General features: G+C 48.7%; 41 protein-coding genes, 1 pseudogene and 1 riboswitch (1 of these 43 running past the window's edge). Of the genes and pseudogenes, 14 read left to right on the top strand and 28 right to left on the bottom strand.

Annotated elements, in window-relative coordinates:
* Positions 1-147: 147 nt before the first annotated feature.
* The 4 genes and pseudogenes from ACR6Z4_RS17245 to lexA all read left to right on the top strand — a co-directional run bounded on the left by ACR6Z4_RS17245 (position 148) and on the right by lexA (position 3,579).
* Positions 148-1,026 (top strand): IS982 family transposase, encoded by an 879-nt coding sequence (locus ACR6Z4_RS17245; RefSeq protein WP_479718538.1) that lies wholly within the window; start codon positions 148-150, stop codon positions 1,024-1,026.
* Positions 1,027-1,040: 14 nt separating this feature from the next.
* Positions 1,041-1,241: pseudogene (locus ACR6Z4_RS17240) on the top strand (hypothetical protein); the annotation flags it as partial.
* A 516-nt stretch (positions 1,242-1,757) separates the two neighbouring features.
* The gene (gene hppD / locus ACR6Z4_RS17235) at positions 1,758-2,894 is read left to right on the top strand and encodes a 4-hydroxyphenylpyruvate dioxygenase (RefSeq protein WP_479718537.1); all 1,137 of its coding nucleotides are present in this window, start codon (positions 1,758-1,760) and stop codon (positions 2,892-2,894) included.
* 85 nt (positions 2,895-2,979) lie between these two features.
* Positions 2,980-3,579 (top strand): transcriptional repressor LexA, encoded by a 600-nt coding sequence (lexA, locus tag ACR6Z4_RS17230; RefSeq protein ID WP_479718536.1) that lies wholly within the window; start codon positions 2,980-2,982, stop codon positions 3,577-3,579.
* A gap of 28 nt (positions 3,580-3,607) precedes the next feature.
* On the opposite strand, the gene ACR6Z4_RS17225 is transcribed toward lexA, so the two are convergent.
* Positions 3,608-4,042, bottom strand: coding sequence for a peptidoglycan-binding domain-containing protein (locus tag ACR6Z4_RS17225; RefSeq protein WP_479718535.1), 435 nt, complete (start codon positions 4,040-4,042; stop codon positions 3,608-3,610).
* A 1,601-nt stretch (positions 4,043-5,643) separates the two neighbouring features.
* On the opposite strand from ACR6Z4_RS17225, the gene ACR6Z4_RS17220 reads away from it, so the two are divergent.
* Both ACR6Z4_RS17220 and ACR6Z4_RS17215 read left to right on the top strand, forming a co-directional pair.
* The gene (locus ACR6Z4_RS17220; RefSeq protein ID WP_479718534.1) at positions 5,644-6,066 is read left to right on the top strand and encodes a hypothetical protein; all 423 of its coding nucleotides are present in this window, start codon (positions 5,644-5,646) and stop codon (positions 6,064-6,066) included.
* Positions 6,067-7,330: 1,264 nt separating this feature from the next.
* Positions 7,331-8,725: a PrsW family glutamic-type intramembrane protease gene (locus ACR6Z4_RS17215; protein WP_479718533.1), complete on the top strand. Its 1,395-nt coding sequence runs from the start codon at positions 7,331-7,333 to the stop codon at positions 8,723-8,725.
* A 20-nt stretch (positions 8,726-8,745) separates the two neighbouring features.
* On the opposite strand, the gene ACR6Z4_RS17210 is transcribed toward ACR6Z4_RS17215, so the two are convergent.
* From ACR6Z4_RS17210 to ACR6Z4_RS17175, 8 genes are all read right to left on the bottom strand, one after another.
* Positions 8,746-9,423 carry a hypothetical protein gene (locus ACR6Z4_RS17210; protein ID WP_479718532.1) on the bottom strand — a complete coding sequence of 226 codons (678 nt, stop codon included), beginning with the start codon at positions 9,421-9,423 and terminating at the stop codon, positions 8,746-8,748.
* Positions 9,424-9,554: 131 nt separating this feature from the next.
* A complete protein-coding gene (locus ACR6Z4_RS17205) occupies positions 9,555-11,189 on the bottom strand; it encodes a CHAT domain-containing protein (RefSeq protein ID WP_479718531.1) in 1,635 nt (544 codons plus the stop codon).
* 57 nt (positions 11,190-11,246) lie between these two features.
* On the bottom strand, positions 11,247-11,393 hold the full coding sequence (locus tag ACR6Z4_RS17200) for a hypothetical protein (protein WP_479718530.1): 147 nt from the start codon (positions 11,391-11,393) through the stop codon (positions 11,247-11,249).
* Positions 11,394-13,970 carry a protein phosphatase 2C domain-containing protein gene (locus ACR6Z4_RS17195; RefSeq protein ID WP_479718529.1) on the bottom strand — a complete coding sequence of 859 codons (2,577 nt, stop codon included), beginning with the start codon at positions 13,968-13,970 and terminating at the stop codon, positions 11,394-11,396. It abuts the gene before it with no gap.
* Between the two features lie 561 nt (positions 13,971-14,531).
* Positions 14,532-14,876 (bottom strand): NAD(P)H-quinone oxidoreductase subunit M, encoded by a 345-nt coding sequence (gene ndhM, locus ACR6Z4_RS17190; RefSeq protein WP_479718528.1) that lies wholly within the window; start codon positions 14,874-14,876, stop codon positions 14,532-14,534.
* Between the two features lie 134 nt (positions 14,877-15,010).
* Positions 15,011-15,658 carry a hypothetical protein gene (locus ACR6Z4_RS17185; RefSeq protein WP_479718527.1) on the bottom strand — a complete coding sequence of 216 codons (648 nt, stop codon included), beginning with the start codon at positions 15,656-15,658 and terminating at the stop codon, positions 15,011-15,013.
* A 66-nt stretch (positions 15,659-15,724) separates the two neighbouring features.
* A complete protein-coding gene (locus ACR6Z4_RS17180; RefSeq protein ID WP_479718526.1) occupies positions 15,725-16,285 on the bottom strand; it encodes a hypothetical protein in 561 nt (186 codons plus the stop codon).
* 190 nt (positions 16,286-16,475) lie between these two features.
* Complete coding sequence (locus tag ACR6Z4_RS17175; protein ID WP_479718525.1) at positions 16,476-17,969, bottom strand: hypothetical protein; 1,494 nt, start codon at positions 17,967-17,969, stop codon at positions 16,476-16,478.
* 318 nt (positions 17,970-18,287) lie between these two features.
* On the opposite strand from ACR6Z4_RS17175, the gene ACR6Z4_RS17170 reads away from it, so the two are divergent.
* Entirely contained in the window at positions 18,288-18,839 is a 552-nt protein-coding gene (locus ACR6Z4_RS17170; protein WP_479718524.1) for an alpha/beta hydrolase, read from the top strand.
* A 301-nt stretch (positions 18,840-19,140) separates the two neighbouring features.
* Here ACR6Z4_RS17170 and ACR6Z4_RS17165 read toward each other — a convergent pair whose 3' ends face one another.
* Positions 19,141-19,488, bottom strand: a complete 348-nt coding sequence (locus ACR6Z4_RS17165; RefSeq protein ID WP_479718523.1) for a hypothetical protein — start codon at positions 19,486-19,488, stop codon at positions 19,141-19,143.
* 555 nt (positions 19,489-20,043) lie between these two features.
* Positions 20,044-20,226 (bottom strand): CsbD family protein, encoded by a 183-nt coding sequence (locus ACR6Z4_RS17160; RefSeq protein WP_479718522.1) that lies wholly within the window; start codon positions 20,224-20,226, stop codon positions 20,044-20,046.
* 849 nt (positions 20,227-21,075) lie between these two features.
* On the opposite strand from ACR6Z4_RS17160, the gene ACR6Z4_RS17155 reads away from it, so the two are divergent.
* Both ACR6Z4_RS17155 and ACR6Z4_RS17150 read left to right on the top strand, forming a co-directional pair.
* Entirely contained in the window at positions 21,076-21,654 is a 579-nt protein-coding gene (locus ACR6Z4_RS17155) for a hypothetical protein (protein ID WP_479718521.1), read from the top strand.
* Positions 21,655-21,917: 263 nt separating this feature from the next.
* Positions 21,918-23,210 carry a phospholipase D-like domain-containing protein gene (locus tag ACR6Z4_RS17150; RefSeq protein ID WP_479718520.1) on the top strand — a complete coding sequence of 431 codons (1,293 nt, stop codon included), beginning with the start codon at positions 21,918-21,920 and terminating at the stop codon, positions 23,208-23,210.
* 78 nt (positions 23,211-23,288) lie between these two features.
* Here ACR6Z4_RS17150 and ACR6Z4_RS17145 read toward each other — a convergent pair whose 3' ends face one another.
* The 3 genes from ACR6Z4_RS17145 to ACR6Z4_RS17135 all read right to left on the bottom strand — a co-directional run bounded on the left by ACR6Z4_RS17145 (position 23,289) and on the right by ACR6Z4_RS17135 (position 25,642).
* Positions 23,289-23,510, bottom strand: coding sequence for a hypothetical protein (locus ACR6Z4_RS17145; RefSeq protein WP_479718519.1), 222 nt, complete (start codon positions 23,508-23,510; stop codon positions 23,289-23,291).
* A 354-nt stretch (positions 23,511-23,864) separates the two neighbouring features.
* The gene (locus ACR6Z4_RS17140; protein WP_479718518.1) at positions 23,865-24,629 is read right to left on the bottom strand and encodes a ChaB family protein; all 765 of its coding nucleotides are present in this window, start codon (positions 24,627-24,629) and stop codon (positions 23,865-23,867) included.
* Between the two features lie 473 nt (positions 24,630-25,102).
* Positions 25,103-25,642: a Dps family protein gene (locus ACR6Z4_RS17135; RefSeq protein ID WP_479718517.1), complete on the bottom strand. Its 540-nt coding sequence runs from the start codon at positions 25,640-25,642 to the stop codon at positions 25,103-25,105.
* A 560-nt stretch (positions 25,643-26,202) separates the two neighbouring features.
* Between ACR6Z4_RS17135 and ACR6Z4_RS17130 the strand changes: the two genes are divergently transcribed.
* On the top strand, positions 26,203-26,502 hold the full coding sequence (locus tag ACR6Z4_RS17130; RefSeq protein WP_479718516.1) for an ArsR/SmtB family transcription factor: 300 nt from the start codon (positions 26,203-26,205) through the stop codon (positions 26,500-26,502).
* A gap of 664 nt (positions 26,503-27,166) precedes the next feature.
* On the opposite strand, the gene ACR6Z4_RS17125 is transcribed toward ACR6Z4_RS17130, so the two are convergent.
* The 12 genes from ACR6Z4_RS17125 to ACR6Z4_RS17070 form a co-directional block, all read right to left on the bottom strand.
* Positions 27,167-27,574 (bottom strand): hypothetical protein, encoded by a 408-nt coding sequence (locus ACR6Z4_RS17125; RefSeq protein ID WP_479718515.1) that lies wholly within the window; start codon positions 27,572-27,574, stop codon positions 27,167-27,169.
* A gap of 26 nt (positions 27,575-27,600) precedes the next feature.
* The gene (locus ACR6Z4_RS17120; protein ID WP_479718514.1) at positions 27,601-27,933 is read right to left on the bottom strand and encodes a type II toxin-antitoxin system RelE/ParE family toxin; all 333 of its coding nucleotides are present in this window, start codon (positions 27,931-27,933) and stop codon (positions 27,601-27,603) included.
* Complete coding sequence (locus ACR6Z4_RS17115; RefSeq protein ID WP_479718513.1) at positions 27,926-28,183, bottom strand: ribbon-helix-helix domain-containing protein; 258 nt, start codon at positions 28,181-28,183, stop codon at positions 27,926-27,928. Before ACR6Z4_RS17115 ends, ACR6Z4_RS17120 begins: the two co-directional genes overlap by 8 nt.
* A gap of 51 nt (positions 28,184-28,234) precedes the next feature.
* The gene (locus tag ACR6Z4_RS17110; RefSeq protein WP_479718512.1) at positions 28,235-30,694 is read right to left on the bottom strand and encodes a HEAT repeat domain-containing protein; all 2,460 of its coding nucleotides are present in this window, start codon (positions 30,692-30,694) and stop codon (positions 28,235-28,237) included.
* 89 nt (positions 30,695-30,783) lie between these two features.
* On the bottom strand, positions 30,784-33,084 hold the full coding sequence (locus tag ACR6Z4_RS17105; RefSeq protein WP_479718511.1) for a molybdopterin oxidoreductase family protein: 2,301 nt from the start codon (positions 33,082-33,084) through the stop codon (positions 30,784-30,786).
* A 14-nt stretch (positions 33,085-33,098) separates the two neighbouring features.
* Complete coding sequence (locus ACR6Z4_RS17100) at positions 33,099-33,935, bottom strand: ABC transporter ATP-binding protein (protein WP_479718510.1); 837 nt, start codon at positions 33,933-33,935, stop codon at positions 33,099-33,101.
* 71 nt (positions 33,936-34,006) lie between these two features.
* A complete protein-coding gene (locus ACR6Z4_RS17095; RefSeq protein ID WP_479718509.1) occupies positions 34,007-36,019 on the bottom strand; it encodes an ABC transporter ATP-binding/substrate-binding protein in 2,013 nt (670 codons plus the stop codon).
* 131 nt (positions 36,020-36,150) lie between these two features.
* On the bottom strand, positions 36,151-36,990 hold the full coding sequence (gene ntrB / locus ACR6Z4_RS17090; protein WP_479718508.1) for a nitrate ABC transporter permease: 840 nt from the start codon (positions 36,988-36,990) through the stop codon (positions 36,151-36,153).
* A 151-nt stretch (positions 36,991-37,141) separates the two neighbouring features.
* Entirely contained in the window at positions 37,142-38,467 is a 1,326-nt protein-coding gene (locus ACR6Z4_RS17085) for a CmpA/NrtA family ABC transporter substrate-binding protein (RefSeq protein ID WP_479718507.1), read from the bottom strand.
* 114 nt (positions 38,468-38,581) lie between these two features.
* The gene (locus ACR6Z4_RS17080) at positions 38,582-40,168 is read right to left on the bottom strand and encodes a ferredoxin--nitrite reductase (protein WP_479718540.1); all 1,587 of its coding nucleotides are present in this window, start codon (positions 40,166-40,168) and stop codon (positions 38,582-38,584) included.
* 646 nt (positions 40,169-40,814) lie between these two features.
* Positions 40,815-41,492 (bottom strand): sugar transferase, encoded by a 678-nt coding sequence (locus ACR6Z4_RS17075; RefSeq protein WP_479718506.1) that lies wholly within the window; start codon positions 41,490-41,492, stop codon positions 40,815-40,817.
* Positions 41,493-41,755: 263 nt separating this feature from the next.
* Entirely contained in the window at positions 41,756-41,896 is a 141-nt protein-coding gene (locus ACR6Z4_RS17070) for a hypothetical protein (protein ID WP_479718505.1), read from the bottom strand.
* Between the two features lie 308 nt (positions 41,897-42,204).
* Here ACR6Z4_RS17070 and ACR6Z4_RS17065 point away from each other — a divergent pair, with 308 nt between their 5' ends.
* Complete coding sequence (locus ACR6Z4_RS17065) at positions 42,205-44,241, top strand: FAD-dependent oxidoreductase (RefSeq protein WP_479718504.1); 2,037 nt, start codon at positions 42,205-42,207, stop codon at positions 44,239-44,241.
* Positions 44,242-44,342: 101 nt separating this feature from the next.
* Here ACR6Z4_RS17065 and ACR6Z4_RS17060 read toward each other — a convergent pair whose 3' ends face one another.
* Positions 44,343-47,249: a GAF domain-containing protein gene (locus ACR6Z4_RS17060; RefSeq protein ID WP_479718503.1), complete on the bottom strand. Its 2,907-nt coding sequence runs from the start codon at positions 47,247-47,249 to the stop codon at positions 44,343-44,345.
* A gap of 178 nt (positions 47,250-47,427) precedes the next feature.
* Positions 47,428-47,607: a hypothetical protein gene (locus ACR6Z4_RS17055; RefSeq protein WP_479718502.1), complete on the bottom strand. Its 180-nt coding sequence runs from the start codon at positions 47,605-47,607 to the stop codon at positions 47,428-47,430.
* Positions 47,599-47,674: riboswitch (Glutamine riboswitch) on the top strand. (Overlaps the previous gene by 9 nt.)
* Before the next feature lie 35 nt (positions 47,675-47,709).
* On the opposite strand from ACR6Z4_RS17055, the gene gifA reads away from it, so the two are divergent.
* The 3 genes from gifA to ACR6Z4_RS17040 form a co-directional block, all read left to right on the top strand.
* Positions 47,710-48,180: a glutamine synthetase inactivation factor IF7A gene (gene gifA, locus ACR6Z4_RS17050; protein WP_479718501.1), complete on the top strand. Its 471-nt coding sequence runs from the start codon at positions 47,710-47,712 to the stop codon at positions 48,178-48,180.
* Between the two features lie 565 nt (positions 48,181-48,745).
* Positions 48,746-49,693 (top strand): glycosyltransferase family 2 protein, encoded by a 948-nt coding sequence (locus ACR6Z4_RS17045; protein WP_479718500.1) that lies wholly within the window; start codon positions 48,746-48,748, stop codon positions 49,691-49,693.
* Positions 49,694-49,997: 304 nt separating this feature from the next.
* Positions 49,998-51,325: the 5' end (the start) of a PAS domain S-box protein gene (locus ACR6Z4_RS17040; protein ID WP_479718499.1), read on the top strand. Its footprint extends 5,503 nt past the window's final position; the window shows 1,328 of its 6,831 coding nt (coding positions 1-1,328); it begins with the start codon at positions 49,998-50,000; the stop codon falls past the right edge of the window.

The raw sequence follows: 51,325 nt of genomic DNA, 5'->3' as shown, positions 1-51,325 counted from the left end.
TCTCAGCAAGTCTTCACGCAGCATCCCTGGTGGGACAATCAACGGGGGTGGAAAAATCTGCTCGATAATTTAACGTGAGTTCGGGATAAGGAGGGGCGAAATAGATAGAGTTGAAAGTACCTAATTCTCAACACATCTAACCACCCCATGCTTAGTCTAGAATCCTTATTTTGTCATGTCGATGACTTTTGCCAGTGGTTTGAGCCTCAATGGCAGCAGCAACTGTTAGGTGACGGCTTACAGAAGAGACAGCGGTCGCGTCGTCTGTGCCTGAGTGAAATTATGACGATTCTGATTGCCTTCCATCAGTCGGCATACCGCAATTTCAAGTGGTTTTACAATGAACTCGTCTGCCGCTATTGGCGCAAAGCCTTCCCCGGATTGGTCAGTTACAACCGCTTTGTGGAATGGATACCATCGGCTCTCATGCCTTTATGTGCCTATTTACGGCAGTGCTTTGGCAAATGTACGGGTATCAGCTTTATCGATGCGACCAGTATCAAGGTCTGCCATAACCGTCGGATTGCTTCCCACAAAGTGTTTAACTCGTTAGCCGCACGAGGCAAAACCTCTGTCGATTGGTTCTTTGGCTTCAAGCTGCATCTGGTGATCAATGAGCAGGGGGAGTTACTCAACGTCCAGTTGACTCCTGGTAATGTGGATGACCGCAAGCCCGTGCCCCACCTTCTCCAACAGCTCTTTGGCAAGGTGTTTGGCGACCGAGGCTATGTGTCGCAAAAACTAGCCCTCCAGCTATGGCAGCATTCCGGCATTCAACTGATTACAAAGCTCAAACGGAACATGAAGAACCGCCTGATGGTGTTGAGTGATAAGCTGCTGCTGCGCCGACGGGCGGTTATTGAATCGGTGATTGACCAGCTCAAGAACATTTCTCAGATTGAGCATTCCCGTCACCGTTCCCCCATCAACTGCCTAGTCAACTTAGTCTGCGGGTTGATCGCCTACTGCCACCAACCCAAGAAGCCCTCTTTGCTCATTGACACCGCTTTGCCCGCTTTTGCTTAACCCGAACTGACGTTAATTTACGGTTGGTGATTGAACCGTAGATTGCCTTTAACCATCTCAAACGGTGGTTAACTGTGTTTTTCATTCCCACTCTGGAGCAAGGATTTGCCCAATTGATTAAGCGGATGCAGCAGTTTTACTGTCCGGTTATTCACGATGTACTCCTACGTCGTATCTTATTTAACTCTGCTTATAGCGGTGTGCAAGTTCGTTAAGTACAGAAACGGTGTTGTGGGGCGCTCCGCGCCCCACAACACCGTACTGAATCAACCTGCTCAGCGCTATAAATGATGGAAGAGGGCTATAACTCTACGCATATACGTTAGGACAAGGGCTGCGCTTCCGACCAGGGGTTCCACCCCTGCACCCCGTCCCAACCCAAATGACTACGACGATATTCCCTAAAGATCCTCCATGAAAGAAACCCCAGACGTTTAGTTTTGGAATCGCGACGTTGCCGCGATCGCCACCCGTGATTGATATAGCCTGACGGGAAAACCTATCTCTTGGAGGCTGTGCCCTTTACTCTGCCTGGTGCAAAATTTAGGGTTTGTGATTAAGTAGATCAGTCTGATTATCAGTCTGATTAAACATATAGCGATGTGCACGTTCGTGAAGTACAGAAACGGTGCTGTGGGGCGCGGAGCGTCCCACAGCACCGTACTGCACCCCGCACAGCACTTTCTATTGAATCCACAATCTCAAGCCATGAGGGTGAATTTCGGAAGAGTATGGATATCAGTCACATCCATTTTTATGTTGAAGATGCCAGTTTGTGGTGCAGTTGGTTTGTTCGAACTCTGGGATGGCAAGCGATCGCCCAATATGCCAGTCACCATACCTTAACCGCCGTGGTGGGCAGAGGAAAAATTTATTGTTTGATCTCATCTCCCTTAAATGCTGAAAGTCCGGTTGCAAAATACTTGCAGCATCATCCACCCGGTGTCGCCGATGTCATGTTTCGGGTGAACTCACTTAAAATTGCCCTGGATCGAGCGATCGCCCAGGGTTGTAAGGTGCTACAGCCAATGCAAACGCGCCGGTCGGTTTTAGGACACTTGCAATGGGTCGTCGTCAACGGGTGGGGCGATTTGCAACATACGCTGATTGAGCAACAGGGAAGCGGGTTCATCCTGCCATTGACGACAAAACGTAGTCTGGATTCCATCCGGGTTCCCCGACTCAACAGCGATCGCCAACTGCGTCATCCTAAAAAAGTGTTGGATGTGTTTTTTTCTGCGATTGACCATGTTGTGCTGAATGTGGCAAGCGGCGATTTACACCGAGCGATCGATTGGTATGAAACCCGGTTTGGGTTTCAGCGCCAACAAGTATTTTGTATCCAAACAGAACGCTCTGGGCTTTCCAGTCAGGTCTTAATCCATCCGGAAGGGTCAGCCCAATTACCAATTAATGAACCCGTCTCGGTCAGCTCTCAGATTCAAGAATTTCTCAACCTGAATCGCGGTTCGGGCATTCAACACATTGCCTTACGCACGCCCAATATTCTAAGCAGTTTGGCAGTGTTGCGATCGCGAGGATTAGGGTTTCTCAAAGTTCCGCCAACCTATTACGAACAGCTGAAACAACGACCTGGGTTTTGGCTCAAGGAAACTGACTGGAAAGCGATCGCCGCCCAAGAAGTGCTGGTCGATTGGCAACCGGAACGACCGGAAGCCCTGCTGTTACAAACATTTACTCAACCTATTTTTCAACAACCTACGTTTTTCTTTGAGCTGATTCAGCGACAGACCCAGTATGCGAACCGTCCGCACCAAGAGGCACAAGGATTTGGCGAGGGAAATTTTCGAGCGCTGTTCGAGGCGATCGAGCGGGAACAAATTAAACGAGGCAGTTTACTTTTGTAGAGAAAATCCGGTGAAAGGCTAGACAAGACCCAATATTTATGGTACATCTGTTCTAGAATGCGGCGCATTATATCGGTGTACCACTATGGATACTTTAACTGAAGTCCAGCAAGAACTTTACGATTGGTTAATTGAATATATTAGACAAAATCAGCACTCGCCCTCGATCCGACAAATGATGAGAGCCATGGGGCTAAAATCCCCCGCTCCGATTCAGAGCCGATTAGAGCATTTGAAGAGTAAAGGCTATATCGACTGGACAGAAGGTCGAGCCAGAACAATTCGAATCTTAAAACCCCAGGGGGTTCCTGTTTTAGGTGCGATCGCCGCAGGTTGCGTCGTTGAGTCGTTTACCGACGATGTCGAGCACCTCGACTTTTCTAATGCGTTCATTCGTCCCGGCGATTTTGCCTTGAGAGTTCGGGGAGACAGTATGATCGATGCGCTGATCGACAGTGGTGACGTTGTCATCATGCGACCTGTCAAAGAACCCAAAGCTCTCAAAGACGGTACGATCGTGGCTGCCAGGGTTGAAGCCGAAGGAACCACCCTCAAGTATTACAACCGTCAGAACAGTAAGGTAACCCTTAAACCTGCAAATCCTCGATATCCTGTGATGGAATATCATGCCTCAGATGTTGAGATCCAGGGTGAACTCGTAGCCGTTTGGCGCGGATATAAGTAATGTTTTGCGGATGAGAAGAATTCGCTCATTAGATCAACTGAAGCGAGTCTTTTAGGGGGCTTTTGTTATTGAGTTGATTGCGGAGCAACTCTTTAACTTCTGCATCTAATTTATTGCGAACGACACTGCTTGCAATTCCCGTGACCGGAAGGTGATGCAATTTTTGAAAGCGCATGACCGCCTGAAACGTTCGCGGACCATAAAATTCGTTAATCGGTAGCTGCGCATCAATCGCCAGATTTAGGCTGTGTTTGAGGTTGCGTACCAATTGTCGTGCTTTTTCGGATGTGGTCGTGTCTAGTGTTCCGGTGACGGGCAGATGATAATGAGTTTGAAATTCTTGAATGGCTGCCTGGGTGTAAAAGTCCAATGCATTGCTGTGATTACCGCCGTATCCATTAGGCCCCAAGTTGTAGCCCAGTCCATCTAAAACGGCTTTGAATTGATTGAGTGCGTATGCCATGACCGTTGACCTCCTCAGGATGAAATCGAAAATAACCAGGTTGACAAATAACCAGGCAAATCTTTGGCAACCTCCCCGCCGATAGAAGACGATGGGATAGTTAGCTTAGAACCCTCTGAACGGTTGATGTTTCTTGTCCTTTAGCTGGACACATCAACGTTTTCGCACGTTTCAGATAGGTTGTGATTTGCCCGTTCCTGGAACCCCGCTCTTACTTTCTAAACTAAGACGGATTATGCGATCGCACCTCACACGGCAGTGTCACCCAAGAGAATGATTTTGGTCAATTTGGATGCACCATTTTAAAAAATTAAGGCTGTCCGCCAGTTTAAAAATCGCGGAACAGCCCTATTTACAAGCACTAATGAATCGTTGTGGATCTAGGTAGTCTGTATAATTACTGACTTGCTGATCAGCCGACATGACCGTACTTGCTGCTCTGAAACTGGCGTAATTGAGAATAAATCCATTCCCCAATGAAAAGCATATTTTTGAGCGTAGTCTTTCGCCTCTATTTCAGACGGAGCCTGGATTAATAACTCATTGGTCAGTTCTGACGTTCCTTTGAGAACAAATTCAGCAAGGTACATTGAATTCACCTTAGCGAATGGGCAGTGTGTTTGATATCCTTCGATGCAAAACAATCTGCTGGTGATGCCGGGCAAGCGTTACGAGTCGATCTTGTCTACGTAGAAGGTATGGACGATGGCGATCGCCCCATCCAGAAACCCTCCCTAAGTATTACAGCCTTGTTTATATCCATTAATAAAATAATGGATCAGCCTTATCAATCTTTAACGAGTCTAATTGCCTTCTTTAGGGTAACTTCATGAGATTTTTTAATTAAACGCGGGAATTACGGAATTTCCCTAATTAAATAGATCAGCCGTTCGCTTGCCTTAAGAATAGGGTTTGACAGTAAGCCGTTAAGCTCTCTCCAATTCGGCAACAGGGTTGTTCTGGGAATGTGATGATTTTTGGTGGCGCGGGCGACGCCCGCGCCACCAAAAATCATCACATGAATACCACTATCGGCAACAGAGCTTTTGCCCTCAGAGCATCACTCGATTGCGATGGGGATCGGATTGATCCGTCATCGTTCCGTCACAAACATAGAACGATAGAATTTTGTTATCGCATTCCGTGTTCAGATCAAGTCGCCGTAGCCTGATGTGCCTGAGTCAGGACAGACCATGGGTTAAAGTGCGGCGCGATACACTGTTTTTCAACCCACCATCATCCTGTTTACGAGTCCATAGCGCTACATGATCAGAACTGGCGTTGCAAACGCTAAATTTTGCAACCTGGGGTGTGGGAGCTTCGCCCCCACACAGGGGTTCCGCCTCTGCACCCCGTTATACAAACGTTTAACTGAGTCTACTAGTCTCTTCTGCCGTAGGATGGGTTAGCGTTAGCGTGCCCCATCAAGATCAGTGTTGATGTCGGGTTTCACTTCGTTCAGCACCACCCGACATCAGAACTTTTGTCAGTCCATCGGTTAGAACATTGGAGTTGTCGGGGGTTGCACGCCTTAACCGATCCTGTCTTGTAGATGGACTGCTCAACAGACGTTTTCGATCTCAACTTGTATTAATAGTCTCGTGAAAAGAATTCCCTGGATTTCACTTTTACTCCTACTCGCTTCCTACACCACGTTTAGCTGGTTTCTATACGATGCAACCGCAACGTGGACGGTGTGGTTGGCAGCCCTGTTATTCGCTCTAGTGCAAGCATTGCTATTAACCACCTTTTCCAGCGGGTTCCGGTTTTTTATGGGCAACTGGCTGAAATCTGATATTGGTTATTTTTCGATTGTGCTGTTAGGTGCGTTGTCCTTAGCCTTTATTCTGGTGTGGTCACATGTGTTTGAATATTTGCTAGTCGTAATTGGGTCAGAAGTGTTGAGCAGACTGGAACTACAGCGATCGCGCTTCAACAATTGGCAGAGTTTGGGAATTCTCACAGTCGTCTCCATTGTCGGCTTATCAATTGGATGGACGGCACATACCTTCTTCCAGGCGTAGGGAGCAGAAATAAGATAAATCTTCGGGTTTTAACTAATTTGTGCTTCTTAAGGAGCGCTGATTAATTAACCTGTAATTCTTTTTGAGAGAGCGGCGGCTCCGCCGCTCTCTCAAAAGAATCGAGTTTTATTAAATCCACGATCCTAAGGATTTTATGGTGGTGTGCAAGTTCGTTCAGGACAAAAACGGTGTTGTGGGATACTCTGTGCCCCACAACACCGTACTGAATCAACTAGCCAAAACTAGTGCTTTGTCCAGTATTTTCTGACGGGTGACGTGCCGCGCGAAGCGCGGCACATCACCCGTTTTAACCGTCAATTTTTAATGGACAGCCCCCTAGCTTTACACGACAAAAAGCAGCCCGTTAGGGCTGCGTTGACTCAGTTGAGTACTCTGAGGAGCTGTTGATTCCAGACTATCGACAAATATTGCTGAATCGGAGGGGGTTACGGTTTTTGATACGCTTATCGGTTATTCAGATCCTTGGATGAGGGAAAGGGACACTGAAGAAATCGTCACACGATCTTTAAGCGCCTTTAGAGAGATGGAACAAACTTAGGTTAGCGTTTAACTGTCCTTGCCCTACAGCACTTCCAGGTTGAGTTGTAGGGCAATTTTTGTGTCTCAATCCAGTTCTTTGAACAACCGGACACACCTGAGTCAGAACAGGGGATGGGTCGAAAAGCACCATACCATACCACGGTTCGACCCATTTTCCTTTTGCTTCTGAGCGCCCAGCCCTATAGTTCTACGCAATCTAGTACACCAACTTAAAAGTTTTAGAGGGGTGGAGGAGGTAAAACCCCCTCTTGGGGGCGCAGCCCCCAAACCCCCATGTTGCAAAATTTCGTGTTTGCAACACTAGTACACCAACTTAAAAGTTTTAGAGGGGGTGGAGGGGGTAAAACCCCCTCTTGGGGGCGCAGCCCCCAAACCCCCATGTTGCAAAATTTCGTGTTTGCAACACTAGTGAGGCCATCAGGAGGGTGGGGGCGGTACCCTCACGCAAGGGTGAAATCCCTGCACCCCGTCCTAACCCCAATGCGTACCGCTTACGTGGCGATTTTTAATTGAGCGGAGCACAAATTTTTTAAAAGCCATGCGGACATGGTTTTTAAAACATCATCCGGTTCCAGCCGAGCGCGAAGCGTTATTGCACTCACCACTGTAGAAATGTAGAACACTGAACTCGAATCCAGCAAGATAAACGTATAGTTGAGGGAAAGCAGACTTCAATTTTCCCCCCTCACAAGTTGTCTAGACCATGGCTGGTTCTTTTTCTACAAATGGCTTTTTGCGCCAGGTGTTGACTGGCAATTTTGCTCAGGCAGATCCACTCCATCCGCTTCCTGTGATTGGAGAGATCGAGATTGGGCGCGATCCACGCTGTCAAATTGTCCTTGATTCCACCACTTACAGTGGCGTTTCGCGTCAACATATCAAGGTTTGTGCCGTTGCAGGGTTTCCCTCGACCTGGCAGGTGTGTGACCTCAATAGCGCCAATGGCACGTATGTGAATGGTCAACGGTTAATCGGTTGCCAAGTGTTGCAGGTGGGCGATCGCATTACGTTAGGGCAAGACGGACCAGAATTTATTTTTGAGTTGCAATCGGGAACGGTGCCGCGCCCCGTTTCTACCCCGCCATCCCTTTCATCTCCGGCATTTCCCAATCTGCCACCTGTAGCAGCATTCGCCAAAACAGAACGACCTGGCAACGCCAGCCCACCCGCTGATGCGGTGACGTTGAGCCAACTATTTCCGATTATCTCGACGGGTGGCGATCTGAAACGAAAGGCTTACCTGGTTCCGGGAATGCTCACAGTGGCATTTGTCGTGTTGATGTTCTTGGCAGTGGGGAATGCTGCCTTCTTTAATTTTTTATTAGCAGCCTATATGGCAGGGGCGGCTTATTTCTTTATTTATCAGCTTTGCGGCAAACCAAAGCCCTGGTGGATTTTAGTCAGCGCCGGAGTCATCACCATGCTGATGTTGGTTAGCCCCGTATTAGATTTATTTATCTGGGTCTTCCGCGTAGTTTTGCCGGGAGATATCCCATCAGACAGTGAGTCCGGTAATTTTGTCAGTGTTTTAGTGCAGATGTTTTTCGGAGCGGGTTTGATGGAAGAACTGCTCAAAGCTCTGCCTGTCTTGCTGATTGCTTGGCTGGGGACACGATTGCGATCGCCATCGCGGGAACGAATCGGCGTCTGGGAACCTCTGGACGGCATTTTATTGGGAACGGCATCGGCAGTAGGATTTACGCTGTTAGAAACGTTGGGTCAATATGTCCCGACGATTATCAATGATGTGACGCTCCAGGCAGGGGAAGGGGCTGGGCAACTGGCTGGGTTACAGCTGTTGATTCCCCGTGTGCTGGGATCGATAGCAGGACATATGGCATACAGCGGGTATTTGGGGTATTTCATTGGTCTGAGTGTACTCAAACCTTCAAAACGTTGGCAAATCTTGGGGATAGGCTATTTGACGGCTTCAGGACTCCATGCCCTATGGAATGCCAGTGGCATTATTAGTTTCTTGGTGTTAGCGCTGGTTGGTGTGTTGTCGTACGCGTTTCTAGCCGCCGCTATTCTTAAAGCCAGGGCACTTTCACCCACGCGATCGCAAAACTTTGCTACTCGATTTACACGGCTACCGTAAAGGCAGGTATTCGGCTGAGGTTAGTGATGTTGGTTTGCGGTTGGGGGCATCTGGGCGATCGCATAACGAGCGATCGCCAGACTTAATCGGGCTTGTTCAATCCCAGATAGCTCAGTCCAGGCAGCACAACGCACGGAACGCAGAGCGGCTTCTAACATCTCATTCTCAGCACCCCGCATGGCGAAAGCAAACGGACGGGCAAGAACTTGCAAATCATCTTCGCCCCAACCTGGCAGCGTCTCTTGAACACACGCCACTAATTGCTCAGCCACAGACAGGTTGGCAGAAATCACTCGACGCGCTTGGGCGACAATGTCTTCTAGCAAAGTTTGAGGAACCTGGATCAAAAATTGTTGAAACAAGTCAGTGCTGACGGCGTTTGCCATCGCTTCTTTCACAGCGATCGCCGGTGTGATGGTTGACCAGGCGTGTTCAAGGGTCGCGGCAAGAGCCTGACCTTGAGCGGCTAAATCTGCGGTGGTCCACCCTGCCTCAAAAACCTCTTGCTCCATGGCTGCCCAATACTCTTCGGCGGCTGGATCAGATACATCCCAGGGGTAAGCACGATGCTGCTCGGCATTGGCGTCATCTTCATGCCAGGGGCACAGTCCATCGCCTTGCAAGACATACTGCAATAGCTCTAGTTCAGTTTTTGCTGGGAGGGTTGAGGAAATATGGCGGGTGGAATCGCTGGTCATAACTGCTCCTGAGTATTGTGATACCAAATGTGACACCGATAGCTACACGTGTGGGTACCGTCGTTCCGTAATTGCTAGATAAGAATTGCTCGATCATTTATGTCAAACCATCAGATTTAGTGAGGGAATTGTCAGGTTTCGACAACAAACTCATACTGATAGTTGCCAAATTTAAGACGCGTTTTTGAGTGTAAAGGTACCTCTCGTTGATGCACCCGATACCACCCACTAGACCCCATAATCAGGGTACCAAAGCGAGAAAAATCTCTCAAAACATAGGTCGGATCGGCGTCATTGCCACTGAGAGAATCGCGATAAAAAATTTCGGCATGACGGCGCGAAATGCCAGGTCCCTTAACGACCATATCGTTGTCGTCCATATTACCAACTCGCATAATGCCACCAAATTTATCGATATGCCAAATTTGGGAGGGCGCACTCAACGATCGGATATAGGCAGGGGGGGTTTGGCGTCCAATCCAACTGGGTGAGTTGTCTGGAATTTCGGTGAATCCCTCGGTGAGTGGTTTAATTAACTCGCCATCAAACTCTGGGTGCATGTAAAGGACAGGTAATGTCCAGGCAGGCTGATTAAACTTATACAGGGTCAGTAAATGTTGACGGGCGATCGCCACTGCCTCATCAATGGGACGACGTTCTGCCAGCGATTGCGCAAAAATTTGAATAAAGCTGGTGGCTTCTCGATCGGCGATCGAATCTCTCATGCCTAAAACAGCTGGAACCCCATGATGCACTAAAACTTCAGACAAACTGCTACGGGGAATGGCTTTACCTTCCTGGTGGTCGGGTTGTGCCCCCCAACAGGCGTTAAATACGGCTAACTTTACCTGACATCGGGTTAATACTTGCGCCAGCTCTGTGCCGTTAATGGTGGCGTTAGAGCGAAGATATAACAACCCACCATCGGGAGCAGGCACCCCATGCCCTGAATAAAAGAAAACGTTGTAGATTTGGGTTTCTAAAACATCCGTCAATTCAGCAGCGGTTGGCTGCAATAACGTTGTCACCTCACAAGCAACGGGTGGGGTCAGGCTATTGAGGACATCAACCTCTGCCGCATTTTTTAAAATCTGGGTCAGGGCATCGGCTTCCTGCTGCAATTGCAAATAGGGTGCATCACCCGAAACGGCTTTGTTCCCGGTGCCCAGTTCTTCATCATGCCCCAGCACCAGCAAGATTTTCAGGGCATCCTCAATTCGCAGAGGCGGTAGGGCATCCACAGCGGTTGTCGTGCGGCTAAACAGCAATTGCTGACTGAGAGACAGTGCTTGTTTGCCAGCCTGCGGTTGCATAATTTCCCAGGGTAGCGCAATCAGATTGGGATCTCGAATGTCTAACCGCACTCGCAACGGTCGGTTTTGTCCGATCGCAATTCCCTGACTCTGAAGAAAACTGCCGTCAATGGGTCCGTCAAATAACCACTGCCACAGGCTGATGCCTAAATGCTGCATTAACCGCCCAGCATAGCTACGTTCTTGGGTAGATGCTCCGGCTTCTCCGGCTTCTGAGGCTTGGGGTGGCAAATCCAGTAAAGAAATGCGAGGAATTTCGGGCAACCCTCGCAGCGAAAACATACTCTGCCAGGTTTGCCACAGTTGCATTAATGCCGGAGACCAAATCTGGTCATGGTGAGCATAGCCTCCTGGGTTAGGAGCCTGAATCACCCAAATTGCGTAATGATCTAGTTCAGCAGCCTTGAGAGGGGCGATCGCCAAACTTAGACAAGGACTCTCAGACAAGAACATGCGTAAACTGTTGATTTCAAAATTTGAAATCCCTTAAGGTTCCTACCAGTCTACCCGTTATTGAGTAAGTAGATAAACAGGGGTTAGGGATTGGGATTGGGGATGGCACTGTTGGCTATGGGCGATTCGCCACTGACGAATGGTCAACCGCGATTGAACGGAGCCGTGAACACTCAAAATGGTTAGCTTTGAGTCTGGCTTCATTCATCCTTTCTGCTGTGGTAGAACCCAAGAAATCGCAGGTCCCGGCAATTGAGGAGTCGGACTGACGGAGGGAGTAATTTCAATACAGACATTTTTTTGTTCAGGAGTTGGCTCAATGGGATTGATGGTCACGAGAGAAATCAGGGCGGTTTCTTGAATCCATCCAGCCTCTCCGGGCTGTAAAACTTTTGCATCCTCCCCAGGTAAGGGAGAATCGAGCGTTAGGGTAGGGGGTTCGGTGGGTTCTACACCCTGAAGTGAGCTTTCTGCGGATGGATTAGGCGTCGCAGAAAAATTGGGAGCAGGAGTTTCTGCATTCGGATTTGGGGGTGTCGAACAAACTCGCAGTTGCACCCACAGGTCAGCTCCAACCTGGGTTCGTTTAGCCACGTAGATGACACTACCGTCGGCAATCATGCCAACCGTAGCTGCTATTGACGGATCGGTAGGTTGATTTTGGGGAGGCTGTGCTAATAAAACGGGAGAAGACAGGGTAACAGAAGTATTTTGTGGCGAAAGGGATTGAATCTGTACGAATGATCCGGCAGGCGGAAGTTCAGCCGGTGCAATGGGGGTAGCAGATGCCGAAGGGCTGGTGGAGGCGATCGCCGACGGTGATACAGGCGGTTGCCCCTGAATTAATGGATCAAACCAGGTTCGCATCCCTGGGAACAAGAAATAAGCCAGCACACCACCCATGGCAGAGAGCAACACAATGCCCAGGAGTAACGACAACACATTGGGTTGTCGCTGGGGTTTGGGTGCCACAACTTTGGTTTTCAGTTGAGACAGATTTTTTGAACTGGCAGGTGTAGATACCGCAGGAGCAGGCTTTGCCGTTGGGATATCGTCGGGTTGCAGCAGGGTATCTAAGGGTTGGATAGCTGTCTCAGGTTCGGGCAATTTTGCAGCAGAGGGAGGTGCAGCGATCGCCTCAGATACAGGGGTTGCTTCGGAAATCCGAACATACAATAACCCCACAGTGACGTTGTCATGACCGTTGCGAGTGTTAGCAATATTGACCAGGCGACGAGCCGTAACCCCCGGATCGGACTTGCCCTTTAACAACGGTAAGACTTCCGTATCCCAGCATTCATCAACGCGATCGTTGTCGCTTAAGCCATCCGAGCAGAGTAAGAAGATACTGTCTTCGTCTAAAATAAATCGCTGAACGGTGGGATGCAGCATTTTAGATGCTCCCATGCCCAGAGCTTGTACGAGCGAACCGGCACTGGGTTGCTGTAAGGCATCGCGGTAAAGACTATAGCCCAGACGGACTTCGCGCGAGGCAACATCGTCATCTTGGGTAACTTGGCGACAGGCATAGTGGGTGATCCAATACGCGCGGCTATCGCCAACATGGGTGATATAGAGTTCGTGTCGGCGAACTAAGCCAATCACCAAGGTTGTGCCCATGCGCTGGCGTTCGAGGCGACGTTCGCTATCGTTGCGTTGGCTAATCACATCGTTGGCAGCGCAGGTGGCTTTTTCCAGTTCGAGGGTCAGCTCAGCCGGACTGAGGGTATCCAGAGGTAAGGTGCGGAGTTGTTGCCAGACGGTCTCGATCGCCAGGTTAGAGGCAACATTACCCCCCTGGTGCCCGCCAATGCCATCACACACAATCACCAGGGCACTATCGGGAGCCGTCAGGGGGGTTTGATTCGCAGGAATCGTATGGGTCGTCACAGTGCCACTACTGGGGTAACAGGCATCTTCGTTGCGCTGACGACTGGGTCCCTGATCGGTGAGGGTGGCGATTTGAATCTGGCGGGAGTGCGATCGCCCAACGTTATCCAAAAGGCTATCCAGCTGTTCGAGCAATTGTTCTGAAGTACGAATTTGCCCTTTGATCAGAGTTTGACTGAGCTGAGTCAGTCCGGCTCTAACTGTAGGGTGAGCAGACTCTGCCCACGCCAGCCACATTTGCCCCAAATCAGACAATTGGGGTTGAGCCGCTGATGGGTCTGTCTTGAGTTGTAAAACTCGGACAATTTGCCCTTCAATCCGCAGCAAGTCCGCTGTCAAGAGGGTAGAAACCACATGATCGCTGACAAAGGGTTGCCACAAGTTGGCAATTTGCCAGAGCCAATTAAGTTGACGCAGGGCACTGGCATGGTGCCAATAATCGACCAATAGCGGCAAAACCTGAACTGATACGGACTCCACAGCCTCTTGAGCCGTATCGGCATCTTTCCCGGCATCGCCTGAATTAATCGGAATTTGTAGCGCCGCTTGGCTTAGCAGAAGGATAAAGTTGCCAGCTGTTGATCCCTCGGTTGAGACGAGATCATGGATCTGAGGCACATGCACCTGGTAAGGTGACAACCTTAGATAAGGCACAACGGCTTGCGGTATGTCAATTGGCTCGGTTGAGACTAAACCAGGTTTAGTATCGAGAAAAATGTGTTGCCCTTTGTAGAGGTAGCGGTTTGCCAATAATTCTTCGGGTTGAAAGGTTTCAACGCCCTCTCCCACCGCCCATAGGTAATGTCGTGGCAGCGGTGTACGGCATTTCTGACAAAACCGATTGGTTTCAGGGTTAGGGGTCTGACAGGTGTAGTTAGGGCAGTAAAGCATTGCCTTTGAAGTGCCTGGAGCCGAGGATTAAACAGTCCTATCAGAATAGCTTAGACTCGTAAAACCTCGCCATGCGAGAAAGGTGAGGAAGTCTTAGACGATCGCAAACTATCCTGGTCAAGCCGTATCTAAAGCATGGCTGGAATAGGCTTTGCCGCTTCTACACCATGCCGTTTACAAGCCGCTTGATCTGAAATCATGCAGATGATCAGGGCAACAATGTTTCGAGATTGAAACATAAAGCCAGAGGACTAAGGGTAGAGAGGCACTTTAACTAAGGAATGGGAATTCAATAATTTCGATGATTTGTTGTACGGGCGAACGGCTGTTCGCCCCTGCAAAAGATTTAATACCCAATTTTATTAAATCCACGATCCTAAGTTGAGGATCATGGAGTAATGAATCTGCCCTTCGTTTTGGAGAGCCACAGCTCCGCTGTGGCTCTCCAAAACGCGAAGTTGGATAAAATCCACGATTCTGAGTGGGTAGGTTTAGCCAAAAGACGTCAGACAGAGGCAAAACCAAGGGCGATCGCCTCACCCTGTCTATCACCGGATAGGCTCAAGCTTCGCCGCTGGAGACAACCTGAGGCAAACCCAGGCTATAGTTACGAGCGCGAGTTTTGAGATTGTAAGAAACTTGACCTGTCTGCAAGAGCGATCGGACAAAATGCTCTAGATCAGACCCGATGCGCCGCAAATTGTAGTCCGTCAAATCTGCACCCTCAGAGGCTGCAACTAGCTCATCAAATTTGCGATACACCGCATTCACTGCCTCATCATTCCAGTTCAACTCATTGTCTGGATCGATATCCAGCGTCAGGCGGTCGGTGCTGGGAACTAGCTCATTATTGTCTACTTCGGCAGTGAAGATATGGATATGGCGTGTTGTGGACTTTAACAGCATATTCGTTATCGATCGAGCATAGGGAATTGCTGATATTCTACAAGTTTTTCCGAGGTTCTTAAGGATCCTCAAGCAATTAACCCGTCCGTCTTTTTGAGAGAGCGACGGCTCTGCCGTCGCTCTCTCAAAAAGGATTAGGGATTGGGCGGACAATCGAGATGCCCACCAGCTCGCACGACAAAATCATCAAAGTCCCGATCTTCTTGCGCTGGCTGGACTAACAACGATCCCGTATCATCCCACTGCAACAGCACCCCCCCAGTTGCCAACGCTGGCACGTCGCCATCGAACATGATTCGTGTAGTGCCGCCACTGTTTTGCAGACTTGTCGAGTAGACTACCCCCGCAGATTGACCGTTATAAAACGATTCTAAATAAAAGGCGTAGGGTGTGTTGGCCTGGAACTCAAATTCGGCGAGAGGTTCCGGCACGGTATTACCAGGTGTGCCCAAGAAGTCATCTCGATCGTCTAGCGGTGTGTCATTGGTAAAATCAGATGGCACGTTAACCGGCTGGGTCAGATCAGACGGCTTAATTTCTACAATCAGAGGAGTTCGCTCTCCTGTATTGGTGTTGATCACCCCAAAGGTTGATTGATAGACGCCATTCGATTCTAGAAACTCAAATTCCACCACAGTATCGACATCAAACTGGATGGCATTGTTATTAAACTGATCTCTGGCTTGGGCGGGTGTTACAGTTCCGGCTATCAGAAAGCCGCTTAAAACACTGAGAAAAACGCCTGTCCATTTGGCTTGATGGTTCATACGGCAACGATCCATGGGGAATTTGAATAGCAGAGTATCGGATGACAACGGACATAATTTAGTGTTTGCATGACCAGGGACTTACCAGAGCTGAAAAACGGCACGTCTGACCTGGGCTGCATCTTCATCATTGAGACTATTGAGAAAGGTTCTGGCTTGTTGCATCAAGCTATTGAGGCGATCGCATTCCGCACTGGTGCAAACCTCATTGGTCGCGGGACCCCTGGCAAAACGTCGGGGGGTATCTGAAGTTCCAGCTTGCGAGGCCTGGCAGGCAGCATAGGCATCTTCGAGATCTTGAGACAGCTGTTGGGCAGTGGTAATCGTTGCTTGATCCAGTCCATCCACCGTGTCTTCATCCAACACAATAGGGGAAACAATATCACCCACATTTGTGCCGCTGACATCCGATTGATTGAGCTGGGCAATCAAGTGGGCAGGTGGATTGGCTAACCCCGCCGGGGCATTACCCAACCATCCCAAAACAATGAATGAAGCCCCGGCTAGCAGATACCAAAGAGAGCTTTTTTGAGGGCGTCTCACACTCAGAGCAGAGGCAACCGCACCCTGACTAGCTTTCACATCCGTATGCCGCGCTGGATGAAGGGTTTTCTCGCCAGCATCTGGTTTATTGAGTCTCATCAACGTATTCTCCCAATCGCTCTGGATAGACATATTCAATTCAGGATCTGGACAGGCTTATAGCAATTGAGTAGATGGTTAGGATAGTGGAGGTGTGGGGGCTGCGCCCCCAGCCAGGGGTGGAACCCCTGCACCCCGTTCAACCAGCCTCTCGGCTGCTATAAAAGCGAACACAAAACGCTATCACCGCTTAAAAACGCCATGACATCCCTGCACCTAAGACAAATCGCGCACCATCCCCTGCACCCGTAATATCGCGCACGGCTGGAGTAATGACCAACGGAAAGTCTCGGAATGGTGCGATCGATAACCCCATTGCCAGATCTTGTCCCGTCCACTCGACGATGGCGCTTACAGGGCGGGCAATCCGAACTGCCATGCTGCCAAATACGCCAACCGTGTCATTGTCATCGAACACATCTTCTTCTGTGCGAAACCGCCCCGTACCCACACCTGCGGTCAGGGCAATGCGGCTAAATGGATCGTCTAAATCAGGTGATAGCCGGGCGATGTGGGTGACTGTGCCATAAACAGAGTCTTCAAAATCATTGTCGTCGCCAATGTTGAGAAAGCCTTCCCAACCCACAGCGACACTCCAACCCCCCGAAAACTGTCGATGAAGTTTGCCATTAAACCCACCCGTGCCGAAGTCGCGGTTTGCGCCGAAGCTTGCCATGGTGTAAGAGAGTTGAAAGCCAACAGACTCCTGGGCATCGCCAAAACCAATTCCAACCCCCATGGTGCCGTCATCTTGCTCGCTAAAACGGGTACGTGATTGATAGCTGAAATTGACAAATCCTTCAAAGTTGTCTGCCCCATACCCCGACGGAACGGCAAGGGTAATAGCAGGGGAACCTTCATAAATATCGCCAAACTCTGCTTCGGTTTGGGTTTCGCGATCGCCAATAGTTTGTAGTTCCTGCTGTAGCTCCTGCACATCCGCTTCAGTCGGTGTATCGGTTGTTTGTGCCAACAGCATCGTGGTTTCCTGAGGCGAGAGCGGGACAAACAGGGGGGTGGAATCGGCATCAAGACCTGATTCGGTGGTGGCTGATTCGGTCAATGCGGATTCGGTCAGTGCCGATTCGGTAGCGATCGCCCTTAATGCCATTAAATCTTCGGAAGGAGCTAGCATCTCATCGCCATGATCCAGGCTCTCTGCGGCTGCATCCGTCCCTTGAGATGACGTTAATTCTGTCTGTGTCGCGGTAACCGTGGAGGTCAGAGGAGATGCAATTGTCGAGCTAAATTCTGGTGTAGGGCTGAATTCAGTCGCTGCGTTTGCAGATACAGGTCTGGATTCTAACAACGTCGGGGTTTCGGGTGGAGCGATCGCCCCTACTTCAGACACATCGGATGCATCGGCTGTATCCGTTTGCGGCAGCTCATCGGTTGGATTTGAAGTCGGTAAAGATGCGATCGGTGCTGCTGGAAAAGATACAGTTTCAGAAATAGATGTCAACGGCAGCTTGGACTCAGACGTTGCTACCTGAACGCTAGCAGACTCGACGGTATACGCTTCCGGAGTGACGTTATCCGTAGCCGCTGGGGTGGCGATCGCTCTGGCAGCTGCAATAGTTTCAGACTCCGGTTTTTCTTGAAGAACCGGATGGGATGGTTGATTTCCTTCCTGTTGTGCAGCAAGACTAACCAGTGTACAAAATATTGCCGTTGAAACACACATACATTGCTCCGGATGGATAAAAGCAACTAGCCTATCCGACGACTCAAGCCGGCTGGTTTAACCCAAGTTCAAACAGCTAGGAGTTTAAGTCAGGCTAAACCTGTTGGACACTAACACTTGATACGCCACTTAAGAAAAGACATCAGGATAGTATTTGCTGGCTTAGTAAACTGTATCGAAGCTGTAGCGCAGGCTTTGCGTGATCTTACGGGCAATATGCCCCTCCCACCATTTCACCATCGGTGCAACTAATCCCGTGATAGCATCGTCAGGGTAAGGGGGGGAATGCTGAGCGGTTTTGCTTAGCAAACGCTAGATATGATGACATTTCGTACTTTTCGATGGATCTGGATGGTGGGCGTAGGAACTGCGCTCCTATTCGGCAGCACAAAAGCGATCGCGGCTGAACGAGTCGTGTTGAAATATCGAATTTTTCACGCATCCGTAGCGGTTTCAGACTTGACGGCACTGGCTGAGACGGGAGAAGTCTCATCAAGTTTGCGATCTTATTTGAGGCTTGCCGGACGAAATTCAAACGAATTACAGGACAACCTCAATCGTGATGTTGAAGTAAATCCACGATTGTTAGATCGAATTCTCAACAGCCCTGTGGGTGACGTTGCACTCGATCAAGTAGGGGAAGCGATTCATACACCCTCACGCCAAGCCGATCGTCAGGCATTGAGAGCTGCTATCACATTGTCTGCTCAGGATGATGGACGAATCAAAATGATTGAATTGCTGCAAAACTATCCCACCGAAGAAGTACATGTGGATGGCGATCGCATTGTCTCTGCTTACAATGATTTGCAAGTCCTGCGAGGACGGCTTTCAGATATCACAGATATCTTGGAAGGAATCACCTTTTAGAATCCGACACCATTAAAACCCACATTTTTTTGGGAGAGTGCGGCTCCGCCGCACTCTCCCAATATGGAGTGAGAGCCGCGCAGAGCGCGGCTCCCACTCAACCTTTATCCTAATCAACTAAAAAAATCGATGATGAGGGCGATCGCGAGTCAGATCAGCACAATCATCATCGATTCAGATTTAGGGAGATGCAATTCAATTCAGGAGACCAGTGATATAGAGATGCAGTGCATCATCTATATCCACCATCAACACGTCATCCAGAGGGATTAGATATCAAACTGTGTGACAAGCTGTCTAACTAAATCACGCCAGTTCCTTTGCCGCGATTATCACGCCCATTGCCCAATTTACCTGTTTCGTCTGTGTCGTTAATTTCAGATAATTCTTGAGCGCGATCGCTCTTTTCTTGCGCTTCTTTTTGTCTCAAGTCACCCGGCTCTTCGTAATACATTTCCGGTTCAACAGCGAAGTTATCCACTAACCCTTCTCTATCAACGGTATAGCCTGCTGCTGTGTCAACCTGGTTCTCGTTTTGTGCTTCTGGCACTTGCTTATAGATATCGCCTTCACGCTCTTTCCGGGCAGCTGTTTCAGCCGGAACAATACCACGATCATACGTATCTTGTTCAACTCGTTCGTTACTCATAAAAGCACTCCAGAATCATTACGTTGATTACTCTAATCATGCGAAAAACATAGAGCGATCGCGTCTATCAGACTGAATAAGTTCTGTTGATATGGAATCAACCATGCGGTAGAGAGGGTATCTCGTCAACTCTCTATAGCGATTCTTTTGATTTATAGAAATGACCGATTGCGCCAGCATCTGATCTGCGGACAGGTGCTTTCAAAATTGATTCAGGATCCCTATAGTTTTAGCTTAATCAGGCTTAACCAGTTTTAATGAGTCGATAGTTTTCATTAAGCATAAAATCTTGGAATTCTACGCTGTACTAACAACAGTTCAAACAAATTATGAAACAAGCAAGTTGTAAAAAAATTCCTCTATTCAGAATTGCTATACAGCGATCGCTGTAGGGTTGTAGATCTATTTTTGGACAAGAATCCCGACAGCACAGTTAAAGTACTTACACTCCAGGAATTACCTACAAAATAGAGCCTTGCTGCGTGGCAGCAAGGCTCCAAAAGCATTTAGACTTTAGCTAAACTGACTAAGTCGGACTCTAGCTAAACTGACAGATTAGTCAATTGCTTTCTTGACTTTGTCTTTGGCGTTTTCGACGTTGTGACGAACCTTAGACTCAGCCTGTTTAGCCTGACCTTCAGCCTGATCTTCAGGATCACCAGTCACGTTGCCAACGGCTTCTTGAACTTTACCTTCTACGTTTTTAGCAGTTGCCTTGGCACGATCTTCAATACTCATAAATTCCTCCTAAACTGTTACTTAAAGAGTGTAATCTGCTGCTGTGAACCGATTACTTTTTAACAATAGCAAGAGCAATTTTGGAATGAAATCTACTGTAAGACAGATCCTGTTGACTCACGCTATTGCTCGTAAACAAATAAGAAAAGGCATCTCTTATAGCCTGACAAATTAAGGATCATAGACTAATTAAGACCCTAATAAGGATAACTGAAATAACGTTTTTGGAAGGGTACGGACGGAACCACACTCTCTCCCCCAAAATATGGTTCCTAATGTTGTACGGATCCTTAATCTCTAGTTTTATTTGATAGAGCCTTGCTCTCTTACACAGAATCATGATTTTATTCAGTTCACGCTCAAAACAGAACCAAATGATGGGGTTTGCATGAACAAAACCCGGACGTTTATTGCATCAGCCCAGAGCATCAATTCCGGCAATATCATTTAATTTCTACAAGATTTTTTTGAAAAAACCTGCTAGTACTAACCCGTATTCGGCGATTAGAAGTTCCCTATCGAATCGGAACTGAGGTGCCAACTCAATCCAATTTATTCGTCTTAATAGTGGTATTTACGTAATCATCAGGTATTACATAGACTTGGTTCACGCAACAGAAAAGCATGAACATTTGAGGACTGCGATTCATCTTAAGAGGTAGAGAAGATGTTACCTCAGGGAGGAAGCATTCAGGTAGTTTTGTTGCTTACTATACTGAGGAGTCCAGTGTTATAAAGAACCTGCTTTATCTCATTAGAAATCTCATTGAGATAGATGATGAGACAAACAGCGATCCACTGGCACGGTTCTTTTTTCAATCCTGTTTTTGTAGCGTTCTCTATAAGATCATGTCTAACCCCAATAAAGACAAATTCCAACAAACCATTAATACTCGGAAAGCTACTCCCGACGAGATCGCGTACCGCAATGGCTATACCCGTGGGCGCAACTCAGATCGGAAATTGGCTTACACAACACCCATCGTTCGTAACACTGACAACACGGCTAATGGCGTTTTATTAGGGATTCTACTAGCGTCGCTGGTTGGCATTATTACCGCTGCATTCTTCATTCTGACAAAACAAGAGCAACCGGAAGTAGTAGACACACCACTACCCCAGAGCGTTCAACCTAACGTAGTGCAACCTCAGCCTGTGCAGCGAGAAACAACAGTGATAGAAAGGACAACCGATCGCGTTCAAGAAGTTGCTCCGGCTACACCTCCCGATGTTCGAATCACGGTGCCCGTTACACAACCGTCGGCAACGGCTAACCCCAGCCCATCACCCGTTGCCCCCAGTCAAACGACCCCTCCAGAGATTAACTCTCAGCCTTCAGTCCAAAATACTCAACCCCAAACGAATGTGACCCCCACCCCCAGCGGATCTAACCAAAACACAACCCAAAATACAACGGGTCAGGAATGAAGAACGAGTCCATAACGAAACGAGCGTTGGTAGCGAGAGGACGGGGTGTGAGATCATCATGCCCTATCCTCTCGCTTAGAATCGTGGATTTAATAAAACCGGACGTTTATGTTTGGCAGCGCGGCTCCGCCGTGCTGCCAAACATAAACGTCCGGTTTTTAATTAATTTTAGTTAGTTCAGAGAGAATAAGTTGGCTTGAAGCAATCGTGATCTTTATTCGTAAATTAATTCGTAAATCAAGTTGTAAATACTATTGTTAACCATGCAATTCACCCGTTTTATTGGTCTGATCGTAGTTGGTATTTTTATTGCTGTTAGTAGTGTATTTATTACGTTATATTTGCAAGGTGCTTTTCGATCTAAAGTACGGTATCGACTGCGGAACTTACCTCGCCCTGATGCAGATGGATTTGCGTGTTTTGCCGCCAGCCTTTCCGACTCATTTTTGACATCTGGAAAACCGATTGGGTTTTGGCTAGGTGCAGAGCAAATTTTCAGTGCCCGCTTAGACTTCATTCGCACGGCACAAGAGAGCATCTGGTTTGAAACATTTTGGATGACGCCAGGGAAAAGAACACAAGAGTTTGCCCAAGCGATCGCCGAGCGAGCAAAAGCAGGGGTGACAGTGCAACTATTGGTCGATCATCACGGCACTGACACAATGCCATCTGACTATTGGCAATGCCTAAGAGAGGTAGGCGTTGAAGTTCGGTTTTTTAACCCATTTAGCTGGCGATCGCCTCTCGATTATCTCAATCGCACCCACCGAAAATTATTGATTATTGATGGGAAAAAAGTATTGATTGGTGGGGCAGGGGTGTCAGATATGTGGGATGGCATGAAAGCAGTGGGCAATCAGACACCCTGGTTTGACTTTGAAGTAGCCTTTCAGGGTGCCGTGGTGACACGGCTAGAAGGTATCTTTTTACAGCATTGGTTAGATACCGGAGGAACCGTCGATTCAGAGGAGATGGTTACCGTTCCAGATAGCTCCGCAGATGACTCGACCGTGTTGGTTACAGCGGGAGAAGACCCTACTCACCGTGATTCTGATATCCGAGCTTTCTTTCTCAGCCTGATTTATGCGGCACGGCAGCGCATCTGGATTGCCAGCCCGTATCTATTACCCAACAGCGACTCTCGCCGAGCCTTATTATTGGCAAAACAGCGGGGGGTTGATGTTCGGATTGTAACCATGGGTGCTTGCAACGATAAGCCCTATGTCTATTACACATCTCGCGAACTATATGGCGATTTATTGACCACCGGCGTTCAGCTCTATGAGTATCAGCCCAGTATGCTACATGCAAAGTTGATTTTGCTTGATGACCAATGGGTAAGTCTGGGCAGTGCCAACTTTGACCCGCGCAGTTTCTTCCATAATGATGAACTCAATCTTTCTAGCAATGAGCCAGAACTATTGCAAAAAGTAGACTCTGTTTTTCAGCTTGCCTTTTCTCGAAGCCGATTGGTCAAGTTGCAAGAGTGGCAGCAGCGATCGCTGTGGCAACGGCTCGCTGGAAGAATTGGGTTACTATTTCGACAGCAATTCTAAATGTTTGAGAGAGCGACGGCGAAGCCGTCGCTCTCTCAAACATTTATTAGAACTGAGATTGGATTAAATTTTTGATAGTTAAGATTGCAATCGACAATCGGGAAACTTGCCCAGCTTATTTGCCTCAACGATGGTATTACGGCATTCCAGCAGACCCGTTCCAGTTTTACGCGAAAGCTCTTTGAGGTTGATCAACGGGTGACTCTCTTGAGGCGCTTTCAAGTAAAGTTCGTAGGCTACCTCCAATATTTTGGAGTCGAGCATTAGGGGCTTAACGGTAGCTTGCAACAACTCAAACATAATGATCCGTCCGCTTCAACGTAGTAAACAAAGGCTGTGAATAAAGGTGTAGGGGTGAAACCTTATGGGAGACAAAACCCAATTTGCCTTCTATATCCTTCAGTTAAATAAAGGTTTAATTGGATTGACTAGTACGCCAAATCAAACATCTTGGAGGGGGTTGAAGAACTGTGTTTCCTCTTAGAGGCATAGCCCCCAACCCCTATGTTGCGAAGTATGGTGTTTGCACCCTGGTTGGCTAAAACTAAGGATCGTGGATTAAATAAGATCGAATATTGAGTCGTTTGGAGGGGCGAACGGCCGTTCGCCCCTCCAACACATCACCGGAGTTATTTAATTCCCATTCCTAAGTTTTTAGACCGTGAGTTTGGCTTTAGACCAAACGCCCTGCTCATCTTCGTCATACTGTTGACGAATGGTTTCCCAGGCAGCTTGTTCAGCTTTCATTTCATCCTTCGTTTCAGTCAACACAGCGTTATACCGCTGAATGAAAGTTTGCTGAGCTTCTTCTGATAAATGGGTGCGCACTTCTGGCGACAAATCTTCAGGGTTCTGGCACTGCCCACCGCAGGGACGAGGCAGAGTCTGATCGCTGGTATGGCTTTCCTGACCACCAGCGCTTTCCATTAACAGTTTGATTTCACCCGTGCGATCGCTTGGGACTTCTACCATTACCAAAAATTCGCCTGCCTGCAAGCGCGTTTGATACACCGCTGCTTTGTCTTGAGGCATTCCCAAGGCTGCCAATACAGAGACTAAACCCGCGCCTGCACTGCCTGCGATCGCCCCACCTGTTGCACCCAATAGCACAGCTCCAATCGGTCCAGCTGCCACTACAGGTCCTACAAAGGGAATAAACAGCACACCAACGCCAGTCAGTAAGCTGAGAAACGATCCAAACAGGGAACCAAACACGGCACCCGTCCGTAGTCCGCCCAAAATCACATCTTTCTTGGTAATGAACCCTGCAATTCGGGTTTGCGACTCAAAGTTGCGTCCCATGACCGAGATATGTTCTCTAGAGACACCCCGATCAAGTAAGCGTCGAATGACTTGATCAATCTGTTCTTGCTGTTGAAATACTGCTGACACCGTGCGTTCTGCTTTGTAATCAGACATGTTTCATCCTCCTGCTGCGAAAACTACTGATATCAAATCCGGTCAATTGTGGGCGATTGTTAGGGATAAAGCTACGTCGTTTGAACATCATGTCGCTGCTATCGTTGCGATCGGATTACGACCATAGGTTTGCTATGGGTTAGGTACTACCCAAGTCCTCGTGCAACGACTGCGATCGCTATGGTTTGCTGCGTCCTCAAAATTGGAAGTTGGGGCGGTTCGCTAGGACGTGGGCTAGAGTTATACCAGTTGGAATTGAGAGCATGACAGATCTCTGTACGGGCTTGACAGTGCCAAGCCCCGCCTGAACTTCGATGTGCCCAAAAAACCGTTTGATTGGTAGTAGATCATGTGTGTGTACGCGGTAGCCTAAACCTGACAGAGCGATCGATCTGTAACGCTTGTTGAGGGAGCGTCGCTCCCTCAACAAGAGCTGGGGTTTATTCAATCCCCCAGTCTGAACCGCAGGTTTTCTACGCTCCCGCTACGGCTGCTCCTGCCAACTCGCCCAATCTGCCATTCGACTCAATGGCGTCGCCTTGTACAAACGAGCGCAACATCCAGGCAATTTCTTCGTGCTCTTCCATCAAGCCTGTCAAAAAGTCTGCGGTTCCCTGATCGTGAAACTGCTCGCTACAAGCGTCGATGTGGTCGCGTAAGTTACGTACAGCTTGTTCGTGGTCATCGCCCAACAACTGCACCATCTGAGTAGTCGTAGGCACATCTCCCGGATGCTCTTTAAGCGACGCGAGTTTCAAAAATCCTTCCATAGTGCCGAGGGGATAGCCACCCAATGCCCGCACCCGCTCTGCATACGCATCAATATTTTCAGTTAACTGTTGGTAATGCTTTTCAAACAGTTGATGCAACGTCAAAAACTGAGGTCCCACTACATCCCAGTGACATTTCTTAGTCTTGACCAGCAATACATAGGCATCCGCCAAATCTTGATTGAGCAGATCAATCACGCCCTGCCGCTGTTCATCCGTTAAACCAATATTGATCTTACGCATTTCTCATCACTCGTAACTCTATACCTATACAAAACTACAGAGTTACGTGATTTGAAACATCAATCGGGCGAAGGATTATCCCACAATAAAGCCTTTGGATAGACTTCTATCAAACGAAAGATAGAGACAATTATTGACCCTTCTTCAGGCGTAGTCACTGAGTATGACATCAAGGGTGAGGCGACCCATCTAAAATTCTACAGGCGTAGATTTCTATCTAAAAAATGTAAATTTTATTCGCATGAATGCTACGGATTGATATTTCTCAGCTAGGGTATGAGGTAAGGCATTTCGATTTTTTTTAGAAGATAAGCTCTACTTTAAATCTATCCAGAAAGTGATTAAAAGCGTTGATTGATTGCACAGTTTGGGCACACTAAATGAACGCTTTGGATAGGCTTTTAACCCACTGCATTAACCAATTGTTGAACTGTTATTGCACCCAAAAGCTCGCTTTTAGGTGCAATAACAGCTTCCAGAATCAGCAACACCTTTAATTGTGAGGTAGCGAGATGTATGGATAGGGTTGCAATATCGGAATTTCTCGATATAATGATGTTATGGATACGAAGGATGTTTTCAAAGTACTTGCCAATGACACTCGGTTGCAAATCCTTCACTGGCTGAAAGAACCGGATGTAGAGTTTCCCCCTCAAGACGTCGATGTGCATACCGTCGGTGTGTGCGTCGGGGATATTCAGAAAAAGGCAGGCTTGGCGCAATCCACCGTATCTCACTATCTCTCAATGCTAGAACATGCTGGACTAATCATTTCAACCCGTCGGGGACATTGGACGTATTATCGGCGCAATGAAAAGGCTTTTTTCGAACTGGCTAAGCTCTTGGTCAACGATTTATAAGCCGTCACCAGTCGATATTCTAAATATCGGTTTTTATCGATGCTTAACCCAGTGGTGATTGGCATGAACAGGATTTGAGAATGAGGTTTAGATATCAATATGAGGGTTATGCCACTAACGGGCTGTGACCAGTATCCAGGCTTAGCGATGCGAAGCCTTTATTAAAACTAAATAGGCATGGGATGAACGTATTTTTCGGGAATAGAGAGTATTTTTCAGGAATAACTGAATATTGACTGATGAAGTTACTGTCTTGAAGGTGCGATCGCATATTGAAAGTATTGAACTGATCTTGCTAACTAGACCAATTCCGTATATTTGAGAGGATTTAAAAATGCTAGTGAGTGGGCTCTTACTAATGCTGTTTGGAGTTGGAATTTTTTGGTTAACTACAAAAATTCGTGAAGAAGTATATGTAATTGGGCTCGGTCTGCTCGGATTGATCGCCGTTATCTGGGGGTTTGCGATCGCCCCAGGTCCAGCTCAACTTGCAATTGAAGGTCTTTTGCTGGTGTTCTATAAGATCTACACATCCAGACTAAAGCAGCGTTACGCCAAATCTAATTGCTAAATCTAAGCTGTAATCTTGCTTGAAAAGCGGAGGGTTTCTTACAGAAACCCTCCGCTTTTTGCTGGTTATGGATGAAGCGATCGCTTTCATAGTTTAAGTTCCTGGAAGTTGCTTACGGTTGCGATCATAGATTTCGTAAAGTCTTTTGCCAACTTCGAGCGGGATACCTGCGGGAGGACAGATGATCTTGACCCCTTCGACTCCGCCTGCAAACAGGATGCTAAAGATATCTTGCCAGCGTTGCCAGTTTTGAGGATTGTTGTGGGGCATTTTATCAAAGCCATTAAGCAAGACTTTAAAGATTTCTGCGTCCGGTTTATTGGGGTATTTGGCATGCAATTCCGTCAGGAGTTGGGCGAGCTGTTGTATGGCTTCAGTGTTAGCTTTTGGGGCATAGTTATGCTGAATACCAATTTGATCGCCTTCGATGTAGGTATCGACTTGCTCAAAGATTTGGACTTTTTGGGCGTTGGGGAAGGCGTTATCGTATTTTCCTGGCATGGGTAAAAGTCTCTGGGAGGGAGGAATTATTCTTGATCTTCTTCGAGTTGTTGCTGGAGAATGTTGGGAACGTTCCGGGAGCCTTGAAAAACGTGCATGATGTCGATGATGTCCTCTTGGATTTGATAGTAAATCAAGTAATTTTTGAAGCCTTTGACGGGGAATTGGCGGACTTGAGTGAGTCTGGGGTGGGTGAAGCCACTGAACCGACCAATGCCCGGTAGTTTTGCAATCTGCTGAAAGGTGGCTTCGACGGCGTACAGGAATCTGTCGCCTGCGTCGAGATTGTCTTGGCTAATGTAGGTGGCAATGTCGATCAAGTCTTGGATAACGACTGCACGTTTGATCAGTTTAGGCATCGGGATTGGCTTGACTGACGTTTTGGCGAACAGTGGCGCGGATGTGTTGCCAATCGGCTTGGGTCATGGGGGTGGCGGGGGAGTCGAGGGCTTCGAGCAATTTAGTTTCTAGCTGGGCTTTGTAGGTGAGGTCGGCTTGGACAAGAGCTTGGATGTAGTCGTTGATGGTGGGATATTCCCCAGCGGTGATTTGAGCTTCGAGGTAGGGAGCCAGGTTTTCGGGAATTTCAAAGTGGGTGGTGATTTGCATGGTGGGTGCCTCCGTTAGGTTGTTTTGAGTGTAGCGGATGGATTGTAGAGGTTAAGAAGGTAGGTCTTGGGATGGGGATGCGTGGTAGTTTTGGACGTGTTCAAAGATTTTGACTTCAATGGCGTTGGGAAATTGGTTGATTGTGGAGGGGTTACTGCTAGTTTGGCTGGCAGGGGTATCGCATTTCTGTGCTGCTAGATGGGCTTGATAGATTTCGTAGTTGTAGAACTTATAACGCTCTTGAATTCCCTTAATTGTAGGGAAATAGAAAGTATCTCTTGCTGTATTTTTTCTCAGCCAGAAATAGGAAATATGTTCTGGTTTTCCTAAGTCAGCTAGTGCCTCAAACAACTCACGTCGCACACTATCATCAATCTCTTTTTCAGCTATTTCTATAAGATCACAGATCTTAACGTTATTGTTTTGTCTCGATGATAGCGATTTTGCAGCTTCAAATCGAACCGAGCTATCGACATCTCTCAGCATTTCAAACAATCTTACTGTTGCTTCTTTAGTAGCAATAAAATCTAGAATGCGTGCAAAATAATAACGAATTTGAGAATCAAATTCTAGTAAGTCTAAATCTTCTAGTAGATCAATAAAGATTCGTATACTGGAATCACAAAAATCACTCGCTGCTAAATTGTTGAAAATTTGCAAAATTCTTGACAGACGATCTGCCAAATATTTATCTTTGCAATAATCTTCTAAACATAGATAATCCATTAAATATTCTTGAAAATCGGAAGTTGCATTGCTTAACGAATCGGCTACTAAGTATTCAGATAAATCCTCCACGATTTTCAAACTCTCTAAATGATTCTGTATGTGTTTCAATATTTCTTTGATGCTATAGCTATTAATAACTTGAGGATCAGCTAAACTATGTAACGCTAATGCAACTTCTTCAGTAATATCAAACTCTGATTGTTTGAGGGTTTCAATGAGCTTGTCAGATGCATCTGGAGAACTAGTAATTTTCAATAATTCAACTCTAGCAAAACTGTTTACTTGGTAAGAATTGACTTGATCAACTGCTTTACGTTGCAGATGTTTTTGTGCAGAACCAATTAGCCGTGCTCCTAACATCAAATCTACATCCAATGCTTGTTTCACTAGATTGAGTGCGATCGCCTCACCACTCATAAGTCCAAGCATCAATGCGATCGGTTCTGTCCACTTTAGGTAGTTGAGATACTGTTTCTGAAAATGGGTGTAATCTTCTCCATCTTCTTTTTCAAGCCATCCTGCATGTTGCCTCAGTCGAGTTAGTAAGTACTCAGCAGCGTAATATTCCTGAATCAATTGGTGGCGAAACTCGATTTGATCGGTGGTTCGATTTTGCAATAGATGATATTTGAGCAGGTCATCTAAAATATCTTGGACTGGAAATGGCTCGTTGCAAAAAATTTGGCTTAATTCTTGCTCGGCTTCATCTCGATGAAGCACTACTCGAAAGTCAACAGACGTTTTTCCCTGCATCATGGTAGAGGCTAAAGCTTGAAGGGCTTTTTTCCACAGACGGCGATCTGTTAGTGGTTTAACGTCTCCCTTCAAGGCTGCGACTTCGTGCTGCCGCACACTACTGTCTTCATAGGTGCGAGTAAAAACTTGAAATATGCCACCCAAATTATTGGGTAGTTGCTGTATGGGCGATTGCTTAAAGACTTCACATAGCATCCACAGCAACAGCGGCGTTTGCCCAAACTCCCGCAACCGATCCTTGAGTTGCCGCAGCATCGCCTCCGCCTGCTCTGGCACATAAGCGTGAATAAACGCTTGCATCTGCGCTTCGGTCAGCGGTTTCATTTCCAGCTTGCGCTCAATCCCCAAGTCTCCCCCCAAGCTCAAATCCCGCGTCGTGAAGATCATCGCCACATTGGGATGGTCACGCCGAAATGTAGAGAGTTGGGTACGCGCCTCCTCTGAGGGCAATTCATTCACCCCATCAAACAGAAGGAGCGATTGGTTCAACACGGATTCCAGTTGGTCGGAGGCAACCACAAGAGCATGGCGCTTCAATGCATTGACGATCAACTGGGCGATCGATCCTTGCCAATAGCGCAATTCCACCAAGATGGGGATGTGCAGCGATTGGGCTGAGACCTTGGAAGAGGCTGAGACCTCGGAGGTTTCAAAAACCTCCGAGGTCTGGGTTAAGATCTGAGAATGTGCCTCTTCTAATATCAGCCGCGCCAACGCCGTAGACTTGCCCGAACCCGATCGCCCCACCAGCAGCACAGGCTCCGGCTTTTCCCCCAGGGCATACTTCCGCAACCCGTCCAATACCGAAAATCGTTCAACTTTCTCGTACTGCTGCTGTTCTCGCTCTGGCTTTGGCACCGTTTGCACCATCAGCCCAAAGTCAAAAATCGGGGCTGATTCTTGGGTCTGGCGTTGCTTGCCTTCCGCATCGGTCAGCGTGTAATACTGCCACCACTTTTTATAGGTGGCAGTAAGCGATCGCAAATAGGGCTGAAAGTCGATGTTCAAATCCAATGGCTGAACCATCTCGCAACGAGTCTCTAGCTCAGTGAAAGCTCTCTCATCTGTTATAGCTTGAGATCAATGGCTGCCTAAAATTCAAACTCTGGATGCAGCTAAATTTGAGGTGCGATCGCCTCTTCACGATTTAACTCTGCGCAATGTAGCTCTTGGGGTATGGTTTGCGGCAATGATTCTCCGGGCAGGTCTTCTTGTCGAACCCGTTGTAAATTAACGGCACAGGCTTTGAGTTCCGGCTGGCGTGAATCGGGGCAGCTTGCAGGATGGGTCAGCGCATTGGCTTCTGCCTGATCTGCCCAGAGGCTACCCCAGTGCATTGGTACAAAGACGGTACCGGGGGCGATCGCCTTGGTAACTTTGGCAGGAAATCGGGCGAACCCTCGCCGCGATCGCACATCTACGCGATCGCCCTCTTGAATGCCCAGTTTCTCTGCATCGCGCGGATGAATTTCGATAAAGGGGTCGGGGTGCATCTGCCGAATTTTGGGAATGCGTCCAGTTCGGGTCTGGGTATGCCAGTGCCCGTAGAGCCGACCTGTGGTTAACACCAGTGGATACGCCGGATCGGGAGGTTCAGCTAAGCCTTTAGAATGGTATGCCCCAAATTTTGCCCGACCATCACCTGTAGGAAACCGAAGGTTGGTATACAGACGCGAGGAGGATGGGGAGTTTTTAGGTTGAAAGCTTAAGGTCTGAGTTGAAACGGCTTCAGTGTTTTCTAACTTTTCTAACGGAGAGTGTTCCTCCGGGCAGGGCCATTGCAAAGGACCGTCGGTGAGCAAGCGATCGTGGCTGATGCCGCTCATATCACAGGGGCGACCCCGCGTCAGTTGGACAAACTCCGCATGGACTTCAGCCGCTGTTGTAAAGCTAAATTGTGCCTCAAATCCCAACCGGCGTCCCACTTCAGCAAAAATCATCCAGTCTGCTTTGGCTTCTCCGGGCGGGTCACGAAACTGCGGGCACAGCGTTACCCGTCGCTCTGAGTTGGTCATCGTGCCGGGTGCTTCGCTCCATTGGGCAGCAGGCAACAGCAGATGGGCATAGGCAGATGTTTCGGTGGGATAGTATGCCTCTTGATAAATGGTGAAGGGCGATCGCCGCAATGCGTTTTTTACTCGCTCGACATCCGGCAGGCTGACAACGGGATTGGTCGCTGCAATCCACAACAACTGGACTTCGCCGGTTTCTAGTCCGGTGATCATCTCCCAAATTGAACGGCCTGGTTCTGGAGAAATTTGACCGGGTGCTAAGCCCCAAGCCTGCTCGACATCGGCACGATGCTGTGGATTTTTGATCGATCGATAGCCCGGAAGCAGATGAGACAAACCTCCCGCTTCTCGTCCGCCCATGGCATTGGGCTGTCCGGTCAGAGAAAAGGGACCTGTGCCCGGTTTGCCAATATTGCCAGTCATCAGATGCAGGTTGATCAGCGTCCGAACCTTGGCGGTGCCTTCAGACGATTGGTTCATGCCCATCGACCACAGCGATAACACTCGCTTTGACTCACCCCAATAGCGCGCCGCTTTTTCTAGATCATCTAAGCGAATGCCACATTGACGAGCCACTAACTCGGGCGGATAGTGGCGGATCACTTCTGCATAGGTGGAAAACCCTGCTGTACACTCTTCGATAAAGGGCACATCGAGCAACCCCCAGCGCATCAGCAAGTGGGCAATGCCATTGAGCAAATCAATATCGGTGCCGGGACGAATTGCCAGATGCAGATCGGCAGCTTGGGCAGTTTGGGTCTGGCGTGGATCGACTACAACCAGTTTGACGTGGGCATTTTGCTTGTGATATTTGCGCAGACGATTGAAAACAATCGGATGACATTCGGCAGTATTGGTGCCAATCAGAAAGGCGCAGTCGGTCAGCTCTAAATCGTCATAACAGCAGGGAGGTCCATCTGAACCCAGGCTTTGGATATAACCCGATACCGCAGACGACATACACAGTCGAGAATTGGCATCAAAGTGATTGGTGCCCAGACAGCCTTTCATCAGCTTCTGGGCAACGTAATAGTCTTCGGTATTGAATTGCCCGGAACCATACATACATAGGGCATCTACGCCCTGATTCTGTCGTACGGTTTGGATTTCGTGAACAATCCGATCCAATGCCTCGTCCCAGGTGATTTGTTCAAACGGACGATCTAACGACTCGCGCAGCATCGGATGCAATAACCGATCTTTATGCAATGACTCCGTCACAGTGGCACCTTTGACACACACCATTCCCTGGCTAGAGGGATGACTGCGATCGCCTCTGACTTGCCAGATGGGGTTGCCATTGCTATCCCGATGCACCGTCTTACCGGGTAGAGCAGGCGGTAAGACTTCTAAACCACACCCCACACCACAATAAGGGCATAGGGTTTTAATAGGAGCCGTCATAAATTATTTGTCGATTATTCGTCGTCGTGGGCAAAACGTCGATAGAGGAAGTCGAGCGCATAGTTGCGTAGCTCATAAAATTTTGGATCTTCCATAATCCGGCTACGGTTACGCGGACGTTCAAACGGAATATCGAGAATTTCGCCAATGCGAGCAGCAGGCCCGTTGGTCATCATTACCAGGCGATCGGCTAAAAACAAGGCTTCATCGATGTCATGGGTGATCATCAACACGGTGCATCGATGGTCGCGCCAGATTTTCAGGAGTTCTTCCTGAAGTTCTTCTTTAGTGATGGCATCGAGTGCGCCAAAGGGTTCGTCTAAAATTAGCACCTGGGGACGAATCGATAAGGCACGAGCGATCGCCACCCGCTGCTTCATCCCACCCGACAGTTGATGCGGACGCTTATTGGCTGCCTCTGTTAAACCGACTAGCTCTAAATGCTCTTTGGCGATCGCCACTTTTTGCGCCTTCGGTTTTTTAGGAAACGCGGCATTGATCGCCAGATACACGTTTTCAAATGCGGTTTTCCAGGGTAACAATGAGTAGTTTTGGAACACCACCATCCGATCCGGGCCCGGTTGGGTAATCCGCTTATCCTGGAGGCGAACTTCACCCATCGTAGGTTTGTTGAATCCAGACACCATATTCAACAGCGTTGTTTTACCACACCCAGAGTGTCCGATAAAACAGACAAATTCACCCTCGTTGATGGTTAAGTCAACACCGTCCAGCACGGGGAAGGGTCCCTGAGCAGTCGGGTAAACCTTCGTCACATTGTCGATCACCAAAAATGGATTGGACTTCACCTCAGGCGTGAGTTGAAGCGATTGACTGTCGAGTGTTTGCATAGGTCTAGGAGAATAAGGGTCAGAGGTCATGTGAGGTAGAGGCAGATGAAAGGAAGCAGCGAACGATTGCCTTAAAACGTTTTAGCGGGAGCAGCGTCGATCATGACCTCTTCGATTTGAATATCGCGGCAGATGCTCAGACGCTTGAGATAACCGACGGGGTCATCGGGATCAAAAATCATGCCGTCAAATAAAGCAAAGGGTCTCAGGGGAGAAGGTTCGGTATCTAATAACCCCAGTTGACGGGCGGCTTCACCATACAAATCAATGCGCCGTACCCGTTCCACAATATCCAGCCAATTTTTCGGGAATGGGGTCATTCCCCAACGGGCAAACTGGGTCAGCATCCACAGCATTTCAGCCCGAGTAAACAGGTTAGATTGCCCTACATAAAACTGGTTAAAGCGCAGCAATTGTTCGGGTTCCTGAGTCGTGCCATAGCTGTAAGGATCCAGGAAACCCGGCCCGACCGATGCTCGGTCGGATCCGACGTATTCGGGTTGACACAGGATGTCTAAGATCTCCAGGCGATTACGGCGATCGTCGCAATATTCGCAGGCTTCGATCAATGCCTTCATCAGAGCGATGTAGGTTTGAGGATATTGGTTAACCCACTCTTCCCGCACACCCAAAACTTTTTCAGGATGTCCATTCCACAAATCCAGGTCGGTCTTAATCACAAAGCCCAGATCGTCGTTGACGGCGCGGGAGTTCCAGGGTTCACCAACACAGTAGCCGTCGATATTCCCCGCTTTCAAGTTCGAGACCATCTGAGGGGGCGGAATCATCGCTAACGTGACATCCTTGTCGGGGTCAATGCCACCCGATGCCAGCCAGTAGCGCAAGATCAGGTTATGCATCGACGTCGGATGCACCATTCCCAGGGTATGAATCTTGTCAGATGTGTGATCCAGGACGGCTTTGAAGTCTTCGATTGTTTGAACGCCCGCTTCATAGAGGCGTTTGCTAAAGGTAATCGCATTGCCATTACGACTGAGCACCATGGAGCTAACCATGGGGATGGGGACTTTGCCATCGGCACCCATCGTCATTGCCAGGGGCATTCCAGCCACCATCAGCGCGGCATCCAGCCGGTCATTGGCAACACCTTCTGCGATCGCCTTCCAGTTAGGTTCACGGCTCAGCGTCACTTGCTCTAAGCCATATTTTTGGAAGAATCCTTTTTCTTTAGCCACCACCAGTGGGGCGCAGTCCGTCAACGGAATAAAGCCAATATCGAGGTTGACTTTTTCCAAGCCATGACGGGCGATCGCCGCCTGGGGCACAGTTTGTTTGCGACGAGCCACACGCTTTTGCTGGTTCAGGAAATAAATCATCTCATTCCGCAAACTGTAGTAGTTGGGATGATTGACCACTTCCATGCGCTTGCGAGGGCGCGGAATCGATACATCTAAAATCTGACCAATTTGCGCTTCTGGACCATTGGTCAACATCACAATCCGATCGGACAAGAGCAACGCTTCATCAACGTCATGGGTCACCATGACACAGGTGACCTGACTTTCCTGACAGATCTGCATCAGTTGCTCTTGTAGATTACCCCGCGTCAAGGCATCTAATGCGCCAAACGGTTCGTCTAACAATAGCAATTTAGGACGCAGGGCTAAGGCACGAGCGATCGCCACCCGTTGCTTCATTCCACCCGATAACTCTGCGGGATATTTATCGCGCGCAGGACGTAACCCAACCAGATCTAAATGGTGTTCGATGACGCTACGACGCTCACTCTTGGGCAGCTTTTTCATCACCGAATTGACAGCCAGTGAGATGTTTTCGTAAACCGTCTTCCAGGGCAGCAGCGAGTAGTTTTGAAACACCACCATGCGATCGGGTCCGGGCTTGGTCACCTCGCGACCTTCCAAGATCACACCCCCTGTGGATGCCCGATCTAACCCAGCGATAATATTCAACAGCGTGGACTTACCACAGCCAGAGTGACCGATGAGCGTAATAAATTCGCCTTGCTGAATCGACAGGTCAATGTTCTTTAAGGCAATGTAGCGATCGCCATTGGGTAACGGAAAAACCTTATCAACGTGGTCAATATCTACGAAGGTCAGCATGTTAAAGATGAGGGATTAGGGTTAGGGATCGGGGAAATGGGCAGAGAGGAGGAATTGGGAAGATGAGGAGGTTTCGTAGAGCCGCGATGAATCGCGGCTCTACCAGAATTCATTTCCCTAATTTCTTGCCCCTATTTTTGTTCGCCAGGTACAACCCAACTACCAATAAAGACAACGAGCTTATCGAGCAATAAACCGACGACACCGACGTAAATCAGTGCCAAAATAATCTCGCTAATCAAAGAGCTATTCCAGGCGTCCCAGATAAAGAAACCGATACCCACACCACCAATCAACATTTCTGCTGCAACGATCGCCAACCAAGACAGACCAATGCCAATCCGCAATCCGGTAAACACATAGGGAACCGTTGCTGGCATTAAGACGTTGGTGAAATATTCAAAGCGTGATAGCCGTAACACTTTGGCGACGTTTTTATAATCTTGCGGAACCTGATGAACTCCAACCGCAGTATTGATGATGACGGGCCAAATTGCTGTGATGAAAATAACGAAAATGGCAGAAGGTTCACTATCTCGAAATGCGGCTAGAGAAATCGGCAACCAGGCCAGCGGGGGAACCGTTCGGAGAACCTGAAAAATCGGATCAATGGCGTCGTAGATCAGCGTACTGGTGCCAATCAACATCCCCAGCGCAATGCCAACAATGGCAGCCAGTGAAAACCCGATCGCAACCCGCTTTAAGCTCGCCAGGATTTGCCAAAACAAACCGACATCTGTACCACCGTTGTCAAAGAAAGGATTAATAATCAAGTCCCAGGTTTCATTAATCACGGTCAGAGGGGCTGGCAGTCTAGGGTCTGAACCCATGCAGAGAATTTGCCAGATCGCCAAAAAACCTAAGAGAGCGATCGCCGACGTAGCAAATTTAGGTGCATTCTTTTTCAGATTTACGAGGGTCTGAATCAAAAAAGTCGAAGCTGAAGAGCGACGGGGTGAGATAGCGGTCATAGCTGGATTGCCTGCGTTCTAGTACATCATAGGGAAGGGAATGGAGGTACAAAACCCGCACTGGAGTAGTGCCCCCCAAACCCCGATTAAGGCAAGGAAAGAGGAAAAGCATCGATGCCGTGCACCAGCAATCGATGCTCAGATCTAGGGATTAGAGAGCTGTAATTGCCAGAGACTTGAGATATTCGTTGGGATTTTCAGGATCAAACGTCTTGCCATCAAAGAAGGTTTCCACGCCGCGTGAGGTGCTGGCAGGAATGGCAGACTCCTGACCGATCGCTTTCGCAGCTGCTTGCCAGATGTCTTCGCGGTTCACCTGATCAACCAGTGCCTTTGTATCGGTATCGGGTGCAAAGTAGCCCCAACGAATGTCTTCGGTCAGGAACCACAAGTCATGGCTCTTAAAGGGATAGGAGGCACTATCTGTCCAATATTTCTGCATCAAAGACGTGTCATCCAAGGTGCGACCGTTGCCAAAGTCAAACACGCCCTTCGAGCGATCCAAAATATCGGTTACTGGAACCTTAAACCATTCCCGCTTAGCCAGAATGTCACACATCTCTTGCTTGTTCTCCAGCTGGTCACACCAGATTTGGGCTTCCTGCACAGCCATCAACAAGGCTTGGGTCGCTTTGGGATTTTGATCAACCCAATCGGCTCGCATGGCAAAGGCTTTCTCCGGATGGTCTTTCCACAGTTCACCCGTCGTCACGGCTCCGTAGCCGATTTGCTGGTTAACGGCTTGCAACGGCCAGGGTTCACCCACGCAGAAAGCTTCCATCGTGTTGGTCTTGAGGTTTGCCACCATCTGAGGTGGGGGGACGACGATGGTGGATACTTCTGTGTTGGGATTAATGCCACCCGCTGCCAACCAGTAGCGCATCCACAAATCGTGGGTGCCACCGGGGAAGGTCACAGCGACCTTAATTTCTCGCCCTTCAGACTTCCCTTTGGCAAAGGCTTCTTTCAACGGCGCACTGTCTTTGCTGATATTTAAATCTTTGTAAGTATTAGACAGAATAATGCCTTGTCCGTTGACGTTGAGACGCGACAGAATGTACATCGGCACGGGCTTACCATCCGTCACTTTGCCAGTGCTGATCAGGTAGGGCATAGGGGTGAGGATGTGTGCACCATCAATGCCGCCGCCGCCAGATCCCAGCACAATATTGTCGCGAGTGGCACCCCAAGAAGCTTGTTTAGCCACCTCTACATCGGGCATGCCATACTTGGCAAATAGCCCTTTTTCTTTGGCGATGATCAAGGGGGCAGCATCAGTCAGAGCAATGAAACCGAGTTTGGCACCCGTAACTTCTGGGGTGTCAGCTGCCGCAACCGGGCTGGGTGCAGGTGATGAAGCAGATGGAGAAGCGCTATCGGTAGAGTTGCCACTAGAACTACAGGCATTCATCAAAAAGGTTGCGGCGGTGGTTGCGCCAGCGGTGATGATAAATTTACGTCTTGATAAATTAGACATAGATGCGTTCTCCAATGTTTTGGAATTAAGGTTAATGTCAGAAGGAGGTTGAGTTGGCAGATAGAGCGTTGAAATTACCGTTTTTAACGCTCGATGATCTACTCAGGGTTGAACTTACTTGCTTTGAGCCCCAAAATGCTCAATCAACAAATCTCGTAAAACGGGTTTGAGATCGTCACAGGGAATGCCTTTCATCACACAGGAGCCAAGTTGCGCATCTTTGCCAACCTTGCCCCCCATGTAGATGTCTACACCTTCCACCGTTTTGCCATCCTTGCGAACTTTGGTGCCCATCAAGCCAATATCGGCGACCTGGGGTTGACCGCACGAATTGGGGCAGCCCGTCCAGTGGATACGCACGGGTTGTGCGATCGCCAGTTCAGATCCCAATTCCTGAATCAGTCCCAATGCTCGATTCTTGGTTTCAATCAACGCAAAGTTGCAAAACTGTGCGCCCGTACAAGACACCAGCGATCGCTCTAAGGCAGGCGGTTGAATCGAAAACTTCTCGAGCAATGGCTCTTGCAAGAAAGCTTCCAGGCGAGAATCGGGGACATGGGGAATGATCACATTTTGTTCGACGGTGAGACGTAACTCGCCACTCCCGTAGACCTCTGCCAGCCGTGCCAGCTCAAACATATCGGGAGCAAATAACCGCCCGACCGGAATATTCATGCCCACATAGTTCAAGCCAGCTTGCTGTTGACGATAAACACCAATGTGGTCGCGCTTATCCCAATCAATTTCGTCGTCTGCCGCTGCCGTTAGCAACTCTCGCCCAAACCGTTGTTCCACAGCTTCACGAAACCGATCCATTCCCCATTCATCAATCAGCCACATCAACCGTGCTTTTTGACGATTGGAACGCAATCCGTTATCGCGATAAACCTCCAGAATGGCACGACACAAATCGACCACATCTTGAGGAGCCACCCAGGCATTCAACGGAATGGCAGCTTCACAGCGCTTAGCCGAAAAGAACCCTCCCACCAGAACATTGAACCCAATATCGGGTGTCGAGGACGGGGTGCTGGGTTGCGCGTCGCTGCCATCACCTAAAACAATAACGGGATCGGCTGTGCGATAGGCAGGGACAAAGGCAATATCGTTAATTTCTGCATGAACAGAATTATCTCGTCCGCCTTCAATCGCAATATTGAACTTGCGGGGCAGGTTGGTAAACTCTGGATTGCCTTCCCCCTTGTTGGTGATCATGTCTTGCACATGTTGCACCAACTCCCGCACGTCAATCAGTTCATCAGCATCCAGACCGGCAACGGGAGAGGCAGTAATATTCCGGACGTTGTCCATGCCAGATTGAATGCTGGTCATGCCGACGGCTTCGAGGCGACGAAAAATATCAGGGATATCTTCAATTCGAATGCCGCGCAGTTGCAAGTTTTGGCGGGTGGTGATGTCAGCATTGCCATCGTCGCCATAGCGTTGAACGATTTCAGCCAACGCTCGCATTTGGGGGCTAGTCAAAATCCCCGATGGCATCCGCAGACGCATCATGAACTTACCGGGGGTTACAGGGCGAAAGAAAATGCCTAACCACTTGAGCCGATGATCGCGATCGGTCTCATCCATGCCTTCCCAGCCGATTTGGGCAAATTGATCTAGCTCTTGCTTAACCGCCAGACCATCCTTTTCTGCTTTGAATTTTTCGAACTTGTTTAGACTCGTCGCCGCATTCGTGATAACACTCGTCACGGATCTATCCTCATCGGATTGGAGTTGCACTGCCCTGTTTGAGCCGATTGGTACATACGTTAGAAGGATTAGCAATGAAATTTCGTCAATCTAGATACAAAACTTTACCGATTATGTCTATCCCGCATGACTAAAATGCAAGGCTTGCATGACGAGATGTGCGATCGCTTTTCCGTATCCAGGCGATCGCCCTGTGTTATCAGTCACCCCCAAAGCCATGGCTGAATAGCAGAATGAATTTAAGCCACACCTGCCTGTGAAATTGCAGATGACACAAACCCATCCAGACCCAAAACCCGTAACTCCGAAAAAATACGCAAAGAGGGACTTGAGCCTAGCCCAAGTCCCTCTTTGCGTCATGACATCCTACAGAATTAAGTCAATATCGATACAGCCGACAGCGAACTTCAATCCGTCTGGAACGTTGAATCATTCCGTCTTCCTAACCGCGATTGATGCAACAAAAACGGCAGATGCAATCACCTATAGATGCAATTCATGAATATAATTCGTGGATGCAATTACATAGAAGGGGTGATTGATCCGTCACCTAGACCGCTGCGATCTTCATTTCATTAGAATTGCAGCGGATTAAATTCCTGTTCCACTAAGGGAACTTAAGATTGAGCAGGTATTAGTAAGCACCACTGCGATTGAGCAAAATGGACACGGTTTTCCAGATGACTTGCAGGTCATAGAAAGGGTGCCAGCGATCTTGATAGCGCAAGTCTAAGTCCACAATCTTTTCAAAATCTTTGATGGCAGAACGACCACTCACTTGCCACTCACCTGTTAAACCAGGCTTGACATTCAGCCGTTGCCAATGACGATCGTTGTAGTGCGCTACTTCATCTAGGGTAGGAGGACGGGTACCGACCAGGCTCATTTCGCCGATCAATACATTCCAAAATTGAGGGATTTCATCAAGACTGGTCTTGCGTAAAAATTGACCGACCCGTGTTACCCGTGGATCGTTTTCGTTTTTAAAGATGAGACCCTGAGCTTCATTCTTAATCTTGGCTTTCAGTGCATCTGCGTTATCGACCATTGAGCGAAACTTACGAATCGTAATGCGTCGCCCGTATAAACCACAACGTTCTTGTTGGTAGACCACAGGTCCCGGACTATCTAACTTAATGGCGATCGCAATCGGTAAATAGAGGAGTGCAAGAATCAGTAATCCTACGACACTGCCAACAATATCGAGGATGCGCTTTGATACACTAGAAACGGATGGATGCATCTCTGTGCAACTGTCTTCAAATAATCCGCTAGGAGAGACTGATAGATCCGATAGGGTGTAGTGAGTCATGATTTAACCTTCCCTTGTTCAGTGCCCGTGTTGATAAGCCCCGTATAAACACTTAGATAGTTGCTACACAAAGCATAAGCCCCGCTCCCGATCCCACGACAGGCGAATCTCAGGTCTTTGCAAAATCTTTTTATTAACAGAATGATCCCCAAGTTTTGTAAATTTAGTGTGAAGGAGTTTTGCTCAAATCTCCGTAGAAACACGACGAAATGTTACTTTCGCTACGATTAAAAGGCGATCGCAATCGATGGTTTCACTCAGGCTTAATTAGTTCGCTCAAAAAATAAGGTCACGAATTTCAGCCCATTGGGCTGACCGATTAAGCTGACTGGCAATTTTTGGGGGTTGAGCCGAGAGCTGGATCGATACCAAAACTGGCGATCGCTACCGATACAAGATGACATTAAAGTTTACGCAATCGAGTTCGTATGGGTGAGGGGTGGAACAGCGGCACGCCGCTGTTCCACCCCTCACCTATCTGCTTCTGAGAGTGTGGGGCGGTGTCGCAATTTTCGATGGCGTGACGTATAAGGTGTTGCGTGAGAGCCTCGCTGCGCGAGGCTCTCACGCAACACCCACAATCCATCCAGATGCAAAGCGCTATAAATGACGCTGTAGGGTGAAGTCTCTAAATCTGCAAGGTAGGGATAATCTGGTATGGCGAATACGTCTAACGTCCATACTGAGTTCTCTACTGTTAAAGTTTTTTGTCATGAAGCGATCGCTCTCACGCTTAGTCAAACATGTTACCCTGGCTGCCCTGGTATCTGGAGTCATTGTACTCAAACCCATACTGCCGCTATTGGCTGCCAATCCCTACCGCATTCCCGATCAAGAAGTTTCCTGTGAAGTGTTAGTCGTCGGTGGTGGCTTAGCAGGGTCTGCTACTGCTTACGAAGCCTTGCTGTCCGGTCATACGGTGTGCCTGACGGAAATTACAGATTGGGTCGGCGGACAAATTTCGGCTCAGGGAACCTCTGCCCTGGATGAACGAGATTCGCAGCGATCGCTCATGCTCTATTCCAGAGGGTATTTAGAATTACGCAATCAGTTGCGCAAGTATCACGACGGCAATCTAAATTCGGGCGATTGTTGGGTCAGTGAAGCCTGCTTTCTGCCAGCCGATGGGCACAAAATTTTAACCCGAATGCTGGAAGATGCTGCCAAAAAGGGCAGAGGCGAACTGAAATGGTTCCCCTCGACGGTAATCAAAGAACTGGATATTGTAGACGGTCAAATTCAAGGGGCGATCGCAATTCAACATAGCCCTGCTCCTGAAGCCCCACCGCTCAATACCGTACCCCTCTCCCAAACCATTGAAGAGGCTTACCGCTACGAAGACACTGATACCTTACACAAAACCGTCATCCGGTTTATTCCCCTCACCTCTGAAACTGACAAACTGGCTAACTGGTATGTCGTTGATGCGTCTGAAACAGGCGAACTGATTGCCCTGGCAGATGTGCCCTATCGCCTTGGCATCGACCCCCGCTCATATCTGGAACCCTCGTCTTCTAGTGAAACTGGCAACCCCTATTGCCCTCAGGGATTTACCTATACCTTTGCCATGGAAGCGACCGCAGATCCCCAAACCCACGACATGCCGTCCTTCTATCCTCAATACGCGCCCTATTATAGTTACGAACAAAGTCGGTTTACGTTTGATGCCCTGTTCACCTATCGCCGCATTTTCAGTGGTGAAATAGATAGACACACTCCCAAAAATAACTTTGGGGTCACGGTGATCAAACCGGGCGATATTTCCATGCAGAACTGGACCTGGGGGAATGACTATCGTCCCGGCACCGCTCAAGATAACTTGATTTACACCCGCGACCAACTGGCAGCGACCGGGCAGTTAGAACCGGGCGGATGGATGGGCGGCCTGCGGACTGCCAGCCTCAAAAGTGCCGAAGAACTCTCTCAAGGTTTCTTTTACTGGCTCGTGGAAGGCACAACAGATTCTCAACTGGGTGCAGGGGCTAAACAGCCCAATCCCAATAATCGCTATCTCAGTGGACTCGATTCACCCATGGGCACCGTCCATGGATTGTCGAAATATCCCTACATGCGGGAAGGGCGCAGAATTTTGGGGCGTCCGACTTCGGGCTATCCCAATGGCTTTTCGATCGCCGAAATTGATATTTCTCGGCGCAACTATGACGATCCGTATTACTTAGAAACTCTGACCCCATCTACCTATCGCAATTTACGGATTGCTTTGGCAGGGTTAGAAGCGGTTTCTTCCATTGCTAACGGTCAACCCACCAGCAGCATCTTACGGCGCACCCGTTCGACCATTTACCAGGATGCCGTGGGCATTGGACATTATGCGATCGACTTTCACCCCTGCATGGCACAACATCCGCCCGAGTTACCCGGAAACACCGAGTATCCTGGGGAACGGCGTGGTGCAGATGGCAACCCTTATCCTTTCCAAATTCCGCTCAGGGCAATGATTCCCCAAAAAATTGACAATCTCCTGGTTGCCGGAAAAAGCATCGCCACCAGCCATATCGTCGCCGCTGCCTATCGCGTTCATTCCTTTGAATGGTCATCGGGCGCAGCCGCAGGCAATGTCGCCGCGTTCGCTCTAGAACAAAACGTATTGCCCTATCAATTGGTCGATGACATCCCCCGGCGGGAACCGTTACTGGAGCAACTCAAACAACGCCTGCAACAGCAAGGGAACCCAACCGCATTCCCAGACACGTCTATCTTTAATGAAAACTGGGACGATTGGCGTTAGCAATGTGCGATCGCACGAAGTCCCAATTTTGTGGTGGCGCGGCTCTGCCGCGCCACCACAAAATTGAAATTTTATTTTAGTTCTCGTGCCTTGGTATGGTGTCACTCGTTTTGGTAGGCAGGAATGCGGATGATAAATTCGGTGCCGTTGCCCGGTGCAGAAATACAATCCAAATTGCCACGATGTTTTTGCACAATCTGATAGCAGATTGATAGCCCCAACCCCGTCCCTTTACCCACGGGTTTGGTGGTGAAAAAAGGGTCAAAGAGTCGTGCTAAAACCTCGGCAGGCATTCCGGGGCCGTTATCTCGAATGCGAATCAGAATGGTTCCAGCCGTTCCTGATCGAACTGTGGTAGGCGTCTGGTGGTCGGCCGGCGAAGAAAATAACTCAGTTGCCAGGATGAGGTGATTGGGAACGAACTGAGTTTGGATAGTAATGGTGCGCGGATCTGGCTGATCTTCAAGCGCATCGATCGCATTCGACAGGATATTCATAAACACCTGATTGAGTTGCCCAGGATAGCACTCAACCAGAGGCAGGGTATTGAACTCACGGTTCACCTGAATGCCACTCCATTCCACGCCGGTTTTCAGGCGGTTGTGCAAAATCAACAGGGTGCTGTCGATGCCTTCGTGAATATCGACAGGTTTCATTTCGGCTTCATCTAACCGCGAAAAGTTGCGTAGAGATAGAACAATTTGATGGATACGTTCGCCACCAATGCGCATAGAATCTAGCAATTTGGGCAGATCATCAGCAATAAATTCCAGGTCAACAGCATCAATGCGGTCTTGAACCTCGGCAACAGGCACAGGGTAATGGGTTTGGTAGGTAGCAATCAAATCCAGCAAGTCATTGATATAAGCGTGAGCATGGACTAAGTTGCCGTTGATAAAATTCACAGGATTGTTAATTTCGTGGGCAATGCCTGCCACCATTTGCCCCAAGCTCGACATTTTTTCGGTTTGAATCAACTGTGTTTGCGTTTGTTGCAAGTGGTGTAGGGCGTCGCTTAGTTGCTTTGCCTGAGCTTCAGCTGCGATCGCCGCTGTCCGAGTTTTGGCATAGAGTTCTGCCTGGTCGATGGCGATCGCCACCTGATCAGCTACGGCGTTGAGTAATTCGACTTCGCGATCGCTCCAATCGTAGGCAGCACCGTGACTACAGACGATCGCACCCAATTGACCGGAATGATTTTCCAGAGGCACTACTACCTGTGACACAATCCCTGATTCAATCAGCAAGGCCTCAATGGCAGGTTCTAGATCCGTCTGGCGATGGACATCATTCACCCGAATCATGGCTTGACTGAGAATTTTTTCTGACAACACGCCCACCTGTGCGATCGGACAATCTCCCAAAAAAGAGGGCAGATCAGGGTTACGGTCTTCGTGGGTGATGACTAAATCAGGGCGATCGCCATTCATCCAGCACCAGAGAAAATGACAGCGATCGATTTTTAATAACGTGCGAATCTCAGTAACGGTGGTATTGAGGATGATATCGAGGTTGAGTGAATCTCGAATCTGGCTTGCCAGTCGAAATAACAATGCTTCGCGACGGCTGCGTAAGGTTGCTCGCGCCCAAAGGCGATCGATGGCAACTGCCATGCCAGGGGTAAGCCAACTCAGGGTTTTCAGGACGTCATCACTTAACGACTGATGGCTAAACAGTGCCATCACGCCCACCAGTCGGTCTTCAACGAGCAGGGGATAGCCTGCAAAGCCAACCAATTTTTCGTCCTGCAACCAGCCGGCATCGCCGACACACCCTGCCTTCACAGCGTCATCTGTAATATAGGGTTGGCAATTTTGGGCAATGATGCCAATGATGCCGATGCCAACGGGAATCCGGCTATGAAACGCATCGGTATGGCGGTGTTGTCCAGCGATCGCCTGAAGCTCTAATAAGTGAGTTCGAGGTTCCAATGTCCAGATTCGCAAAAAGGGTAGGTTAAGCGATCGCGCGATGACTGACGCACCCGCCTCTAACATCTGGCTGAGGTCGCTACTCGCTGCCAAAATTTCACCCATTGCTACGTTCAGTTGAGCCAGATCTGGATTTGCAAATTGGGTATCAATCTGTGGCTGAACGTCCGCCTGCGGTTGCCCTGTCACCTCCCGAACAGTTGCCTGCAACCAATCTCGTTTGGGCAATGCCGTTGCGTGCCAGCTCAGCCACCGATAAGAGCCATCTTTGCAACGCCAACGGGCATCAAATGAAACGTGGTGTTTGCTGGTTTTCAGAGTTTGCAATTGAGCCAGGGTGAAGGGGCGATCGCTGGTATGGATGAAGTCAATTACAGGTTGTGCCAGCAGTTCTGCTTTGCTATACCCCAAGGTAGTTTCCCAACTGGGGCTGACGCGCTTGAAGTAGCCGTTGGGTTTGATCAGACAGAGCAAATCTGGAAAGAGGTTAAAAAAGAGTTCCTGATCGGTTTTCAGCTTGTTGCGGTCTTGAACAGCGACCTTCAACTCTGCCGTTTTCCGCCGCAGTTCTAATTGCGCGATCACCTGCTGACTGAGCATTTGCAGTGCCGATTGTTGATCTGCGGTCAGCGATCGCGCTACCGTATCCAGCACGCACAGAACCCCGACAATGACTCCTTTGGGGCTAATCAATGGCGCACCCGCATAAAATCGCAGATGAGGCTCTCCCGCGACCAGGGGATGCGTGATAAACCGTGGCTCAGCTGAGAGGTCGGCAATCATCCACAGATCTGTTTGCTGCACCGTATCGACGCAAAACGAACAATCTTGATAATGGTCGGGAACGTGCCAACCCACGACTGCTTTCGTCCACTGGCGGTTGTGTTCGACAAAGCTGATCATCGCCATCGGAGTCTGACAAATTTGGGCTGCCAACTGTGCCAACTGATCAAAATCTGGTTCTGGCAAAGGGTCGATGAGGTGATAGTAAGGCAGCTTTAGCCGTTTGGGTGACTCACCCGCTGGCACTGTATGAGATGGATGAGTATTCCGATCAATACGCTTTTGGGTTGGCACCAGTTAAAACCTTCTTGCCTGTAGCTTCCTATAGGAGATGCAAATTTATCCTAAGAATGCCCACCCCTGAGGCAAAACTGAAGCAGCGATCGCCCGCTTGACTTTACTTTACAGTTGTCACGGTCACCGTCGTCGAGCCATGGCGCTACAGACTCAGAACAACCGATTTTGGGCGCAGTTAAGCCGATGTCATCCGCAACCCTCTCAGCATCTCGTCTGCATCTAGACCATTACCCATCACTTCGGTGAGATCAACCGGCGATCGCGAACTGACCTTAAAAAATAAAAACAAGTCAGAAAAGTGTTGACAATTTTCGGCAAAACGGTAACAATGAATACAGAAATAAAAATCGTTCATCCTAAAAAAGAGAAGTAAACCTCTTTTGTGAAGGACGGAAGTAGGGAAAGTCCCGAAGGAACGCGCCTCAACCTAATCTCGTTACAAAAAGAGGCGAATCATATGAAACTCAGTTATCGCGGCGTTAGCTACGACTATACCCCCCCTCAAGTCGAAACCAGCAATAGCAATACCGTTGGAAAATATCGTGGTCTGGATGTGCGGTTCCGCAATCCAGTTAAACTTCCTACTCTACAAACAACTTTAGATTTGCTCTACCGTGGCGTGGCTTACACCAACACTCCTGTTGAAGCTGCTCCAGTCGTAACCGTCCCTGTTTCAGTACCGGCTGCCGTGAAAGCAGAAGTGAATCCTGTCAAGGCAGTGGTTCTTTCGCTTGAAGAAAAAGCACGGTCTTTGATGATGAATCATCATCGCGGCATCAAGCATCGCCAACAAGTCATGTTAAGCCGTCTGGATGCAGAAGTTGGTTTAACAGCAAAAGATGCATCGGGCTACTGGAATCATATCCAAGGAAAAGTACATCCTAGCTTTCGTGCAACCTATGACCGTAGTCATGCTGCACTCAGCTAAATTTCCTCTCAAGACTCTTGTTTGAGTTGGTTTGAACGCACCCCTTCGGGGGTGCATTTTTTATGGCTACGATCACAGATTCATCAACCTACCATTTTGCTCGAAAGGTGACCGCAGAACCGTCACTCTCTCACAACAATGGGTATGGCTCTACGCAATCTAGTTAGACCAATCTTTTATGAAGTTGCGCCAAACTAGAACCCCCTTGGCAAGGGGGACGGCGACAGCCGGGGGTAAATCAAGCGCAGCCTCATATAAAAACGGTATTAGGACATCAGGGGGGTGAGGGTGGTGCCCTCACGCAGGGGTTTCACCCCTGCACCCCGCCCTAACCCTAATGCATACCGCTATATTTCATGGAATTGAAAATTGCTGGTAACCATAAAACCGAAGATTTATGTTTGGAAGCGCGGCGGAGTCGCGCTTCCAAACATAAACGTCTAGATTTTATTTAATTTGTGATCCTTAGGAAATTCCTGTTGCATTTGGAGAATGCCTGATAAGCTAATCAGCGTTGAGGTCACTTCAGTCATGACGATGGTTCAGTGTTGGAGCTAGATGATCTATGCACCCGAAATATTCGCTCATTGTGCCGATTTATAACGAAGAAGCTAATATTCCCGAACTATATCGCCGGGTCAAAGGGGTGATGGATCTGTTAGATGGGTCAGCTGAACTTATTTGCATCGATGATGGTAGCCGCGATCGCTCTTTGGAGATGTTGCGAGAGTTGCATCAACACGATCCACGCGTCTGTTACCTCAGCTTTGCGCGTAACTTTGGGCATCAAATTGCGGTAACAGCGGGAATGAACTTCTCTAGAGGCGCGATTGTAATCGTCATGGATGCCGACTTACAAGACCCGCCTGAGTTGATTCCAGACATGATCCAACAATGGCAGCAAGGGTATCAGGTCGTCTATGCCAAACGCACCCAACGTCGTCAAGAATCATGGACAAAACGGCTGCTTGCCTATGGCTTTTATCGAGTTTTACGCACCCTGGCTGATGTAGAAATTCCCACGGATACGGGCGATTTTTGTTTGATGGATCGGAAAGTGGTGAATTTGCTGAATACGATGCCCGAACGAAATCGCTATATTCGGGGTCTACGAGCCTGGGTTGGGTTTCGGCAAACGGCGATCGCCTTTGAACGAGATCCTCGATTTGCGGGGGATGTGAAATATACCTTCAGAAAGTCGTTCACCCTCGCTATTAATGGATTGGTTTCGTTTTCTAAAGCACCTCTGCGCATGTCAACGTATGTTGGCTTATTGGCAGCCGCGATCGCCCTACTTATGGCAGGCTTAGTCCTATACTGGCGCTTGTTTGAGCCTAACTCTCCCGTCACAGGATTCGCTACGATTGCAGTAGCGATATTTTTCCTCGGTGCCGTTCAACTGATCAGCATTGGGATCTTAGGAGAATACATTGGGCGAATTTATGAAGAAGTCAAAGGACGCCCTTTGTATACACTGGCAGAAGCCATGGGATTTGGAGAACAGCAGGGGTGAAAGCTAAGGATCACAAATTAAATAAACCTCGACCGTTTATTTTTGGCAGAGCAGCGACGCTGCTCTGCCAAAAATAAATCTTCGGGTTTATTTCATCTCCGATCCTGGGGATCGGAGATGAAATCTAACGCAATTCTTTTTTAAAAGAACGATGGCAGAACCGTTGTTTTCTCAAAAAAGAATGACCGGCAGTTCACTGATCTGTGATCCTACAGAGAAGCGTTTACGGTTGCGTAGCCCTGCCCCAGGGATGTGCTTTACCACAACGGCTTCTCAACCACGTCCCTAGGTTCAAAGTGGATCAATGTTGACACCTGCCACTACCCTGACCCAAGTCGATCTCACCGCTGCGATCGCCCGTCATCCCTTAACCCTTGCACCTACGGCGAGTGTTCTAGACGCGATCGCCGTGATGAACCAGGGACAGAACACCTGCTCCTTCACCTGTGAGATAGACGACGAACTCCAGTTAATGTTGGCTCAGGCTCAAACCAGTTGTGTGCTGATATTAGATGCCAACGATGACAACCGCTTGATCGGCATTGTCACCGAGCGCGATCTGGTGCGCTTGAGTGCCAGCGGCTGTAGGTTGGCAGACGTGGCGATCGCCGACATCATGGCATCGCCTGTGTTAACGCTCAAAGAATCTGAATTCACCGATCTATTTGCCCCCCTTTTTCTGTTCCAACATCATCGTATTCGTCATTTGCCGTTAGTCGATGACGCTGGGCAGGTGGTTGGGTTGCTAACCCACAACACGCTGCGGCAACTGTTGCGCCCGATCGATTTGTTGCATTTGCGGGTCGCCTCAGAGGTGATGAATACCCAGGTGGTTCATGCTGCCCCGACTCTATCTGTGGCACAGCTGACCCAACTAATGACTGATCATCGAGTTAGTTCCGTTGTCATTGTTGAGAAACCGGACACAACTGTCACCGATCGCCCTGTGCCACCATCGTTGCAACCTGCTGCCGAAGCGTTGATCCCGGTGGGCATTGTCACTGAGCGAGATATTATCCAGTTTTTAGCCCTGGAGCTAAACTTTGCGGCAATTCAAGCTCAAACCGTGATGAGTACGCCCGTGTTCTCGGTATGTGCCAGCACTTCCTTGTGGTCGGTGCGGACGTTGATGCAAGAGCGACAAATCAATCGTGTTGTCGTCACCGATCATCAGGGTTGCTTGCAGGGCATTGTGACCCAAACCAGTTTATTGAATGCGCTCAATTCCAGAGAAATTTACCGCATGGTGGAAACCCTGGAGCAAAAAGTATCGCAGTTGGAAGCCGAAAAGTTAACCCTCCTGCAAACCCGCAATGCCGAACTAGAACATCAAGTACAAGAGCGCACGATCGCGCTGCAAACCCAGGCAGACCTGGCACACGCCGAACTGGCAGAAAGAAAACGTGCCGAAGCCAGCTTGCAGCAAAGCGAGCGACGGTTTGAATCCTTGGCGATCGCCGCTCCGGTTGGCATTTTTCGCACCGATACCGCAGGCAATTGCGTGTATACCAATACCCGCTGGTGTGAAATTGCGGGGCTGAGTTTAGAGCTGGCAATGGGCACAGGTTGGGCAGCTGGGTTACATCCCGACGATCGCGATCGGGTTGCTACTGAGTGGTACGCATCTACTCA

This window comes from Calyptranema fuscum S582 (genome assembly GCF_055793305.1).
This window is presented reverse-complemented; position numbering and strand designations above follow the sequence as displayed.

Coding starts and splice junctions, on each gene's coding strand:
- ACR6Z4_RS17180 (WP_479718526.1), bottom strand. CDS start 16,285: ATGAGACTCAATAAACCAGATGCTGGCGAGAAAACCCTTCATCCAGCG.
- ACR6Z4_RS17185 (WP_479718527.1), bottom strand. CDS start 15,658: ATGGATCGTTGCCGTATGAACCATCAAGCCAAATGGACAGGCGTTTTT.
- ACR6Z4_RS17170 (WP_479718524.1), top strand. CDS start 18,288: ATGATGACATTTCGTACTTTTCGATGGATCTGGATGGTGGGCGTAGGA.
- ACR6Z4_RS17100 (WP_479718510.1), bottom strand. CDS start 33,935: ATGCAAACACTCGACAGTCAATCGCTTCAACTCACGCCTGAGGTGAAG.
- ACR6Z4_RS17140 (WP_479718518.1), bottom strand. CDS start 24,629: ATGTCTGATTACAAAGCAGAACGCACGGTGTCAGCAGTATTTCAACAG.
- ACR6Z4_RS17070 (WP_479718505.1), bottom strand. CDS start 41,896: ATGTCATCTTGTATCGGTAGCGATCGCCAGTTTTGGTATCGATCCAGC.
- ACR6Z4_RS17045 (WP_479718500.1), top strand. CDS start 48,746: ATGCACCCGAAATATTCGCTCATTGTGCCGATTTATAACGAAGAAGCT.
- ACR6Z4_RS17065 (WP_479718504.1), top strand. CDS start 42,205: ATGAAGCGATCGCTCTCACGCTTAGTCAAACATGTTACCCTGGCTGCC.
- ACR6Z4_RS17215 (WP_479718533.1), top strand. CDS start 7,331: ATGGCTGGTTCTTTTTCTACAAATGGCTTTTTGCGCCAGGTGTTGACT.
- ACR6Z4_RS17055 (WP_479718502.1), bottom strand. CDS start 47,607: ATGAACGATTTTTATTTCTGTATTCATTGTTACCGTTTTGCCGAAAAT.
- ACR6Z4_RS17125 (WP_479718515.1), bottom strand. CDS start 27,574: ATGCCAGGAAAATACGATAACGCCTTCCCCAACGCCCAAAAAGTCCAA.
- ACR6Z4_RS17105 (WP_479718511.1), bottom strand. CDS start 33,084: ATGACGGCTCCTATTAAAACCCTATGCCCTTATTGTGGTGTGGGGTGT.
- ACR6Z4_RS17155 (WP_479718521.1), top strand. CDS start 21,076: ATGTCTAACCCCAATAAAGACAAATTCCAACAAACCATTAATACTCGG.
- ACR6Z4_RS17130 (WP_479718516.1), top strand. CDS start 26,203: ATGGATACGAAGGATGTTTTCAAAGTACTTGCCAATGACACTCGGTTG.
- gifA (WP_479718501.1), top strand. CDS start 47,710: ATGAAACTCAGTTATCGCGGCGTTAGCTACGACTATACCCCCCCTCAA.
- ACR6Z4_RS17120 (WP_479718514.1), bottom strand. CDS start 27,933: ATGCCTAAACTGATCAAACGTGCAGTCGTTATCCAAGACTTGATCGAC.
- ACR6Z4_RS17165 (WP_479718523.1), bottom strand. CDS start 19,488: ATGAGTAACGAACGAGTTGAACAAGATACGTATGATCGTGGTATTGTT.
- ACR6Z4_RS17160 (WP_479718522.1), bottom strand. CDS start 20,226: ATGAGTATTGAAGATCGTGCCAAGGCAACTGCTAAAAACGTAGAAGGT.
- ACR6Z4_RS17195 (WP_479718529.1), bottom strand. CDS start 13,970: ATGCTTTACTGCCCTAACTACACCTGTCAGACCCCTAACCCTGAAACC.
- ACR6Z4_RS17115 (WP_479718513.1), bottom strand. CDS start 28,183: ATGCAAATCACCACCCACTTTGAAATTCCCGAAAACCTGGCTCCCTAC.
- ACR6Z4_RS17245 (WP_479718538.1), top strand. CDS start 148: ATGCTTAGTCTAGAATCCTTATTTTGTCATGTCGATGACTTTTGCCAG.
- ACR6Z4_RS17150 (WP_479718520.1), top strand. CDS start 21,918: ATGCAATTCACCCGTTTTATTGGTCTGATCGTAGTTGGTATTTTTATT.
- lexA (WP_479718536.1), top strand. CDS start 2,980: ATGGATACTTTAACTGAAGTCCAGCAAGAACTTTACGATTGGTTAATT.
- ntrB (WP_479718508.1), bottom strand. CDS start 36,990: ATGACCGCTATCTCACCCCGTCGCTCTTCAGCTTCGACTTTTTTGATT.
- ACR6Z4_RS17175 (WP_479718525.1), bottom strand. CDS start 17,969: ATGTGTGTTTCAACGGCAATATTTTGTACACTGGTTAGTCTTGCTGCA.
- ACR6Z4_RS17075 (WP_479718506.1), bottom strand. CDS start 41,492: ATGACTCACTACACCCTATCGGATCTATCAGTCTCTCCTAGCGGATTA.
- ACR6Z4_RS17095 (WP_479718509.1), bottom strand. CDS start 36,019: ATGCTGACCTTCGTAGATATTGACCACGTTGATAAGGTTTTTCCGTTA.
- ACR6Z4_RS17135 (WP_479718517.1), bottom strand. CDS start 25,642: ATGCGTAAGATCAATATTGGTTTAACGGATGAACAGCGGCAGGGCGTG.
- ACR6Z4_RS17145 (WP_479718519.1), bottom strand. CDS start 23,510: ATGTTTGAGTTGTTGCAAGCTACCGTTAAGCCCCTAATGCTCGACTCC.
- ACR6Z4_RS17205 (WP_479718531.1), bottom strand. CDS start 11,189: ATGTTCTTGTCTGAGAGTCCTTGTCTAAGTTTGGCGATCGCCCCTCTC.
- ACR6Z4_RS17110 (WP_479718512.1), bottom strand. CDS start 30,694: ATGGTTCAGCCATTGGATTTGAACATCGACTTTCAGCCCTATTTGCGA.
- ACR6Z4_RS17210 (WP_479718532.1), bottom strand. CDS start 9,423: ATGACCAGCGATTCCACCCGCCATATTTCCTCAACCCTCCCAGCAAAA.
- ACR6Z4_RS17200 (WP_479718530.1), bottom strand. CDS start 11,393: ATGAAGCCAGACTCAAAGCTAACCATTTTGAGTGTTCACGGCTCCGTT.
- ndhM (WP_479718528.1), bottom strand. CDS start 14,876: ATGCTGTTAAAGTCCACAACACGCCATATCCATATCTTCACTGCCGAA.
- hppD (WP_479718537.1), top strand. CDS start 1,758: ATGGATATCAGTCACATCCATTTTTATGTTGAAGATGCCAGTTTGTGG.
- ACR6Z4_RS17085 (WP_479718507.1), bottom strand. CDS start 38,467: ATGTCTAATTTATCAAGACGTAAATTTATCATCACCGCTGGCGCAACC.
- ACR6Z4_RS17225 (WP_479718535.1), bottom strand. CDS start 4,042: ATGGCATACGCACTCAATCAATTCAAAGCCGTTTTAGATGGACTGGGC.